Source organism: Streptosporangiales bacterium (assembly GCA_009379955.1).
Taxonomy (GTDB): Bacteria; Actinomycetota; Actinomycetes; order Streptosporangiales; family WHST01; genus WHST01.
On the sequence record WHST01000025.1, the window covers coordinates 1 to 56,496 of the forward strand.

The following is a 56,496-nucleotide window of genomic DNA, read 5'->3' on the forward strand; positions in this document are numbered from 1 at the left end:
CCAGGCGACAACCGGGCCACCGCCCTACCCCCCACCCCGCAAACACCTCAACCACACCCCACAACACCCCACCACGGCCACACCACCACCCCACGTGAACAATCGAGGTTAACGTGATCAACGTGGACTTCACCTCGTGCAGGGACGAGGTGAAGTCCACGTTGGTGAGGTGGAGCTAGCTGTGATGTCCAGCCAGCTCGCGTTCGAGCGGGGTGCGGAAGCGCGGCGTGGGGCGGACGTCGCCCATCCAGTCGGCGAGCCGCGCGGCCGCGGCCTCCACCGCGGTCCCGGCCTCGGTGCCGACGTCCTCGAGGAGCCGGGTCGCGACCACGCCGTCGGCGCGGTGGGCCCACCCGCCGACGATCCTGCCGTCACACCAGATCGTGGGGCCGATGTTGCCCGCTCTGTCGAAGAGCGCCGCGCGGTGCGGGCCGAGGAACCAGTCTCGCCGGGTCCATCCCATGCCGGTGGGGTCGAGTGCGGGGAGCAACGCGATCCATGGGTCCGGCGCATCGACGGGCTCGAGGTCGTCCGCGAGGAGGTGGCCCGTGCCGTCCGCGCTCTCGACCTCGACGGTGCCGGCGGCGGCGAGGGCCCGCTTCGTCTCTGCCACGGTCCAGCCGGCCCACCACTTGAGGTCGTCGGCCGGCGCGGGACCGTAGGCGTGCAACCACTGGCGCGCGAGCTCGGCCTGCGCGGTGTCGGTGGCGAGGTCGGGGATGCCGCCGGGGAGCCACGACTCCGCCGGCGCCCAGTGGTACTGGGTGCTCAGCCACGACCCCCGGGGCCGGCCGCGCACGATGCGGCCGTCGGCGGCGAGCAGGAAGAGCACCCGCGTCGACGCGTTGACCTCGCCCTGCCACCTGCCCTGGCCGACGACGATCCTGCGTGCGAGCTCCGGGACGTCGGACGAGAGCGCGGCGGCCGTCGCCTCGCCCCTGGCGGCGAGCGCTTCCACGGTGGCGCGCTCGACGCCGGCGAGCCACCTCTCCGGGCGGGTGGTGAACCCCGACTGCGTCACGAACGTGAGCAGCTTGGTGCGCTCCCTGCGCGCCACCGTGCGCGTGCACGCCGCCTGGACCACGGGCACGAGCGGAGCGGGCACGACGAAGACCGTGCGCCGCATACCGAGCATCCGGACGACGGAGCGTTCGTCGTAGAGTGCGTGCTCGATCGACGCGACCGTGGCGCCGTCGAGCCGCGCCGCCGCCGACAGGTAGACCGACGCGGGATCCGTCGCGTGCAGGGCGAGCACCGCCGTGGCGGCGTCGGCCGCCGTCGTGCCCGCCCGTCCGGGAGCGAGCCGGTGCCGGAGCCCCAGCCTGGCCCTACGCTCGGACCGGTCGATCACCCGCATCGGTCGCCCTTCGTCGTCGCAGGCGCGGTCGCTCCGGCATGTGGAAGTCGATGATCTTGGCCGTGATCATGTTGTTGACCACGGCGACGAGCGGCACCGCGATCACGGCCCCGAAGATGCCCGCGATGAGGCTGCCCGCGGTGACCGACAGCAGGACGGCGAGCGGGTGGACGCGCACGGCGCGGCTCATCACGATCGGCTGGAGCACGTGTCCCTCGGCCTGGACGGCGAGGAGGATCACCCCCAGCACGATCACTGCAACGATCGGGCCCTGCGACACCAGTGTCAGCCCGACGGCGAGGGTTCCCGTGATCGCGAGACCGAGGAGCGGCACGAACGCACCGAGGAACACCAGCACGCCGACGGGGACGGCGAGAGGCACCCCGGCCACCAGGAGGGTGACGGTGACGGCGACGGCGTCGGTGAGCGCGATGACGATGGTGCCGCGCACATAGTGCCCGATGGTGCGCCATGCGACCTCGCCCGCCTCGTTCATCCGTGCGCGCGACGCGCTCGGGAGCCGCTTGGTGAACCAGCTCCACATGCCGTTGCCGTCGAGCAGCAGGAAGAACGTGCAGAACGCGGCGAGCGCGATGCCACCGACGAGCTCGACGGTCGTGCCGAGGCCGGCGACCGCGCCGGTCGCGATGCGGTTGCGGTTCTCGTTGATCGCGTCGCCGAGCTGCGAGGTCAGCTGGTTCACCTGGTCGGCGTCGATTCGAAGGGGGCCCTCGGCGAGCCAGGTCTCGGTCTGCTCGACGACGTCCTTGACCTGCTGGGTGAGCGCGGCGGCGTTGCTGTTCACCTGGGTGCCGACGAAGACGCCGAGGCCGGCGAGCACCGCGAGGCCGAGCACGAAGACGATCGTCGTCGACAGCAGGCGCGGGACGCCGTGGCGGTTGAGCGCGGCGACGAACGGGTACAGCAGCGCCGTGACGAGCAGTCCGATGACGAACGCGATCGCGACGACCTTGACGTGGTAAAGAAGCCACATCACGACACCGACGAACGCGATGACGACGATCAGCCGCCAGGCCCAGTCGCTCATCACACGCAGTGCCCAGGGCGCTCGTGCCGGCGGCTCGGGCGGCTCGGGCGGCGGTGCGGGTGCCGCTGGTGGAGGAAGACGCCTCGCGCGCCGTCCGAACAGCCTCATGGGTCCCCCTCGGGTGCGGGTGCCGACCGATTCGACTAGAAGGTAGCCGTTCGCGCAGGGCGGGGACCGGCACCTCGCGACGTGTTGCGACAATCCTCCGGACGGCGCGGGGGGACCGCGTGTCGGCACGCGGACGGGAGACGTCGAGTGAGCCGGATCAGAGTGGGTGCGGCAGGCGCGCTGCTGGTGGCGGCGGTCGTCGTGCCGGCGGTCCCGGCGCACGGAGTGCACGCCCAGGCGGCACCGGAGATCGACTGGACCGGCCCGTGCGACTACGCGGACACGCTGGAGTGCGGCACCCTCCAGGTGCCCCTCGACCACGCCAGGCCGGCGGGCGACAGGATCACCCTCGCGGTCGAGCGGCATCTGGCGACCGGTTCGGGCGCGAAGCTCGGCAGCATCCTCGTCAACGCCGGTGGACCGGGCGCCGCCGGACTCACGTTCTCCGCCGACGTCGCCAGGCGGCTCGGTCCGCGGGTGGCCGAGCGGTACGACATCGTCTCGTTCGCGCCGCGCGGGGTCGGCCCGAGCAACCCGATCCAGTGCTTCGCCGACGACGCGGCGTACGAGTCGGCCTGGGGCGGGGTGCAGGACGTCCCGCTGTCGAAGGAGGAGCAGGACCGTTCGCTCGACGCCGCGGTCGAGGAGGCCACCACGTGCCGCGACAACCAGCTCGAGCTGCTGCAGCAGATGAGCACCCTCGACGTCGCCCGTGACCTCGACCTGCTGCGCCAGGCGGTCGGCGACGAGAAGCTCAACTACGCCGGCTACTCGTACGGCACCATGCTCGGTGCGGTCTACGCGAACGTCTTCTCGCAGCGGGTGGGGCGGTTCATCCTCGACGGCCCGGTCGACCCGGCCGCACGTGTCAGCCAGCGGGTGGAGAACAAGCGGGCGCGGGCCGAGGGCTTCGAGATCGCGCTCGACGGGTTCCTCGCAGCGTGCGCCGAGCTGGGTGCACCGACGTGCGCGTTCGCCGCGGGCGACCTCACCCCCGCGCAGAAGTTCGCCCGGCTGCGCGACGAGCTGCGCAAGGGCCCGGTCCAGGCGGGCTCGGGCGAGTGGATCACGATCTCGACCATGACGAACGCCGTCGGCGGCGTCCTCTACAGCCGGGCCGACCTGGCCGAGGCAGCGGCCGGGCTCGAGGAGATGTACGGCATCGTCTTCGGCGCGCAGGCGCGGGCGGAGAGCACGCGCACTCTGCGGCTGCCGTCGATCACGGACGTCGACCCGAGGCTCGACCAGGTTCCGGGCACGCGCACGACGCCGGGCGACGCGTACGGCTACAACGGCAGCGACAGCTTCTTCGCCGTCAACTGCGCCGACACTCGGATGCCCCGCAACCGCGCGGAGTACCCGCGCATCGCCACGTCGTACGAGCTGACAGCGCCGACGTTCGGCACGGGGGAGGCCTTCAGCGAGGCCACGTGCGGCTTCTGGCCTGACGTCCGCGACCGCTACACCGGCCCCTGGAACACCACGACGGCCACCCCGATCCTCATCGTCGGCCAGACGCACGACCCCGCGACTCCGTACAGCATGGCGCAGCGGATGGAGCGGCAGCTCGGCAACGCGCGGCTGCTGACCGTCGACGGGTTCGGGCACTGCTCGCAGGACAGCAGGTGCGCGCAGGCGGCCCAGGCCGAGTACCTGCTGACCGGCGCGCTCCCCGCGCCCGGCGCCCGCTGCGACCAGGACCTCGGTCCGCTCGACGGCCCCGCGACCTGAGCACGCCACAGCCGGACCCGTGAGGCCACCAGGCCGGAGTAGGCCCCGCGCGCTCCCGGTCGTCGTCTACTGTCGGGGTGTGCAACGGTCTCGGCGGGTGTTCACCCTCCTGTTCGCGGCGGTCGTGCAGGCGACCGCGCTCGTCGCGCTGCACTGGGTCTTCGTCACCAGGGTCCGAGGCCAGTACGCCGACGCGATGTCGCTCGCCGGTGCGAGCATCGGCTTCCGGCACATCGACGACCTCGTCTACGGCGTGCTCGACGTCGTCTCGGTCGCCACAGTGATCGCCGGCATCGTGCTGATCGGCGTCGTCGCGCTGGTGCGCCGGCGGTTCGTGCTGGCGGCCGCGACCGCGATCCTGGTCGTCGGCGCCAACGTCACGACCCAGGTGCTCAAACGGTTCGTGCTCGACCGTCCCGATCTGGTCGACCTGTACCCCGGTGACGTGGTCGGCAGCGCCAGCAACACGATGCCGAGCGGGCACACGACGGTCGCGATGTCCGTCGCCGTCGCCTTCGTCCTCGTCGTGCCGTCCAGGGTCCGTGGCCTCGTGGCCGTGCTGGCGACCGGGTACGCCGCCGTCACCGGTGTCGGCACGCTCGCCGCGCGCTGGCACCGGCCGAGCGACGTCGTGGCCGCCTGCTGCGTCGTGGGACTGTGGGCGGCGCTCGTCGGGGCGTTCGCCGTCGCGAAGAAGGTGCCGCGCCGCACCGCACGCGACTCCGCCGGTCGCGTCGTCCCGCTCCTCGCCGTGGTCGGGGTGCTGCTGCTCGCCGCCGGCGCCGGCTGTCTCGCCCTGACCTGGCTGACCGGTCCCGGCGACCTCGGCCGTACCGAGCACTTCGTCGCGTACGCCGGCGGCGCCGCGGGGATCGCCGGGGCGTGCGCCGTGGTGATGGCCGGGGTGCTCGCGTTCGCGCCCTGGCTGGCGCCGGAACCTGCCCGCCCAGCGGCGAAGACCCAGGCGCGCCGCGACCGGGTCGCCGGCTGACGGGCGCCCACGCTTCGCCGTGTCGGCAGTCATTTCCTCCAACGACTTCGCTGGCCTGTTGTGACCAGTTCCAATGATTGCGTCGTCAACTGCTTGACCTAGGGCGAGTTGGTGCGACACTCACATGGGACACATTCTGGTCACGCTCGGAGGCGAACTTGAGTGAGGCCGAGGCGCCGAGAGCCGGCCGGACCCTGCACCCCCGGCTCCACCTGGACGAGTTGCTGCGCCAGCTCCAGGACCAGATCGACGCTGTCGTCTCCGCCCGCGACCGGATGCACCAGCTGCTCGAGGCCGTCGTGTCGGTCGGCAGCAACCTCGACCTCAGGGACGTCCTCGACCGCATCGTGACCGCGGCGGTCGAGCTCGTCGACGCCCGCTACGGCGCACTCGGCGTGCTCGACGACACCGGCGAGAGGCTGACCGAGTTCAGGTACCGCGGTGTCGAGCGCGCGGAGGCGGACGGCATCGGCCACCTGCCGTCGGGCCTGGGCATCCTGGGCGTCCTGATCAAGCATCCGCATCCGCTGCGGCTCGGCGACCTCGCCGAGCACCCCGACTCGTACGGGTTCCCCGAGAACCATCCCCCGATGCGCACCTTCCTGGGCGTACCCATCAGGGTCAGGGGCACGGTGTTCGGCAACCTCTACCTCACGGAGAAGCGGGGCGACCGCGAGTTCGACGAGGCCGACGAGAGCATCCTCGAGGCGCTGGCCGCCGCGGCGGGCATCGCCGTCGAGAACGCGCGGCTGTACGAGGCCGCGCAGCTCGGCGAGAGATGGCGGATCGCCTCGTCCGAGGTCGTGTCGGCGCTGCTGTCCGGCACCAACACGGTCGAGGTGCTCGAGCTGGTGGCGGAGCGCGCGCGGGAGCTCGCGGACGCCGTGCAGGCCAACGTGCTGCTGCCCGCGGATCGCGACTCCACGCTGCGGATCGTCGCGGCGGCGGGCGAGGACGCGCCGCTGCTGACCGGCATCACGGTATCGATGGACGACGGCCGCGCCGGCGCCGTGTACGAGTCCGGCGTGCCCGAGTCGTGGGGCACGTACGACTCGGCACCCGTCCGGCGGCTGGCCGAGATCGTCACCATCGGCCCGCGCCTGGTGGTGCCACTCGGGGAGACCGGCCAGACCCGTGGGGTTCTCGTGACGTACAACCGGCCCGGCGTCCCGTTCTCGCCACTGGTGCTGGAGACGCTGAACGCGTTCGCCGAGCAGGCGGCGGTCGCCATCGAGCTGTTCGAACGCCGCCGCGACGCCGAGATGCTGTCGGTGTACGAGGACCGCGACCGGATCGCGCGCAACCTGCACGACCTGGTGATCCAGCGGCTGTTCGCGACCGGCATGGGGATCGAGAGCGCGAGCAGGCTCGTCGGCGTCGACCCGGTGACCGCCGCCGAGCGGCTGGGCAGAGCGGTCGACGACATCGACCACACGATCCGCGAGATCAGGTCGACGATCTTCGCCCTGCAGAACCCCGCGACGACCGAGCGACGGCTGCGTTCCCGCATCCTCGACGTAGTGGCGGAGTCGACCCCGGCGCTCGGCTTCGAGCCCTCGGTGCGGTTCGACGGGCTCGTCGACACGATGGTCCCCGACGACGTGAGCCAGCACCTGCTCGCCGTGCTGCGCGAGGCTCTGGCCAACGTCGCGAAGCACGCGCGCGCAGGCTCGGCCTCGGTGCACGTCGTGGTCGACAAGGATGTGCGGCTGGAGATCCGCGACGACGGCGTCGGGCTGGCGCCTGAGGGCAGGCGCAGTGGTCTCACGAACCTCGAGGCACGCGCCCGCATGCTCGAGGGGTCGTTCACCGCGGTCGCAGAGCCACCGGGCACCGTGCTGCGCTGGCGCGCCCCGGTCGCGGCACACTGACGGCGCCCCGTTCCTCACCCGAACACGTTGCTGGGTGGTTGCCGGAGAGGACCGGCAACCACCCAGCACCCCCGTGTCCCCGCTACTACAGGCCGCTTGACGCCCCCAAGACGATCGGCCTTGCGTCAATTGGACGTCACCCGGACCGGCGACGCAGAGAGCACTAGGTCATTTCTCGGGGGGACCTTGGTCCCCGGCTCCGGGGCCCCGGTCGATCCGCAGCCGCGTCGCCAAGATCGCGGCCTGGGTCCTGCGCTGGAGCCCGAGCTTGGTGAAGATGCTCGAGATGTAGTTCTTCACGGTCTTCTCGGCGAGGAAGAGCCGGTGTCCGATGGCGCGGTTGGTGAGTCCCTCGCCGATCAGCTCGAGCACCTGGCGCTCCTGCTTGGTGAGCCGCTCGAGCGGGTCACGGTGCGCGGCGTCGGCTCGCAGCCGGTCGAGCAGCCGTGCCGTAGCGGTGGGGTCGAGGAGCGACCGCCCGCCGGCGACCGTGCGGACGGCGTCGACGATGCCGGTGCCCCGCACCTCCTTCAGCAGGTAGCCGGCTGCGCCGGCGAGCACCGCCTGGAGCAGCGCCTCGTCGTCGGCGAACGAGGTGAGCATGAGGCACACGAGGCTCGGCGCCTGGTTGCGGAGCTCGCGGCAGACGGTCACGCCGTCGCCGTCGGGCAGCCGCACGTCGAGGATCGCGACGTGCGGGCGGGTGGCCACCGCGCCGGCGATCGCCTCCGCCGCCGTGCCGGCTTCGCCGACCACCTCGATGTCGGGCTGGTCGGAGAGCATGGCGCGGATGCCCTGCCGCACGACCTCGTGGTCGTCGAGCAGGTAGACGCGGATGGGGGCTTCCTGCACACCGCAACCGTACCGGCGGGCGTCCGACCGGGCCAGGGACCAACGTCTCGTGCGCCTGACACCGATCGCCGGGCGACTGCTTGGCAGACGACACGCTGAGCGGGGACCTTCGCCCCTGGGCAGGTGCGATCCAGCACGCCAGCGTGGTCGGCAACGGTCACCAAGGGGGCAGATATGCAGGATTCGCCCGGGCTCCTGTGCCTTGAGCCCGCGGAATGCTTGCGTCTGCTCGACACTGTCAGGATCGGTCGCATCGTCTACACCGATCGTGCCCTGCCCGCGGTGCTGCCCGTGACGTTCGTCGTGCGCGGTGGCGACCTGATGATCCGCACCGGTCCCGAACGCAGGCTCGCCGCGGCCACCGACACCGTGGTCGCGTTCGAGGCCGACGAGTTCGACGACGCCGGCCGGCGCGGCTGGAGCGTCACCGCCGTGGGACGCGCGATCGCGGTGACCGACCCGGCGGAACGCGCGGAGATATCAGCCCTGCCGCTGCCCGCCTGGGCTCCCGCGGCGCAGAGCACGTACCTCAGGATCGAGATCGAGCTGCTGAACGGTCACCGCATCGAGAGCATCGAGGCACCGGAGACCGCGCCGTGCACCGACGGCACCGGCCCCGCGGCGGAGCCCTCCTGACCCGGGCCTGCTCCCTCAGTGGGGGCGGGGGACGGCGACCACGTCGTACGGGGTCGTCGGTTCCGGTGGGGTGGTGAAGCGCGCGTTGGGCAGGTAGAGGCGGCCGCCGAACGAGGCCACCGTCGTCGGGACGTCGAAGCGCGGGTCGGTGACGCGGCGGTCGACCCGAGCAGTGGTGCCGTGGTGGTCCAGGCGAAGCACGGCGATCTGGTTGGCGCGGTTCTGCACCGCGTACAGGGTGTGTCCGTGGCGGAGGAGCCCGTCGCCCATGAGCAGCGACTCGCCGCCGAGGTCCACCGCCCTCGTCCGGCCGGTCCTCGGGTCGACCCGGAACAGCAGGCCGGTGTTGGACTGGACGATCAGCAGCCCGCGTCCGTCCGGGGTGGTGACGATGCCGTTGGCGTTGACCACGTCGGGCGCGTACGCGATGTCACCGGACAGCGGGAGGCGGTCGACCTCGGCGGGACGCGGCAGCCGACCGTGGCGGCCGAGAGGGAGCCGGTACAGGACCGGGTTGGTCGAGTCGGTGAACCACGCGGCGTCACGGGTGAGCACCACGTCGTTGACGAAGCTCGCTCCGGTCGCGAGCCGGTAGCTCGCCAGCAGCCGCCCGCTGCGGCCGTCGATCACCCGGGCGTCACCGCCGGAGCCGCCGGCCACGAAGAGGCGGCCGCGGGGGTCGGTCTTCATGCCGAGCGACGGCGTGCCGGGACCGTCGGCGATCACCGTGCCGCGGCCGGTGACGAGGCTGGCGCGGTAGACGGAGCCGTCGGCGCGGGAGCCGAAGTAGGCGACGGGGCCCGGGCCGATCGCGATGCCCTCGGGCTGGAAGCCGTCGGGGAGCGGGAACGTGGCGGGGAACGTCCGCCCGTGCGCGGTCCGTTCACGATCCCCGTCGTCGAGGGTCGACGCCCCCACCGACCCGACAGGTACGGTCGCCAGCGCGAGGCCGGCGACGACGGCGCTGAACAGTCTCTTCGTCCGCATGAGTGTCTCCTCGAAGAGCGGGTTCACCTCAAGGTACGGAGAACGGCGCCTGCCGGTTCAGCCGAGGCGGGAGGTGACGCGCTCAGTGGGCGATCCAGCCGCCGTCGACACGCAGTGTCGTGCCCGTGACGTAGCGGGACGCGTCGCTCGCCAGGTAGACCACCGCGCCGCCGAGCTCCGCGGGGGTGCCGATCCTGCCCTGCGGGATCTCGCCCAGGATCCGCTCGCCCCACCTGCTCGCCACGAGGCCGGACGACAGGTCGGTGTCGAAGTAGCCGGGCGCGAGCGCGTTGACGCGGACGCCGCGGTCGGCCCACTCGACGGCCAGCACGCGGGTGAGGGCCTCGAGCGCGCCCTTGCTCGCGGCGTACGCGGCGATCCTGGGGAACCCCGCTGTGCCGTGCACCGAGGTGATGTTGACGATGCTGCCGCCGCCGGTGGGGAGCATCAGCCGCCCGGCGGCGCGGCAGCAGTAGAAGGCGCCGTCGAGGTTGACGTCGAGCACGTCGGACCACTCGTCGTCGGTGACCTGTTCGGTGCGCGTGAACGTCGGGCTGATGCCCGCGCAGTTGACGAGGACGTCGAGACGGCCGTACGCCTCGACCACGCGGTCGGCGGCGCCGTCGACGGTGGCCGCGTCGGCGACCGAGCCGGGGAGCGTGAGCACCTCGTGGTCGTCCGCGGCGAGCTCCTTCGCGAGCGACTCGAGGTCGGCGACCGTACGCGAGGTGACGGCGATCGTCGCACCGGCCGTGGCCAGGGCGGTCGCCATCGCACGGCCGAGACCCTTGCCGGCCCCGGTGACCCACGCGACCTTGCCGGTCAGGTCGAAGTCGCTCGGGATGCTCGTCACGGCTGGCCGACCTCCTCGGCGTCGGCGTCCACCGTACGGTACGCCCGCGCGCCCGCTTCGTCGCTCGCCTCCGGCAGGTGCCGCGGGGACCGGCGCCGTGCTGCTCTCGGCGTCGCGGCCCCTACCTGCGGCTCGTTCCTCAGCTCCTGCGCTCACGTGTCCGCAGCTCCCGCTTGAGCACCTTGCCGGTCGGCGTGCGCGGAAGCTTCTCCACGAACGTGAACGCGGCCGGCGCCTTGAACCTCGCCAGCCGCGCCGTGCAGAACTCGCGGAGCACGGCGGCGTCGGCGAGCGCTCCGTCGCGCAGTACCACGAACGCCTGCGGCACCTCGCCCCACCGCGCGTGCGGCATGCCGACGACGGCGGCCTCGACGACGTCGTCGTGCTCGTAAAGCACGCGCTCGACCTCGGGGGTGGCGATGTTCTCGCCGCCGGAGACGATCATGTCCTTCTTGCGGTCCTCGACGTAGAGGTAGCCGTCGTCGTCAAGCCGACCGACGTCGCCGGTGTGGAACCAGCCGCCGCGCAACGCCGCGGCCGTGGCGGCCTCGTCGCGCCAGTAGCCGGAGAACACCTTCGGCCCGCGCAGCGTGATCTCGCCGAGCTGTCCCGGCGGCAGCTCGTGGCCGTCGTCGTCGACCACGCGCACCTCCAGGTGGATGACGGGACGGCCCACCGATCCCACCTTCGAGAGCACGTGCTCCGGATCGTTGAACGTGTCACCGGAGACGGTCTCGGTGAGGCCGTACGCGTCGGAGAACCAGGCGTTCGGGAAGGCGCGGATGATCCGTTCGACGAGGGGCTCAGGCATCTTCTCGCCGCCGCCGATGACGAACCTGATCGACGAGGTGTCGAAGTCCGCGAGGTCGGGCACGTGCAGGATCGCGTTCATCATCGCCGGCGCCAGCCAGACGTTCGTGGGACGTTCCGCCGTGATCAGCTCCAGCGCACCGCGCGCCTCGAACTTGCGCTGGATCACGAGCGTGCCGCCGGCCTGCAGGGTGGCGATGCCCGGCAGGTCGAGCCCGCCGACGTGGTACAGCGGGCCGCAGACGAGGGTGACGTCGGTGGAGGTGATGCCGAACTCCACGAGGTGGCCGAAGTTCTTCCACAGCACGTTGCCGTGGCTGACGCAGACACCCTTGGGACGCGATGTCGTGCCCGAGGTGTACATCAGCCGCTGCAGGTCGTGCTCGCCGACCGGCTCGGCGGGGACGAACGCGTCGGGGTGCGCGGCGACGACGCCCTCGTACGCCGTCCAGCCGGACGGCGCGTCCTCGCCCAGCAGGATCCTGTGCCGCAGCGCGGGAAGTGCGGGCGTGACGAGGTCGATGTCGGACCGGAATGCGTCCTCGGTGACGATCGCGACCGCCCGGCCGTGGTCGAGGATGTACTGCCACTCCGGCGGCGCGAGCCGGTAGTTGAGCGGGAGGAACGCGGCGCCGAGCCGGTTCACCGCGAACACCGTCTCGAGGAACTCGATGTGGTTGTACGCCAAGATCGCGACGACGTCCCCGCGTCCGACACCTCTCTCGCGCAGGGCTGCGGCGAGTGAGCAGACCCGCGCGTGCAGCTCGCGGTTGGTGACGAGCCGGCCGTCCTGGCGCAGCGCGATCGCGTCCGGGTAGCGGCCGAGGTTGTGGTCGAGCATCGTCGCGAGGTTGTACACGGCGTCCCCCGGATCAGTGCGTGCCGTCGGATGTCCTGGCATGGAAGCTGTGCAGCGCGTCCCCGCCGCGACCGAGGTGGATGGCGCTCGTCATGCCGCCGTCGACGACCAGGTCGGTGCCCGTCACGTAGTCGGCCGCCGGACTCGCGAGGTAGGCGACGGCGGCGGCGATGTCGTCGGGCTCGCCGATCCGGCCCCACGGGGTCGCGGCGACGGTGGCCGACCTGATCTCCTCGGTGGCAAGGGTGTCGCGGTTGAGTCCGGTGTGGACGACGCCCGGGCTGACCGAGTTGATCCTGATGCGCTGCGGCGCGAGTTCGGCGGCGAGCTGCCTGGTGATCGCCAGGACACCGCCCTTGGCCGCGGTGTACGAGGGGAAGCCGTACCCGACGTGACCGGCGATCGACGCCACCTGCACGATCGCGCCGCCGCCGGCAGCCGCCATGGCGGGGACGACCCGCTTCAGCAGGACGAAGTAGCCGGTGAGGTTGACGTCGACGACCCGGCGCCACTCGTCGAGTGTCGTCTCGAGCAACGCCTTGCGGACGACGATGCCCGCGGCGTTGACCAGCACCCGGGGCGGTCCGATCCGGTCGGTCGCCTCGGCCACCGCCCGTGTCACCTGGGCCTCGTCGGTGACGTCGGCGGTCAGATCGAGGGCCGTGCCGCCGGCCTCCTCGATCGCGCCGCGGGTCTTCGCCGCGGACGCGCCGTCAGCGTCGAGCAGCGTCACCGCCGCTCCGGCGCCGGCCAGACGCAGCGCGCACGCGCGCCCGATGCCGGAACCTGCTCCCGTCACCACCGCACAGCGTCCGGTGAACTCGTTCGAAGGCATCGTTGTCACCCCATGAAGTAGCCGCCGTTGACGTCGATCACTGTTCCTGTCATGTAGCTCGCCGCGGGCGAGGCGAGGAACGCCGCCACCCCGGCGATCTCCTGCGGCGTGGCCAGCCGGCCGAGCGGGCAGTAGTCGGGCTCGTAGCCGCGGCCGGTGATCATGTCGGTGTCGACGGCGCCAGGCGCGATCCCGTTGGCGGTGACGCCGGCCGCGGCCTGCGTCCTGGCCAGCCACCTGACGACGGCGTGGACACCGCCCTTGCTCGCCGCGTAGTGCGGGCCGGCCAGCACGCCGCCGATCTTGCCGGCGACCGAGCCGATGCACACCACCCGGCCGCCGTCGCCGGCGCGCAGCAGCGGCAGCGCCGCCTGCACGCACCACAGCGTGCCGGCGAGGTTGACCGAGAGCACCGTGTCCAGCTCTGCCTCGGTGAGCTCGTCGAGCGTCGGCGAGTCGCCGTAGACGCCGGCGGCCGTGACGAGGATGTCGAGGTCCGCGTCGTCTCCGCCCGCTCCGGCGACGGCTGCCGTGACGGCGGCGCGGTCGGTGACGTCGACCCGCCCGCCGGTCGCCGACCCGCCCTCGGCCGTGACCAGCTCGACCGTGTCCGTGGTGTCGAGCACGTCGAGGACCGTCACGGTCGCACCGGCGCGCGCGAGCTCGACCGCGACGTGGCGGCCGATGCCACGTGCGCTGCCGGTGACGACCGCGCGGTCGCCGCGCAGCGAGCCGGGTCCCTCGGGGTGCAGGACTCCAGGCGTCACGACGTCTCGTCCGCCTTCTCGCGGGCGGCGAGCTCCTCCATGAGGACAGGGACGCCGAGGGTGCAGCTGTGGATGCCGAGCACGCTGGTCAGCTCGAGCACCTCCATGACCTCCTCCTTCGTCGCCCCGTACTTCAGCGCGTTGCGGATGTGCACCCGCAACCCCGGCTCGTACAGATGCGTCGTGGAAGCGTCGATGGCGGTGTAGATCAGTTCCTTGACCTTCGGCTCGAGCACGCCCGTGCGCCACGGCACCGCCGAGAAGTTCAGGTACGACTCGAAGAAGTCGGGGTCGAGCTGCAGCAGGCCGTCCCAGATGTGGCTCCAGTAACCACGTTCCTCGATGAACTTCTCTCTCAGCTCGCGCTGCCTGTCGGTGAGCTGCGCTTCGGCCATGACGGTCCTCCGTTCGCTCAGGCGCCCGTACGGTCGGCTCGGCGGGCGGCAGTCGCCTCATGGTCGACGACGAGGCCCTCGGGGTCCGTCGCCGGATCGCCCTGGATCACCACGCCGTACTGACGGTACGCGCCCTCGATGCTGACGTACTCGTCCCTGACGTCGTCGCGTACGCGCTCCGGGTCGCGGGTGAACGGGTCGCCCCAGCCGCCGCCACCGTTGGTGACGTAGCGGAACACCGCGCCCGGCCTGGTCTGCCAGACCGACGTGGAGGCGAAGTAGAAGTACTCGCCGTTCTCCGGGTCGACCGCGTTGGTCTGCGGGTCGAGGACGCCGGCGATGGGGACGGCCGATCGGTAGACATCGCGGTCGAGTCCGATCAGGTCCCGCCGCTCGGTGACGTCGAACGCGTCCTTCTCGAAGAACCACACCGCGCCGTTCGCGCCGTCCCCGCCGCCGTACACGCCGACCCCGCTGCTGCGCTTGGTGTGCAGGGGGCTCGACCAGTGCTCGGCGTCGCGCAGGTACATGGTGTCCTTCAGGACGGCGGCCCCGCCGCGGTTGGCGCCCGCACCGGCGGTGTCGATGGCGTACTCCTTCCGCAGCACCACGCCGGGCACGTCGGACTCGACCGCCTCCGTCGCGGGGTCGAGGTTGTTCGCCAGCGAGATCGCCGTGTAGCTGTCGCCGTCCGCGAGACGTGTCGCGCCCCACGGCCCGTGCTCGCCGCCGCACTGCGCCGTGGTCACCCACGGTGTGCCGTCCTCCATGACGCCGTGGGCGTTGTGGATGCTGAGCGAGCCGTAGTCGCCGCCGATCGCGTTCGCGCCCAGCGCCTTCTCCAGCGCGCGGAAGATCGCGAGCAGGACGGGCATCGAGCTCTCCCAGTACAGGAAGACCGCGCCGTCGGGTGGTGTCGCGCTGATGAACGTGCCCGGCGGGATGACGACGTCGATCGGCCGGTACGAGCCCGACGTGAACCGCGTCTTCGGATCGATGAGGAACTTCAGCGCGACGCCGACGGCGGTCTTGGTGTCGAGGATCCCGCAGTTGATGCTCGTCCGCGCCTGCGGCGAGGTGCCGCTGAAGTCGACCTCGATGTTGCCGCCGGCCTTGCGCAGCGACAGTTTCAACCGGTACTCGACGCTGTCGTCGATGCCGTCACAGTCGATGCCCTCCTCGGCCTCGTAGACGCCGTCGGGGAGCTGCTCGATGGCGTCCTGCATCGACTCGGCCGAGACGTCGCAGCTGTACCTGATCGCGCCGAGGAACGCGTCGATGCCGTACCTCTCGATGCTCTCCTTGATCAGCCGCTCACCGAGCAGGAGGTTCTGGTAGATCGTCTTGATGTCGGGCAGCAGCAGCGCCGCCATCCGCGCGTTGTCGAAGATGAGGTTGAACGACGACTGGATGGGCTTGTCGTCGCGGTAGAGCAGCATCGGCGCGATGACGAGACCGTTCTCGTACACGTTGCGCTTGGTGGCACTGAAGCCCGCGGGCACGATGCCGCCCATGTCGAGCTGGTGCGCGCGCAGCGTCACGTAGGTCACCGGGCGGCCCTCGTGGAAGACCGGGCGGATGAAGCAGATGTCGTTGACGTGGTTGCCGGTGCGATACGGGTCGTTGGCGATGATCACGTCGCCCTCGCGTACCTCGTCGGGCCCGTACTCCTCGACGGTGTTGCGCACGGCTTCGGCCATCGTGCCGAGGAACAGCACGAGGCTGTTGCTGACCGCGCCCATCGGGTAGTTGTGCTCCCGCGGTCCCGTGATCGTGGCGGCGAAGTCGTACCAGTCGCGCAGGATCATGGAGAACGCGTTGTTGAGCAGGTCGGTGCACATGTGCTGGACGATGTAGCGCATCCGGCTCGACAGCACCGAGGCGGTGAAGCGGTCGGCGCCGTACGCGTCGGTGAACTGGTCGTCGGTCATCTCCTTGAGCTGGAGGCGCCCGTCGTCGGTGTTAGTCATCGTCGTCGATGCCCTTCGTCCTCGGGTCGTCAGATCCTGGTGATGCGCAGCTCGCCGTACGTGCCCACGCGTGCGCGCTGACCCGCCAGCAGGAAGGTGGTCGACAGGGGTTCCCTGATGATCGCGGGCCCCTCGATCTCGTCGCCACGGCGAAGGTCGTCGCGCTGGTACTCCCGGGCCTCGATCGTTCCGTCGCCGAGGTGGCGGAGCTGGAGGGTGCGGGTAGGCGTCGGCGCACCGCCGTCGCGCTCGGGCACCGTCGGGTACTCGACCTTGTCGGCCGTCACGACCGCGTCGACCCGGTAGGTGACGCCCTGGACCGGCAGCATCTCGAACCTGTTGCCCGAGCGCTTCTCGTACGCGTCGTGGAAGTTGGCGGTCATCGTGCTCACCGCGTCGGCGTCGATCTCGCCGTCGGGCACGCCGATGAACGGCGTCTCCCAGGTCTGGCCGGCGAGGCGTCCATCGAAGCTGCGGACGAAGGTGACCTCCTCGTCGCCGCCGGCGAGGCGCTGGCGCAACTGCTCCTCCATCTGCCGGTAGACCTTGTCGATCGACGTCGCCGCCTCGGGCGTGAGCATCGTGTACGCGCTCCTGCTGTCGGCGTACACGAGGTCGGAGCTGACCAGGCCGAGCGCGGAGAACAGGCCGGGGTGCGGCGGGACGATGACCTCCTTGGCATGCACGAGGTCGAGCGCCGCGGGCAGCAGCATCGGCCCGGCGGCGCCGTAGGCGACGAGGCTGTAGTCGCGGGGGTCGATGCCGTGCATGATCGCGATGTTGACGACGCCCTCGGCGATGTTGTTCAGGCCGATCCTGAAGGCGTAGCTCACCCGTTCCTCGTACGTGAGCGGGCTGTCGAGGCCCTCGAACGCGGTGCGGGAGAGCTCGGCGTCGAGCTTCATCCGGCCGCCCGCGAACCCGTCCGCGTCGATGACGCCCATCAGCAGGCAGGCGTCGGTGAGCGTCGGCTCGGTGCCGCCGAGCCCGTAGCACGCGGGTCCCGGGTCGGCGCCCGCGCTGCCGGGACCGACCTGGAGCTCGCCGGTCGGGGTGATCGTCACGAGACTGCCGCCGCCGGCGCCGATGCTGTCGACCTCGTTGGACAGCGCGTTGACGACGAGGTCGTGCTCGAGCTCGAACGTCGTGTTCACGAACGGCTCACCACCGGTCACCAGGCTCATGTCGCACGACGTGCCGCCGACGTCGGCGCACAGCAGGTTGCCGACGCCGAGCAGGCTGCCGAAGTGCGCGCTCGCCACCGTGCCCGCCGCGGGACCGGCGAACACGACCTTGAACGGGTACTGCATCGCGACGTCGGCCCGCACCAGATGGGCCGCGCAGTCGGCGAAGTTGAGGTCGCCGTCGAAGCCGAGCCCACGCAGCCCCTCGTCGAGCCGCGTGGTGTAGTCGTCGTAGATCAGCTTCATGAACACGTCGACCACGGTCGTCGACGCGCGGGCGTACTCCTTGGCGAGCGGGGAGACCTCGCTGGAGATGGAGACCGGGACGTCGCCGAGCTCCTCGCGGACGAGCTGGCGCAGCCGCTCCTCGTGGTGCCGGTTGAGATACGCGTTGATCAGGCAGATCGCGACGCCCTCGACATCGCACCGGCGCAGCACCGCGAGCTGCTCGCGGGCCTGGTCCTCGTCCAGCGGGATCAGCACCCCGCCGTCGGCGGTGAGGCGCTCCCTGATGCCACGGCGCAGGTAGCGGCGGACGAGCGGCCGGGCAGCGTCGCCGAACGGGCGTCGCCAGTTCGGGTCGGTCAGTGCCTCGAGTGGGCGCCAGGTGCGCCCGATGTCGAGGATGTCGCGGTGGCCGAGCGTGGTGAGGAAGGCGACCTTCGGCAGTCGCCTGGTGATGATCGCGTTGAGGCCGTGGGTGCTCGCGTGGTTGAAGACCGCGGAGTCGGCGACGCCGATCTCCTCGGCCCCGCGCAGCACGCCGCGCTCGGTCTCGCGGACGTCCGTGGCGACCTTCACCGTCGTGATCTTCCCGCCGGAGACCGAGACCACGTCAGTGAACGTCCCGCCTACGTCTACTCCGATCATGGACCTGTCCTTTCTGGGAGTCAGTCGACGGAGAGTCCGTCGGAGAGGAGGGTGATGGGACCGAGGAGGTGCCATGGCTCGCGACTGACCGAGCGCAGCGTCTGCTGGTGCTTGACGACCATGAACCAGCCGCCCTCGGTCAGCACCGGGTAGCGACGGAAGTCCGCCGCCGTGGATCCGGGAAAGTCGCGGCTCAGGTCGACGCCGAGCTCCCGCAACTCCGCTTCCGTCACTTCTTCGCGCTCGACCGAGGGGCCTCGCACCACGGTTCCCGTGTCGTCGCTCATCGGCCCACGCGCCCGCTTCGTCGCTCGCCTCCGGCAGGTGCCGCGGGGACCGTCGCCGCGCTGCTCTCGGCGTCGCGGCCCCTACCTGCGGCTCGTTTCTCAGCTCCTGCGCTCACCAAGACCTCCCGACGTCGTTGTCTCGCGGAGACGTTTCGTGTACCAATCGGTCTATGAAACTCTGATGGCAGCACTGTAGGACTCCGACAGCGGTGTGACAAGACCGTGAGGGAAGGTGCGAGATGGGCACTCGGGTGCAACTCGTGGTGAACGGCGGCGTGCGTACCGTCCGGCTCGACCATCCGCCGCTCAACACGTTCGACACCGCCATGCGGCGGGAGCTGGCCGCTACGGCGGTCTCGCTCGCCGACGACGCGGACGTCCGCGCAGTGGTGCTCTACGGCGGCGAGCGGACGTTCGCCGCCGGCGCGGACATCCGTGAGCTCGCCGCGATGGGCTACGAGGAGATGTACGGCTGGAACCGCGCGATCCAGCGCGCCATCGGTGCGTTCGCCGACCTGCCGGTGCCCGTCGTCGCGGCCGTCACGGGCCACGCTCTCGGCGGCGGGATGGAGCTCGCGCTCACCGCCGATTACCGCGTGGCGGCGGACGACGCGGTGCTCGGGCAGCCCGAGGTGCGGCTCGGCATCATGCCAGGATCCGGTGGCACGCAACGGCTGACCAGGCTCGTGGGTCCCGCGCGGGCCAAGCAGATCCTGATGACCGGTCGCCGCATCCCGGCCGCCGAGGCACTGCGGCTCGGCCTGGTCGACGAGGTGGTGCCGTCCGCCGAGGTGTACGCGGCCGCCCTCGCGTACGCCTCGCGGCTCGCGGTGGGCCCGCGGTTCGCGCTGCAGGCGATCAAGGAGGCCGTCGACCGTGGCGGTGACGGCCCGCTGGAGACGGGGCTGGCGCTCGAGCGCGCGTCGATCGCCGGTCTCTTCGCCACCGCGGACATGCGCACGGGCGTGGCGTCGTTCCTCTCGGACGGTCCCGGACGTGCCCGCTTCGGCGCACCGAAGGATCGGGGTTCCATGTAACCGCTGACCGTGCAGGAATACGGTGTGGTCCACCGGGCGCGTCGACGTCCTGACCGCGAGGAGCTCCATGCCACGACCGCCAGGACACGGCCCCGGCTACGAGGTGAAGCGACAGGAGATCATCGACGTCGCCGCGGTTCTCTTCGCCAGGAAGGGTTACGCCGCTACCGGCATCGCCGAGATCGGTACGGCCGCCGGCCTCGCGAAGGGCGCGCTCTACTACTACATCGGCTCCAAGGAGAACCTCCTCGTCGAGATCCAGTCACGGGTGCTGACGCCGCTGTTGCAAGCCGCGCGCCCGCTCGCCACGCTCGACGAGGACCCGGTGCTGCGGCTGCGGCTGGTGTCGGAGGTGCTGCTCGACAACATCTTCCGCCGCCTCGACCACATCTGGGTCTACGAGCACGACTACCGCCAGGTGACCGGCGACAGCCGCGGTCGCCTGCTCCGCCAGCGTCGCCAGTTCGAGCAGCTCGTCACGGGCCTGCTCGTCGAGGCGATGGACGCCGGCGCGTTCCGCCGGATGGACCCGCGGCTCACGGTGCTGCAGTTCCTCAACATGCACAACCACACCTACCAGTGGTTGCGCCCGAACGGCCCGTGGGACGCCGCCTTCCTGTCGCGCCAGTACTGCGCCACCCTCTTCGCCGGCTTCCGTACCGACGACTACGACCTCGCCGACCTGGAGGACCGCGTCGACCGCTTCCGCGCCGCTGTACCCAACCCGTGAGGGGCACCCCCACCGTGCCATGACGCGGTGGGGGTGCCCCTCACGGGCTCAGCGCCGGCGCCCCGCCGTCTCACCGCTCAGGTCGCCGCGACCTCGCGGACGGCTGTGGTGATCGTGTGCCGGTCCGGGAGCCAGGCGCGTTCGAGGCTCGGGGCGTAGGGGGCGGGGGTGGCAGCGGCGCCGACCCGGCGGACGGGGGCGTCGAGGGTCCAGAAGCCGTCGTACGCCGCGACGGCGGCCAGCTCGGCCCCGACGCCGAAGTCGGTGACGGCCTCGTGGGCGATGACCAGGCGGTTGGTCTTCGCCAGCGAGCGGAGCACCGTCTCCCGGTCCAGCGGGACGATGGTGCGCAGGTCGATCACCTCGACGCTGACGCCCTCGGCCGCCAGCGTCTCCGCGCTCGCCAGGCATTCGTGGACGAGCCTGGAGTACGACACCAGCGTCACGTCGGTGCCCTCGCGGCGCACCTTCGCCTTCCCCAGCGGCACCAGGTGGTCGGCGGGCGGTGCGGGACCCTGGTGGCCGTAGAGCAGGCGGTTCTCGACGAAGACCACCGGGTTCGGGTCGCGGATGGCGGCGCGCAGCAGGCCGTAGGTGTCCGCCGGCGTCGACGGCATGACGACGGTGAGGCCGGGGATGTGCGCGAGGACCGCTTCCAGGCTCTGCGAGTGCTGGCTGCCCGAGGAGCGTCCCGCGCCGAACTGGGTGCGGACGACGAGCGGCAGGCTCGCGCCGCCGCCGGTCATGAAGCGCAGCTTCGCCGCCTGGTTGAGCAGCTGGTCGAAGCAGACGCCGATGAAGTCGAAGTACATCAGCTCGACGACGGGACGCATGCCCGCGAGTGCGGCGCCGACGGCGGTGCCGATGATCGCGTTCTCGGAGATCGGGGTGTCGCGGACGCGGCCGGGGAAGCGTTCGGCCAACCCTCTGGTCAGCCCGAACACGTTGCCACCCTCACCCACGTCGATGCCCGCGAGGAACACCGAGTCGTCCGCCGCGAGCTCGTGCTCGAGCGCGGTGCGGACCGCGGCCGTCGTCTTGAACGTCTCGCCCGTCGCGTCCGGTGGCTCCGGCACGGGCTCGCGCGGCGTGATCACGTGGTGGTGCAGGGTCTCCGCCGCGGGCTCGGGTGCGCGCCGCGCGGCCTCGATGTCGTCGTCGACGAGCCCGGTCACCTCGGCGTCGATCGCGGCCACGTCCGCCGGCGTGGCCCCGTACGCGCGCATCCGGCCGGCCAGCATCGTGAGGGGGTCGCGTTCCTGCCACGACGCCAGCTCGTCGGACTCGCGGTAGCGCTGGGGGTCGCCCTCGTAGTGGCCGTGCCACCGGTAGGTCTCCGCCTCCAGCATGATCGGCCCCGCGCCGTCGCGCAGCCGGCCGACGAGCCCGCCCACGAGGTCGGCGACGGCGACGACGTCGTTGCCGTCGACCCGGTGGAACTCCACGCCGTAGCCGAGGGCACGGTCGGCGAGTGGAGCGCGGTGCTGGGCGCTGCTCGGTGAGAACTCCGCGTACCCGTTGTTCTCGCAGCAGAAGAGCACCGGCAGTCGCCACACGGCGGCGAGGTTGACGGCCTCGTGGAACATGCCCTGCGCCACCGCTCCGTCGCCGAAGAACGCGACCACGACGCCGCCCTCGCCGCGCAGCTGCGCCGCGGTTCCGGCGCCGGTTGCGATCGGCAGCCCGGCCGCGACGATCCCGTTCGCGCCGAAGACGCCGGACCGGGGGTCGGCGATGTGCATCGAGCCGCCGCGACCCGCGCAGGTGCCCGTCTGCCTGCCCATCAGCTCCGCGAACATCCCGGCCGGGTCGAGCCCCTTGGCGAGGCAGTGGCCGTGTCCACGGTGCGTCGACGTGACGACGTCGCGCGCGTCGAGCGGCCAGCACGCGCCGACCGCCGACGCCTCCTGCCCGATGGACAGGTGGAGGAAGCCGGGGATCTCGCTGTCGCGGTACGCCACCGAGGCGCGTTCCTCGAACGTGCGGATCAGGCGCATCCTGCGGTACATCTCGCGCAGCGCACCGAGGTCGTCGCCGACGCTCGTCGTGCGTGCCGGCAGGTCGACGTCGTGGGTCGACGTCATGCGCGTTCACCGTCCCGTCGCGAGGTCGTTCCGGTCACAGACTCTTGACAACCGAGCCGTAACGACGATTCTTGTACCGATCGTTCTAGAAAACAATAAGCTGGTGCCGGGAACGGTTTGGAGGTGGGACGTGCAGGCGCTGCGCTGGCACGCCAGAGGTGACCTCCGTCTCGACGACGTGCCCGAGCCCGCGGATCCCGGCCCCGGCGAGGCCGTGGTCGAGGTGGCGTACTGCGGGGTCTGCGGCACCGACGTGCACGAGTACGCCGCGGGCCCGAACATGATCAGGACCGACCCGCACCCGTTGACCGGTGCTGTTCCGCCGTTCGCGCTCGGGCACGAGCTGAGCGGCACCGTCGTCGCGCTCGGCCGGCCGGTGCCCGGTGTCGAGATCGGCACCCGCGTCGCCGTCGACCCGTGCCTGCGCTGCGGTTCGTGCTTCTGGTGCCTGCGCGGTGACTACCACATCTGTGCGAAGGGCGGCTCCGTCGGCCTCGCCTCACCCGGCGCGTTCGCCGAACGCGTCACCGTGCCCGCGTACGGACTCGTGCCGATACCCGACGCGGTCTCCGACGAGCACGCTGCGGCGGCCGAGCCCCTCGCCGTGGGTGTGCACGCCGTGCGGCGCGCGCAGATCGGTCCAGGCGACCAGGTGCTCGTGCTCGGTGCAGGACCGATCGGCGTCGCGGTCCTGCTTGCCGCACGGCTCGCGGGCGCCGCCGGCCTCTTCGTCAGCGAGCCGTTGGCGTCGCGTGCGGAGTGTGCACGCGAGCTCGGCGCGACAGAGGTGTTCGACCCGACCGTCACCGACGTGCGTCGCGAGGTCTTCCTGCGTACCGGCCGCGTCGGTCCCGACGTCGTCGTCGAGGCGACCGGACGCGCCGACGCCGCCGCGTCGGCGATCACGTCGGTACGCCGCGGCGGTCGCGCAGTGCTCGCCGGCGTCAGCGCGCAGGAGGTCACGGTCCCGCTCGGCGCGATCGTCATGTACGAGCGGACCGTCGTCGGATCGCTCGGCTACAACTACGACATCCCGCGCGTCCTGGCCCTGATGGCGGCCGGCCGACTCGACGCCGCCCCGTTCGTCACCGCCGTCTTCCCGCTCGCGGCCGGACCAGGCGTGTTCGCGGAGCTCGCCGCCGACCCAGGCCGGCACCTGAAGGTGCTGTTGACCCCGAAAGGCGACTGACCATGGACTTCGACCTGCCGGAGGAGACGCGGGCGCTGCAGCGGATGTGTCGCGACTTCGCCGAGAAGGAGATCGCCCCGCACGCCGCGGACTGGTCGGAGCGTTCGTACTTCCCGTGCGAGGTCTTCGCGAAGATGGGCGAGGTCGGGCTGATGGGCATGCTCGTCGACGAGGAGTACGGCGGTAGCAACGCCGGCCTCGTCGCGTACGTCGCGGCGATGGAGGAGATCGGCACCGCCGACCAGTCGGTGGCATCGGCGTGGAACGCGCACTCGACCATCGCGACGCTGCCGCTGGCGACGTACGGCACGGCGGCGCAGAAGGAGCAGTGGCTCGTGCCGCTGGCGACCGGGCGCAACATCGGTGCGTTCGGGTTGACCGAGCCGACGGCGGGGTCCGACGCGGCCGGCATCCGTACGCAGGCGCGCAGGGTGGACGGCGGCTGGGTGCTCGACGGCACGAAGATGTTCATCAGCAACGCGGGCACGCCGATGAGCCTCGGCGTCACCGTGCTCGCGGTGACCGGCACGACCGGCGAGGGGGCGAAGCAGTTCGGCGCGTTCTTCGTGCCGGAGGGCACGCCCGGGTACTCGAAGGGGCAGCCGCTGCGCAAGATCGGCTGGCACGCGCTCGACACCCGCGAGCTCGTCTTCCGCGACTGCTGGGTGGCGGACTCGCATCTGGTCGGCGACGAGGGCAGGGGCCTGCAGCAGTTCCTGCAGGTGCTCGACCCGGGCCGGATCAGCGTCGCCGCGCTGTCGCTGTCACTCGCCCGCGCGTCGCTGGAGCTGGCGCTGCGCTACTCCCAGCAGCGCGAGCAGTTCGGCCGCCCGCTGAGCCGCTTCCAGGCGATCGCGCACAAGCTCGCCGACATGGCCACCGAACTGGAGGCCGCGCGCTGGCTGGTCTACCGCGCCGCCTGGCTCGCCGACCGCGGTCGCCCGTACAGCAAGGAGGCCGCGATGGCCAAGCTGTACGCGTCGGAACTCGCCAACCGCGCGGCGAGCGCGAGCGTGCAGATCCATGGCGGCTACGGCTACGTCAGGGAGTCGGAGATCTCCCGCTTCTACGCCGACGCCAAGATCCTCGAGATCGGCGAAGGCACCAACGAGGTCCAGCGCAACGTCATCGCCCGCCTCCTCACCACCTGACCGAGTTGTCAGTCATCCATCGCCGCTGGTGCGGCGGCACCGGGCGGGTGACAAGGGTGGACTCGGTCGTGGTGTCGGTCGCTTCGCGGCCGCAACCCGTGAACGGCACCCTCACCATGCCCCGGCACGGTGAGGGTGCCGTTCACGGGTGCACGCCGAGGGTCGTCGGTGGAGCTTCACCTCACCGACGTGGACTTCACCTCGTCCCGGCACGAGGTGAAGTCCACGTTGATCACGTGCACGTGATCAAACGGTGCGGGCGGCGAGCCTATTGACGATTCAGTGGCAGGCGTCGCTCTAGCCGCGCCTGGTACTGACAACTCGCGGCGATGTGCGGTCGAGGAGCTCGTCGACCGGCAGGGCGAGGGCGTTCGCGAGCGCGACCACGGTGAAGAATGCCGGGGTCGCGATGCGACCGGTCTCGATCTTGCGCAGGGTCTCCGTCGACACTCCGGACACGGCGGCGACGTCGGCCATGCTTCGGTCGCCGCGGGCCGTGCGGAGTGCGGCGCCGAGGCGGCGACCGCGCTCGCGCTCGCCGGGCGTCAGTGGTGGTCGGACCATGGTGTGATACTAATACCGGGATTGTTATCCCACCAGCACCGGGAGGTCCGGCCATGGTCGAGCTGAAGACGCCGAGGGAGATCGACGCGATCGCGGCCGCCGGCGAGGTCGTCGCGGCGGCGCTCCTCGCGGTGCGGACGCAGGCGGCCGTGGGCGTACGCCTCGACCAGCTCAACGAGGTCGCGGCCTCGGTCATCCGCGGCGCCGGGGCGACTCCGGCGTTCCTCGGGTATACGCCGGGCTTCGCGTCGACGCCGTTCCCCGGCGTCATCTGCGCCTCGGTCAACGACGCCGCGCTGCACGGCATCCCCGGCCCGTACCGGCTGGCCGACGGAGACCTGCTCGGCGTCGACTGCGGCGCCGTCCTCGACGGCTGGGTCGCCGACGCCGCCGTGACGTTCTCCGTGGGCGAGCCACGCGCCGACGACGCCAGGCTCGTCGACTGCGCGTGGCAGGCCCTATGGGCGGGTGTCGACGCGGCGGTCGCCGGAGCGCGGCTCAGTGACGTCTCGGCCGCGATCGGTGCCGTGGGACGCGCGGGCGGCTACGGCATCTCCGTCGACTTCGGCGGGCACGGCGTCGGACGGGCGATGCACGAGTCGCCGTCCGTGCCGAACGAGGGGTCACCGGGTCGCGGCATGCGGCTGGCACCCGGGCTCGTCATCGCCGTCGAGCCGTGGTTCCTCGCCGGCGGCGACGACGGGTACGCGATCGACGACGACGGCTGGACGCTGCGCACTCGCGACGGCAGCCGCGCCGCCCACGTCGAGCACACCATCGCGGTGACCGAGGACGGCCCTCGCGTCCTCACGGCAGGGCCGGCCCGCGTCCCGGCCTGACCACCAACCCCCTGTTGGGGTCCCCGGTCGTGGTGCTGACCCCTGCCGGGGTCCCCAGCGGTGATGCGGGGACCCTGAGCACGGCGGCGTCCCGGCGGGGTCGCAGGCTCAGCCGGAGTGCAGGTCCAGGGTCGCTCGGAGCGTGCCGGCGATCTCGACGGTCGCGTCGCGGGCGGCGCGGCTGCCGCCGGCCATGCAGAGGAAGCCGTGCACCAGCGTCGGGAACCTGCGCAGCGTGGTCGGCGTGCCCGCGGCGCGCAGGGCGTGGGCGTACGCCTCGCCCTCGTCGCGCAGCGGGTCGAAACCGGCCGTCACGACGACGGCGGGTGGGAGGCCGGTGAGGTTGTCGGCGAGCAGCGGGGAGATGCGCGGGTCGTCGAGCGGGTGGCCCGTGGTGCCGACGTACTGCGTGAGATACCAGTCGATGTCGGCATCCGTGAGGTAGCAGCCCTGGGCGAACGACGTCGCAGACGGGTACGTGCCGACGCGGTCGGTGGTCGGGTACACGAGCAGCTGAGCGGCGGGCGCGCGCTCGCCCGCGCGGGCGAGCAGTTGGCAGGCGACGGTCGCGAGGTTGCCGCCGGCGCTGTCGCCGCCGACGGCGATCCGGTCGGCGTCGGCACCGAGTGTGGCCGCGTGGGCGTACGCCCAGCGGACCGCGGCGACCGTGTCGTCGACCGCGGCGGGGAACGGGTGCTCGGGTGCGCGCCGGTAGTCGACGGAGACGACGTGCACGCCCGCGTGCAGGCACAGCGACCGGCACGGCACGTCGTGGGTGTCGATGTCGCCGGAGACGTGCCCACCGCCGTGCAGGTAGACGAGCAGCGGCCGTGGGCCGGGCTCGCCGGGCGGCGGCCGGTAGTGCCGTGCGCGCAGCGGGCCGGTCGCGCCGTCGACCGTGAGCTCGTGCGTCGCGACCGGCGGCCCTGGCCCGGCCACGGTGGTGGCGTCCCGGCGCAGCAGGTCGCGCGCCTCCGCCGGCGTCAGCGCGTCGAGCGGTGGTGCGCCCATGCGCTCGCGCAGCGCGAGGATCAGCTGCGCCTGCGAGTCCATCGTCGCGCCGTCGACGTGGAAGGGACGGCCGGCGAGGCCGCGGCGCACCGGCTCGGGCAGCCCGGCGATCGCGCGGGCGGCGACGCTCTCGGCCCGCGCGAGACCCAGGAACGGTCTCACCGCGCCTCCTGCGCCTGCCGTGGCCGCGCGTCGACGCGGTAGGCGTACCTGTCGAACCGCGCCGTACGGCGGCGGAAGCCCGACACGAACGACGGCCACAGCGTGGTGTTGCGCCCGTGCTCGTCGAGGTACCAACTCCGGCACCCGCCGCGCACCCAGACCGTGCGACGCATGCGGTGCTGCACCGTCGCGTGGTACCGCTCCATCACCTCGTGCCGCACGTCGACGGCCTGCGCGCCGTGCCGCCGCAGGAACCCGACGGCGTCGCGGACGTACGCGAGTTGCGCCTCAGACATCAGCACGACGGACGTATGGCCGCCGCCGGTGTTGGGACCGAGCAGCATGAACAGGTTGGGGAACCCCGCCACCGTCGTGCCCTTGTACGCGCGCATGCCGTCGCGCCAGGTCTCGGCGAGTGTGCGGCCGTCGCTGCCGCGGATGCGTTCGGCGATCGGCGGGTTCGTGACCCGGAACCCGTGCCGCAGACGATGGTGTCGACCTCGCGTACGCCCCCGTCGTCGGTGACGACCGCGTGCGGCTCGATGCGCGCGATGCGCTCGGTCACCACGTCGACGTTGGGCTGCGTGAGCGCGGGGTACCAGGTGCTGGAGAGCACGACACGCTTGCAGCCCATCGTGTACGAGGGGGTCAACTTCGCGCGGAGCCGTTCGTCGGGCACCTGGCGCTCCAGCTGGCGTTCGGCGATCCGCTGGAACCCCTGCAGCGGCCGCTGGTCGACGGTGAAGCCGAACGCGTACATCTCGCGGCCGAGGAAGATGCCGGCGCGCACCAGCCGCTGCATCGGCGGGAGCGCGCGGTAGAGCCGGTGCTCGAACGCCGAGAGCGCCCGGTCGTGCCGCGGCATCACCCACGGCGGCGTGCGCTGGAAGACGTGCAGGCGTTCGACGACCGGTTGGATCTCGGGCACGAACTGCGCGGCCGAGGCGCCGCTGCCGATGACCGCGACCCGCTCGCCGGCGAGGTCGTGGTCGTGGTCCCACGCTGCCGAGTGGAAGAGGGTGCCGGCGAACGTGTCGAGGCCGGGGATCGCGGGCAGCGCGGGCTCGGACAGCGGTCCCGACGCGTCGACGAGCACCTGCGCGCGCAGCGTGCCGCGGCTCGTCGTGACGACCCAGCGCGCGGCGCCCTCGTCCCAGTCGGCGGCGAGCACCTCGTGTCCGAGGCGGAGGTGGGGCAGCACGCCGTGCGAGTCGGCGACGTCGCGGAGGTAGTCCCAGATCTCCTGCTGCGGCGAGAAGCTGCGGCTCCACGCCGGGTTGGGCGCGAACGCGAACGAGTACAGCTGCGAAGGGACGTCGCACGCCGCCCCCGGGTAGGTGTTGTCGCGCCAGGTGCCGCCGAGGTCGTCCGCGCGTTCGAGGACGACGAGGTCGTCGACGCCGTCCTCCTTCAGTCCGATCGCGGCCCCGAGACCGGAGAACCCGCTGCCGATGATCGCGACCGTCACGTCGTCCATCTACCGGAGAGTAACTTGTCCGGCTGCCACACCGGTGGTGAAGGCTTGGTGAACCGTCCGCCACGAGGCTGATCGAGCGGCCGGGTCCGGTGTCTACTCGGGTGGTGCTGTCGGTCGTGGTCCCCGTGTACGACGAGGCGGATGTCCTGCCGCTGCTCGTCGAGCGGCTGCGCCCCGTGCTCGACCGCCTCGACCGGCCGTACGAGGTGGTCGCGGTCGACGACGGCAGCACCGACACCAGCGCCGCGCTGCTCGAGGGCTTCCGGCGGGTCTGGCCGCAGCTGCGGGTCATCGGGCTGCGCGCCAACTCCGGCCACCAGGCGGCACTGTCGGCGGGCCTGGTGCGTGCCAGGGGCGAATGGGTCGTGACCATGGACGCCGACCTGCAGGACCCGCCGGAGCTGGTCGGCGAGATGCTCCGCACCGCCGAGGCGTCGGACGTCGACGTGGTCTACGCCGTCCGCGCGGACCGCAGCACCGACACGTTCTTCAAGCGCCGGACGGCGGCGATGTTCTACGCGCTGATGCGGAGGCTCGCGGGCAGTCAGGTGCCGGCGAACGCCGGCGACTTCAGGCTGATGAGCCGCGCGACCGTCGACGCCGTCAACCGGCTGCCGGAGCAGAACCGCGTGCTCAGGCTCGCGGTGCCGGCGCTCGGGTTCCCCAGTACCACCGTGGCGTACGAGCGTGCGGCGCGCGCGGCCGGCGGCACGAAGTACACGCTCGCCCGGATGCTGCGGCTGTCGCTCGACAGCGTGACCGGCTTCTCCGTCGCGCCGCTGCGCGCGGCGACGTGGTGCGGGTTCCTCGGGATGTTCTGCGCCCTCGCACTGATCGCGTACGCGCTCGTCTCGTGGGCGCTCGGCCACACGACGCCCGGCTGGACGTCGACGTTCGCGACCGTGGTCGGCGTCGGCGCCGTCCAGCTCTTCTGCCTGGGCCTGCTCGGCGAGTACGTCGGACGCATGTACCTCGCCGCCCAGGGGCGACCGTCGTACTTCGTCGCCTACGACTCGCTGGTCAGCGAATCTCGTACACGCGTACCCGACCTGAGGTGAAGCGCAGGTCGGCGATCCGGTCGAGCGTGCGCCGGTCCGCGGCGTCGAGCCCGGTGGCGAAGAGCCAGCGCGCGCCGTAGCGGGCGTGCAGCGCCCGCAGGGTCGTCGCGCTCGGGCGGTCGAAGGCGGCGTCGTTGGCGCGTAGCCGCTCCTGGTCAGGGAACGGCGTGCCCTGGCCCTCGCTGAGCCCGTGCTCATCGGCATACGCGCGGGACGCGGTCGTGTATGCCCAGCCCTCCACCAGCACCCGGCGTTCCGCCGTTCCGGTGAGCCAGAACGCGCGCCCGTCGCAGCCTGGCCGGACACCACGGAAGCGGCGGCGGCAGTGGCGGTCGGTGGCGACGAGGTCGTCCGTGCCCGAGTGGGCGCGCAGCCAGCGCGCCGCATGCAGCTCGTCGAGGGTCGTCTCGGTGTACGAGCGCAGCGGCGCCGCGCGGAGCGTGACGAGTGAGTGCTTCAGGAGTGCGGGTGCGGCCACGGCGCGTTCGGCGACGGAGCCGACGGCGAGCACGGCGAGGAGCGCCGTCGCGACCGCGGGGCGGCTCGGCCATGGACGCGATCCCGCCGCGCGGGCCAGGGCCCCGGCGACGACCGCCGCGCCCGTCAGAGCGGCGGTGCGGACGAAGTACCCCTCGCTCGACGAGACGTGGCCGAACAGCAGCGCGGCTGCCGCGCCGCCGTAGGTGAACGACGCGGCGAGGACAGCGCCGGGCTCGAAGGACGCACGGCGGACGAGCAGCGCCGCCCCGGCGAGCGGTGCTCCCCACGTCAGCAGCGTCACGCCGAGCGTCATGACCAGGGCCGGCGCACTGGTGCCGATCACGGGTGTGAGCGGGGTGCGGTGGAGCATGTGCAGCGGCGAGACGGCGAGCCCGAGGCGCTCCCCGCCGAAGACGACGACCATCCCGAGCAGCCAGATCGCGAACGACGAGCCGAGCGCTACCACGGCGGGGCGCAGGCCCTTTCGCGCGACGACGCGGCCCACGACGACGACGCCGAGGCTGCCGACGACCAGCGGGAGCACGGTGCCCTTGCTCGCGACGCTCGCGACGAGCAGGAGCACCACGAGGATCCACGACCGCGGCGGCGCCCGGTCGCGCAGCAGGTCGACGAGGAGCACGGCGAGACCGCCGAGGAGGACCGTGGCGTACGCCTGGGTCGGGCTGGCGAAGGCGAGGTCGGCGATGTTCCAGTTCGCCCTCACGACCGAGGTCGACGCCACCACGAGCACGGCCGCGATCCCGCCCACCCAGCTGGAGTCGGCCAGCCGGTGCGCGAGTGCCACCGTGAGCAGGACGCCCACGACGAGGAGAGGCACGGCGCCGAGCCGGAACACCACGAGCGGCAGGTCGACGCCGCTGGTCCAGCTCGCCGCCGCCAGGTGCTCGTGGACGAAGTACTGGTAGTGCAACGGCAACCCGGCGACGTGCGGGGTGGTCAGCGGGAAGTGGTGCTTCGCCTCCGCCGCGAGTGCCAGCTGGTACGGCAGGTCGGTGTACGCGGCGAGCGCGTAGCCCTCGGTGAGCGGGTGCCGGCCGAACCCCCGCGCAGCGACGACCGACACTGCCACGGTCACGGCGCCCGCGATCACCCAGGCGGGGCCGGGCGCGAGGGTGTCGCCTGACCTGACCAGCCAGCGACGCCGCAGCGCGGGCAGTGCCGAACCGGCGATCACGATGACGGCCGGGACGACGACGTGTGCGCGCGGCTGCCCGAGTGCCGTGCTCACCGCGTAGACCGGCAGCTCGACCGCCAGGCCCACGGCCGAGCCGACGGCGAGGTCGTCGACCAGGCGTCCGGCACGGCCTCGTACGCACCGCCACACGACGAGGCCCGGCCAGGTCACGAATCCGGCCCAGTAGAACGCGTAGCCGGCCACGTCGACCACCGGCGTGCCCGCCCGGACGAGCATCGTCACGACGAGCGCGGCCGCGACCACGGCAGGCGTGACGGAGGACCGTACGACGAGGGGAAGGGCGCGGGAAAGGTGCGCGGGCACGCGCCGAGGCTATGGCACGGGGTGCTCCGTACGTGTGAAGGGCACCTTCACCACACCATGGTGTGGTGAAGGTGCCCTTCACCCAGTGCTGTCTGCGACGTCAGGACGCCTTTGTCGCGTCTGCGGCGGTCTCGGCTTCGGTGGCGGCCTCGGCCGGGGTGTCCGCCGCGGCGTCCGGGGTCTCCGAGGCGGGGGCCTCGGCCTCGGCCGGCGCGGTGGCGTCGGTGTCGACTGCCTTGTCTTCCTGCTTGCTCTTCCTTCTGAGCAGGCTCAGGATTCCCACAGGGTCCTCCGGTGGTGCGTATCGGTCGAGTCCCCGCTCGACCAGGTGATGGTTACGGGCAGTGGAGGGAAGTGCCGATCATAGACGTCCGCCTCACGGGCCGAACCCCGGTGTGACCGTACGCGAACGCGTTGCCGTAGCTGTTCCGTGTTCTCGGTGTGACAGCGGTCGACCGGTCGTTCGATCTCCCCTAACCGGAGGATCAGCGGAGGTCTCGACATGCGTAGACGCGCACCCCTCGTCCTGGCGGCCGCGCTGGCCGCCGCGCTCTCGCTCGTGCTGTCGGGCAGTGCGTCCGCGGCGCCGGCGGAGCCCGTCGTCGTGGCGAGTGGCCTCGACAACCCGCGCCAGCTCGCGTGGGGGTCGAACGGCGCTCTGCTCGTCGCCGAGGCGGGTCGCGGCAAGGTGAACCCGGGGCCCAACGGGTGCTTCACCGGCCCGGAGGGCGAGACGTGTCTCGGCGTCACCGGCAGCATCTCGCGGATCGCCGACCCCGCGCGGACGGTCGACGGCGACGCACGGCGCGTCGTGACCGGGCTCATCTCCGGTGCCTCCCGCGAGGGCGGCTCGGCGGTGGGGTCGAACGGCGTCTCGTTCCAGAACGGCAAGATCCTCGTCGCGATGACGTGGGCTCCGCCGGACGTCCTGCCCAGGACCGGGGTGCCGAAGTGGCAGCTCGGCAAGCTGATCCGGGCGACGCCGTGGCCGAGCCACGCAAAGAAGTCGATCGCCGACCTCGCGGCCATCGAGGTCACCCAGAACCCGGACGGCACCGACGTCAACGCCAACCCGTACGCGGTGCTCGCCCTCGATGACCACAGGTCGGTCGTCGCCGACGCGGGCGGCAACCATCTCGTCCTCGTCGACCGTGGCAAGGCGAGGGTGCTCACGGTCATGCCGGCGCACGGCTGCGGTGGAGTCGTGACGCCCGAGTGCGACATGCACTCGGTGCCGACGTCGCTGGCCAAGGGACCAGGCCACGCGCTGTACGTCGGCGAGCTCGCGCACTTCGAGCCCGGTGGGGCGCGGGTCGTCAAGGTCTCGCCGACCACGGGCAAGGTCCTCGGCTTCTACGGCAAGGGTGGCACGCTCTGCGCCAAGGACACCGCGGGCTTCAGTGGCATCAGCGGGATCGCGTTCGGTCCGGACGGGAGCCTCTACGTGAGCGAGCTGTTCGGCGGTGCGACCGGCGGCCAGGTCGTCAGGATCTCGCCGACGTGCCAGCGCACCGCGGTGCCCGTGCCGATGCCGGCCGGGCTGTTGACGGACAGCAAGGGCAGCGTGTTCGTCTCGGCGTTCAGCATCTCCGACCGCGACGGCGCCGACGGCGCCCCGCCGGGACAGATCTGGAAGCTGCGCTTCTAGCGGTCCAGCGGTCTAGCGGGACCCGTGAGGGGCACCCCCACCGGGTGGGAGCACGGTGGGGGTGCCCCTCACGGGGTCGACCGTGGGATCAGTCCGCGGCGGGGCGGTAGACGAGGTGGAGGACGCCGCTGCCGAACGTCGTGGAGGAGGCGAGCGTCAGCGGCAGGCGCGGGGTGCCCGCCTCGAACAGGTGCGCGCCGGAGCCGACCACGATCGGGTGCACCAGGAGGTCCAGCTCATCGAGGAGACCCTCGCTCAGCAGCCAGCGCACCAGGGTGGCACTGCCCGACAGGGCGATGTTCTTCCCTTGCCCGGCCTTGAGCTCGCGGAGACGGTCGCCCGCCTCCGCGCGGCGGAGGAGGGTTGTGTTGGCCCAGTCGGCGCTCTCGAGGGTGTCGGACACCACGTACTTGGTGGCGCCGTTCATCGTGGCGGCGATCTCGTCGTCGCTGTTGGGCCAGTACTCGGCCCATTCGCGATAGTTGGTGGCGCCCATGAGCATGGCATCGCTGCGCGCGAAGCCTTCACCCACGGCCGCGCCCATCTCGTCGTCGAAGTAGGGGAAGTGCCACTTGTCCGGTGCCTCGACGACCCCGTCGAGGCTGATGAAGAAGTTGGCGACGATACGGCGGGACGGCGGTGTGGTCATGGCGGCTCCTCTGGGGGCGATGTGGACGTTCTGCACATTGGACACCGCGCCGGTCCGGAAGTCATCGCCTGCCGCGGTCCGATTCCTTCGGGGACGATGGGGTGGTCGTCGGGACCCGGCGCCGGTGGGCCGTGCCGTAGGCTTGGCGGCCGGAGGGCACACATGGGCGATGACCAGTCGAAGCCCGCGGACGAACAGCCGGCAGAGGCACAGTCCGCGGACGAGCAGGATGAGACGCACCGCAGGTTCCGCGAGGCGCTGGAGCGCAAGAAGCAGGCGGAGCACGCCTCGAACGAGCGCGCCCGCGCCGACGACAAGGGCGTGGGTCCCTCGCAGGCCAAGGTGAAGCGCCAGTTCCGCCGCAAGTCCGGCTGACCGGGGTCACCGCGGGTCGTCGGAGCGTCAGGCCCGGGGCGGTCCCGGCAGCGTGTCCGTCGTCGTGATGTGTGCGATGGTCTGCAGCTCGCTGCATTCCTCCACCGCCTCCCACCCGTGCCGCCGGCCGAGGCCGCTCTGCTTCATCCCACCGAACGGCATGGTGAGGTCGGACACGCCGATGCGGTGCGCGTTGACGAACACCGAGCCGGCGTCGATCCGCCGCGCGACCGCGTCGGCGTGGTCGGGGTCGGCCGACCAGACCGACGCCGCGAGCCCGTACTCGGTCTCGTTGGCCAGCGAGACGGCGGTCTCGTCGGAGTCGACGGCCAGGATCGGGACGACGGGGCCGAACTGCTCCTCCTGGACGAGTCGCGCACCGGGCGCGATGTCCGTCACGACCGTGGGCATCGCGAAGAGCCCGTTGTCGCGGTCGAGGCCGGTGCCCTCCGTGCCCAGCTCCACGACTCGGGCGGCACCCGCGCGCGCGTCGTCGACGAGCTCGCGTACCCGCGCGAGCTGAGCGGGCGTCGTGAGCGGCCCGATGTGGGTGCCTGGCGCGAGTCCGTCGCCGACCACGATGTCGCGCACCGCGGACGTGAACGCCTCGACGAGCTCCGCGTGCCTGCTCCGGTGGACGTAGATGCGCTTGACGTTGTAACAGATCTGCCCCGACGACGTGTACACGCCGCGCAGCAGCTCGTCGACCATCGCGTCGTCGACGACGGCCGAGTCGAGGACGATCGCCGGGTCGTTGCCGCCGAGCTCGAGGCCGAGCCGCTTGATGGTCCCCGCCGAGTTGGCGATGATGGCACGTCCGGTCGCGGTGCTGCCGGTGAAGAGCACCGCACGTACGCCGGGGTGCCCGGTCAGCTGCGCCCCGACCGTCGCGCCGGTGCCCTGCACGACGTTGACCACGCCCGGCGGCAGCGCCGCGGCGAGCCCGTCGAGCACACCGGTCAGCGTCAGCGGCACGACCTCAGAAGGCTTGACGACGACGGGGTTGCCGGCGAGCAGCGCGGGCACCAGCATCAGGCACGCCAGGTAGACGGGGTAGTTCCAGGGCACGATGACCGCGGTCACGCCGACCGGTCGCCGCCGGATCCGTGCGAGGCCGAAGCCGTTCACGTGGTCGGTCTCGGCGTCGAGTCGCTCGCCGAACGCTGCGTAGTAGCGCAGGATCGTCGCCGCGCCCGCCACGTCGAGGCGTGACTCCCACAGCACCTTGCCGTGCTCGGACGTGAGCAGCCGGGCGCGTTCGTCGAGGTCGTCCGCCTCCAGCGCGTCGGCAGCCGCGAGCAGGTGCGCGGCACGGTCGGCTCCGGTGAGCCGGCCCCACGCGGTGCCCGCCTTCGTGGCGCGGTCGACCGCCGCGTCGACGTCGTCCGGCCCGGCGAGCGCGACGCGGCCGACCACCTCGTCGCGGCGTGCGGGGTTGCGGACGACGACCTCCGGCGTGGTCACCGCATCACTCCTGTCGGGACGGTCAATGCATCAGCGGAACAAGTGTTCCGACATCGTGGGTGGACCCCTCGAGACCTGTCAAGAGCCGACGGCGCCGGTTGTGCCGGAAATACTGCGCCGGTATGCCGGAAACACGGGGAAGGCGTCGCGATCTGTTGACAGCGGCCGGGGAACCTCGCAAGAATCCTTCGGGACGGGGAGTCCGTTCAACGGAACAGTCGTCTGTGCCAGTCGATCAAGGTCGATCAAGGGAGTCGCGATGAAGGGACTCGTCGGACGTACGTTCGCCGTCGGGATCACGGTGTTCGCCATGATGCTCGCCGGTACGGCGTGCGCGAAGAACGAGCCGCAGACCGAGGACGGCCAGCGCGTCGTCAGGTTCGCCTCCGTCGGCGGCCTCACCGACGCCGGCCTGTACATCGCGGAGGCCAAGGGCTACTTCAAGGACGCCGGCCTCAAGGTCGAGCGCAACCGGATGGGCTCGGGCTCCGAGATCACCACCGCCGTGGCCGCCGGCAACCTCGACGTCGCGGGCATGGCCGTCACCGCAGGCATGTTCAACTCGGTGACGCAGGGCCTGGGAGTGCAGATCGTCGGCGACAAGCAGAGCGTGAGCTCGAAGGCGTCGGCGACGCGCCTGCTCGCCAGAGAGTCGTTCGTCGGCAAGGACGTCGAGACGTCGCTGCGGAACCTCAAGGGCAAGAAGGTCGCGGTGACGGACTCCAAGAACGCCACCCTGGTCATGTTCGACACCCTGATGAAGAAGTACGGCATGTCGTCCGACGACGTCACGATCGAGACCATGCCGTACGCGGAGATGAGTGCCGCGCTCATCAAGGGGTCCGTCGACGCGGGCGTCATCATCGAGCCGTTCCTGACCGCGGCGCTGAAGTCGGGCAAGGTCAAGGAGGTCTCCGACCTCGCCGCGACCGTTCCCGAGGGCGGCGCGAGCATCGTGCCGCTCATCTACAGCCAGGACTTCGTCGAGGACCGCGAGGTCGCGCAGAAGTTCATGACCGCCTACATGAAGGGCGTGCGCCTCTACAACGACGCGTTCTTCAAGGGCAAGAACAAGGACGAGATCGCGAAGATCATCTCCGAGGCGTCCGAGCAGCCGCTGGCGACGGTCCTCGCGACGAAGCCGTTCGGGCTCAACCCCGACCAGACGGTGACGCGTGAGTTCCTCGAGGACCAGCAGACCTGGTTCGCGTCCAAGAAGCTGATCAAGAAGAAGGTGAACATCGACGACCTCGTCGACGACTCCTTCGCGAAGCAGGCGGTCAAGGAGCTCGGCGCGTACTGACCGCTCGGACGAGGAGGCTGGGGATGGCTGACCAGAACGGGAACGCCGACGGGAACGCGGTACGCGTCGGTGCCGCGGCGGACTTCAGGGACGGTGACAGGCGCATCATCGACGTCGGTGAGCGGCAGATCGGCGTGTTCCGTGTCGACGGCGAGTTCGTCGCGTACGAGAACCGCTGCGTGCACCAGGGCGGGCCGGTCTGCGAGGGCCAGTACTACCCGCAGATGGAGGCCGTCTTCGACGACAACGGCCGCAGTCTCGGCGAGCGCGCGAACTACGACGTCCCGCACCTGGTCTGTCCGTGGCACAGCTGGGAGTACGACCTGCGCACCGGAGAGATGGTGGGGCTCCGCAAACTCAAGCTGCGCGCGTTCCCGACCGTCGAGAGGGAGGGAGACGTCTATGTCATCGTCTGACCTGCGCGAGGCGTCCGCGACGTCCGGCGTCGACGTCGATGTCGACGACCTGTGCGAACGGTTGGAGTCACTGGCCTCGGCCGGCGGATCGTCGGTCGACGACCGGCAGAACCGGCGCCTGTTCACCGCGGCGTTCCGGTTGCTGGCCGCTCGCGCCATCGCGGGCGAGACGAGCGAGCCGTTCGTCGACGACGCCGGGGTCAACGCGACCGACGTCGTGGTCGTGACGAGCATGCTGCTCGAGCAGCAGAACCTCGAGGTGTTCGAGCTGGCGTTGTGGCAGAGCCTCGGCGGGCGGCCGTGGATCGGGAGGGTCGAATGACTGCGAAGCAACAGCGTCCGGAGTTCTACGACCGGTCGACGGTGCCGACCGGCAACCTGCTGGCCAACGCGCGCAAGCAGGCGCTCACGCGCGGCCTCTACGACTTCCCGATCGTCGACGTCGACGCGCACCACCGCGAGGACACCGCATCGTGGTCGGGACTCATCCCGCACATCGAGGACGACGCGATCCGCATGTTCGCGGAGGACGTCACGAGGCGCGAGAGCGCCGCGGGCATGATGGGTCTGGAGATCCGCTGGCACTCCAACTCCGGCCGCATCGTCCGGCCGGGGGTCAACGGTTTCGCCGACACGCTGTCGGACGACGGTCGCGACCCGCTGGTGCGCAGGACCATCTGGGCGATGGACGAGATGGCCATCGACTACACGATCCTGTTCCCGACGGCGATGCTGTTCCTCGGGCTCCACCCGCAGCCGCAGGTCGAGGCGGGACTCGCCCGTGCGTACTCGCACTGGCTGACCAAGGAGATCCTGCCGCAGGACGAGCGCATCAAGACGATGCTGTACCTGCCGTTCAACGACCCCGAGGCCGCGCTGCGGATGGTCGAGGACTTCTCCGACGACCCCGCGGTCGTGGGCTTCATGGTGACGAGCGTGCGCTACAAGCCGGTGCACTCCAACGAGTTCGCGCCGATCTACTCCGCGCTGCAGGAGCGCAACATGCCGCTGGCGTTCCACGCGGCGTACAACTGGAACGACCAGTCGATGTCGTTGCTGAACAAGTTCATCTCTGTGCACGCGCTCGGCTTCACGACGTCGAACATGGTGCACATGACGAACATGCTCATGAACGGCATCCCCGAACGCTTCCCCGGGCTGAGGCTGCTGTGGGTCGAGTCGGGGCTTGCGTGGGTCCCGTTCCTGATGCAGCGTCTCGACAACGAGTACCTGATGCGGACGGCCGAGGCGCCGGCGCTGACGAAGCTGCCGAGCGACTACATGCGCGACATGTGGTACTCGAGCCAGCCGATGGAGCGCAGCGCCAAGACGTCGATCATCGAGTCGACGTTCGACATCATGGAGGCCGAGCGCACGCTGCTGTACTCGTCCGACTACCCGCACTGGGACTTCGACGCGCCGTCGACGATCTACGACCTGCCGTTCCTCACCGAGGACGCCAAGCGCAGGATCCTCGGTGGCAACGCGCTCGACCTGTTCGGCTTCAAGGCGGAGAAGCGAGCGACCCCGCCGACGGAGACGACGACGGTCGAGGCCGACCAGGGTGCGCCGGTCGCCCCGCCGCTCGGCCCGTAAGTGCTACGGGCCCAGGTCGGCCGGATCGGTCATCGCCTCGATGACGCGCGGGGCGTCGCCGGCAAGGGCGTCACCGAGGGCCTTGTCGAGCTCCTCGGCCGTCCCGACCCGGACGGCGTCGACGCCGTAGCCCATGGCGATCGCGGCGAGGTCGGGGCCGGCGATGTCCTTGCCGGGGTAGTGGTCGGCCTCGACCGCCCGGTTCCCGTACCGGCGCAGGGCGGCGGCGACGGCGGCGTACGACTCGTTGTTGACGGCGACGAACGTGACCGGCAGCCGGCGACGCGCGGCGACCCACAGCGCGTGCACGCCGAACTGGAACGCCCCGTCGCCGACCACGCAGACGACGCGGTCGTCGGGGCGCGCGATCGCGACGCCGAGTGCGGCGCCCATGCCCCAGCCGAGCGCGCCGCACGAGGTCGTGACGACCTGGCTCGGCACGCGCTGCGGGATCCGCTCGAACAGCGCGGCGCCGGACGTCACCGCGTCGGCGACGACACGCGTGCGATCGTCGACGTGCGCGGCGAGCGTGTCCATGACCCGGTCGACGGTCAGCCGGTCCGAGGCGAACGAGCGTGGCGCCGGCCGTTCGCGCTCGTCCTCCTGCCAGTCGCCCGCGGGGGCCCGGCCGTCGAGCGCGGCGAGCAGGTCGGTCAGCACCGCACGGTGATGGCCGGTCAGCGTGATGTCGGCGCCGTACGTCCGGCCGATCTCCGCGGGGTCGCTGTTGCTGTGGATCACCGTCGCGTGGTCCGGCGGCGGCGCGACGCTGCCCGCCTCGAACTCGTGGAAGAACCGCCCGCCGAGGAACGCGACCACGTCGGCGCGCTGCACCGCCGGGTGGCCCAGGGCGTAGAAGCCGGCGTACGCCGGGTGGTCGGTGGGGAAGGCGGAGCGTTCGAACGAACGCCGGTCCTCGTGCAGCACGACGGCACCGAGATCGTCGGCGAGGCGGACGAGCAGGTCGCACGCGTCGTGGCGCGCGACGTCGGCGCCGGCGACGAGCACCGGCCTGCGGGCCGCCGCGAGCGCGTCGGCCGCCGACGCCACGGCGTCGCCGTCGGGGCGGCCGGCGGACACCGCGCGGCTCCGCCCGGCCGGCGGCGTGACCGCGTCCGCGGGAGCGGTGAGCAGGTCCTCGGGGAGGCCGAGCCATACCGGTCCGCACGGCTCCGTCGTCGCGACCTGGAGTGCACGGGACAGGTCGGCCGCGACCTCCTCGGTGCGCAGGCTCTGCCAGCGCCAGCCGACGTGCGGTGCGGCAAGCTGGCCGACGTCGGGTACGGCGGTGAACCCGCGTCGCGACTGGATCACGCTCGCCTTGAGGCCGTTGAGCACGACGACGGGAGAGCGCGCGATCTGTGCCGCGTACACGGCGCCGAGCCCGTTGACGAGGCCGACGTTGGTGTGCAGGTACGCCACGCCCGGCACGCCGCCGGAGAACCGCGCGTACCCGTCGGCCATCGCGACCGCGGTGAGCTCGTGGGTCGTCAGCCAGACGTCGATGTCGGGCCGGTCGATCGACGCGTCGAGGAACGGCGCCTCGGTGCTGCCGGGACAGGTGAACACGTGCCTGACGCCCCACGAGGCGAGCACGTCGACGACCGCGTGCGCGGCGCGCGGACCTACCACTCCGCCACCTCCGAGCTTCAAGAGCCGAACACTTGTTCCGCTACTGTGGCGAGCATCGGTGAGCGCTGTCAAGGCACGGCGGATCCCTTGACACTCTCCCCGCGCGGACGGAATAGTTCTACGAAACAGTCATCCTGTTTAACGGAACATCGATGGTGTCTCAGCAGACGCGGGGGTACGAGGTGTCGGACACGACTCGTGAGCCGGTGACCAAGGCGTTCGACCTGCTCGCGGCGATGATCGACCACGGCGGCGTGCCGATGGGAGTGCGGGAGTTGGCCACGCGCCTGGAGATGGCACCGAGCACCGTGCACCGGCTGCTCGCGGTCCTCGAACGGCGGTCGCTCGTCCAGCGCGACGCGACCGGCCACTACGCGCTCGGCCTCGAGCTCTTCCGCTGGGGACAGCAGATCTCGTCGGTGTTCTCGCTCAGGGAGACCGCACTGCCGCGGGTACGCGAGCTCGCGCAGAAGACCAACGAGACCGCGGTGCTCGGCGTCTACAACCCCACGACGCAGATGATGATGTACACCGCGAGCGTCGAGTCGTCGCACCCGTTGCGTTACGTGCTCGAGCTCGAGAAGTGGCGTCCGGTCTACGCCGGCGCGAGCGGCCTCGCGATCATGGCGTTCCTCACCGAGCCCGACCAGGAGTCCGTCATCGAACGGACCCAGCTCGCGCCGCTGACCGAGCGCACGATCACCGACCCCGACGTGCTGCGTCGCGAACTGGCCAAGATCCGGCGTCGCGGCTACGCGTTGAGCAGCGGGCAGAACATCCCCGGCGCGGTCGGTCTCGCGGCGCCGATCCTCGGCGTGCACGACCAGGTCGTCGGCGACGTGTGCCTGACGATTCCCGACCAGCGGTTCGACCCGGCCGAGCAGGACGACCTGATCGGTTGCCTGGTCGAGTGCGTCCGCGACATCTCCAAGCGGCTGGGCGCCGGCGTCGAGCCTGGTGCGTGGCCACCGGGCTCCTCGAGCGCGCGCTGACGCGCCCGTACGGGAGCCCACCGACCAAGGACGGTGAACAGGTTGAGCAGTACCGAATCGACGGCGATGGACGGTGCGGCGGAGACCGGAACAGTGGACGCGCCCGCGGCGGCCCCGCGTGCCGACCCGGTCGTCTGCGAACTCGACGACCTCAGCAGGGTCTACTTCGGCAAGTCGGGACAGCCCGTCCTGGCGTTGAACGGCATCTCCACGAGCGTCAGGCAGGGTGAGGTGCTTGCGGTCATCGGGCCGAGCGGCTGCGGCAAGAGCACCCTGCTGCGCGTGCTCGCCGGTCTCGACAGGGACTACGAGGGCGCGGTCCGCTGGCACGACCGCGGCGTGGCGGGACGGGAGAGTCGCCGGCTGGCGAGCGCGACCGTGTTCCAGGCCGACAGCCTCTTCCCGTGGCGAACCGTCGGCGGCAACGTCGAGCTGCCGCTGAAGCCGCTTGGCTGTGACGCCGCGGAGCGCCGCGAGCGCTCGGACAAGTACCTGACGATGACGGGCCTGCACGACTTCAGGGACGCGTACCCGCACGAGCTCTCCGGCGGCATGAAGCAGCGCGCCGCCCTCGCCCGCGCATTGGCCGCGGAACCGTTGCTGCTCCTGCTCGACGAGCCGTTCGCCGCACTCGACGCGCAGAGCCGGCTCATCATGCAGCAGGAGCTCCTCACGCTGTTCGCGCAGACCTCGACGACCGTGCTGTACGTGACGCACGACATCGAGGAGGCGGTGACGCTCGCCGACCGCGTGCTGGTGATGACCGCGCGGCCGGGCCGGATCAGGCACGTCCAGGACATCGACATCCCGCGCGACGCACCGGTGATGTCGATCAGGGCGACGGCGGAGTTCCGGCGGCTGACCGAGGACCTGTGGAGCATCCTCGCCGCCGAGGTCGGCGAGACCCTGACCGGGCAGACGAGATGAGGCCGCTCTGATGGCGACAGACGTCGCGCCCCGGGCGCACACCGACATCAACGTCAAGGCGGAGCGGAGCTACCGCCGCAGGCGCCGCAACGACCGTGCCCTGCGCATCGGCCTCGGCGCGGGCGTTCCCCTCGCGCTCCTCCTGCTGTGGCAGGTGAGTGCGACGGTCGGCATCATCGACGAGCGCTTCTTCCCTGCGCCGAGCGTGATCGTGTCCCGGGCGATCGAGGACGCCGTCGCCGGCACGCTGCTCGGTGACCTCGGTACCCAGCTGAAGGCGACGCTCGTCCGGATCCTCGCCGGCATCGCGATCGGTGTGACGTCGGGGATCCTCGTCGGCACGCTGATGGGAAGCGTCCGGGCGGTCAGGTACGCGATCGCTCCCCTGGTGTACGCGCTGTACCCGATGCCGAAGCTCGCGATCCTGCCGCTGCTTCTCATCGTCTTCGGCATCGGCGACGTCAGCAAGATCGCGCTCGTCTCGCTCGGTGTCTTCTTCGTCGTCGGCCTCTCGGCCTTCAGTGGCACGCTGTACACCAGCCAGGTCTACGAGGACGTCTCGCACGCCTTCGCGTTCCCGCGCCTGATGCGGTACGGGCGTGTGGTGCTGCCCGCCGCGCTCCCGTCCATCATGAGCGGGGTCAAGCTCGGCATCGGGCAGGCGCTGATCCTCGTCGTCTCCGTCGAGTTCGTGAACTCCAACAACGGGATCGGCTACTTCATCTGGCAGTCCTGGCAGACGCTCGACATCCCGCGGATGTTCATCGGCCTGCTCTGCGTGGCGATCGGCGGTGCCGCCGCCGTGTTCCTCGGCGACCTGTGCGAACGGCTGCTGGTGCCATGGGCGAAGCATTGAGCGGGCGCGCGACCCTGGTGCTGCTGCACGCGGCCGGGCTCGACCACCGGATGTGGGACGAGACGGCGGCCGCGTGGCAGGAGCGGGGGCACGACACGCTCGCCCTCGACCTGGCTGGCCACGGCACTGCTCCGGCGCCGCGGGCGGGCTGCACGCTCGACGACCTCGCCGACGACGTACTCGAACGGCTGCCGGCGCGCGACGGTCCCGTCGTGCTCGTCGGCGTCTCGCTCGGCGGCATGGTGGGCCAGCTGTGTGCGCTGCGCGGCACGGCCGCCGTCGACGGGCTGGTGCTCGCGAACACCATGGCGCACCCGACACCGCCGATGCGCGACGCGTTGCGCGGCCGCGCGAGCCGTACCGAGGAACGCGGCGTGGTCGGCATGGTCGACGAGACGATCGACCGTTGGTTCTCCGCGGAGACACGCGAGCGCGCACCCGAGTCGGTCGCTCGGGTACGGCAGTGGCTCACCGAGGCGGACACCGCGGTGAACGCCGGAACGTGGCGCGCGATCGCCGACCTCGCCACGCTGGAACGCCTGCCGAAGCTCGACCTGCCGGTGCTCGTCGTGAGCGGCTCGGTCGACGCGTCGGTGCCTGCAGCCGTCACGGCGGAGATGTGCGCGGCGCTGTCGGACGTCCGCCACGTCGAGCTGGCCGGCGTGGGGCACCTCGCGCCGGTCGAGGCGGCCGCGCGCTTCGTCACGGAGGTCGACACCTTCGTCCGCGAGAGCCTGACCCGCAGGGAGATCTCATGATTCGCGAGCGTCCCCGTATCGCCGTCGTCGGCGCAGGCCCGGGTGGCCTCGCCGCGGCTATGCTGCTCAGCCGGCTCGACTGCGATGTCGCGGTGTACGAGCAGGCGCCGGCGTTCGGGCGCGTCGGTGCGGGCATCAACGTCAGCCCGAACGCGACGCGTGCGGTCGCCGGCATGGGCCTGCTCGACGAGATGCGCAAGACCGCCTGCCGCCCCGCCGGGTGGACGAGTCGCACCTTCGACTCGGGCGACCTGCTCGCCTACCTGCCGCTCGGGGAGGAGGTCGAGTCGTCGTACGCGGGGCCGTTCCTGCAGATGCACCGCGCCGACTTCCACCACGTGCTCGCGGAGGCGACGTCGGCGACCGGTCGGGTCCCGATCCACCACGGCATGCAGCTCGCCGGGCTGCACCGCGGCGCGAGCGGCGTGCGGCTCGACTTCTCCGACGGCACGAGTGCCGACGCCGACTTCCTCGTCGGCGCCGACGGCATCCACTCGCGGGTGCGGGAGTCGCTGTTCGGTGTGGACGAGCTGCACTTCACCGGACGCGTCGCGTACCGCGGTGTCGTGCCCGCCGACCGTTCGGCCCGCCTGGTCGACGACGACTTCACCAAGTGGTGGGGCACCGACCGGCACATCGTCATCTACTACGTCAGCGAGGGCAAGGAGATCTACTACACCACCAGCATCCCCGAGACGGAGTGGCGCGAGGAGTCGTGGTCGACCCGCGGCGACGTCGGCGAGCTCCGCACGGCGATGGACGGTGCGCACCCGGATGTCCACGTGGTCATCGGCGTCGACCACGACACGTACAAGTGGGCGCTCTACGACAGGGAGCCGATGCCGAGCTGGCACGAGGGTCCGGTGGTGCTGATCGGCGACGCGTGCCACCCGATGGTGCCGTACATGGCGCAGGGCGCGGCGATGGCGATGGAGGACGCGGTGGTGCTGTTCCGCCTCGCCGAGGAGCAGGGCGTCGGCGCGCTCGACCGGGTGTTCGCGCGCTTCGAGCGCAACCGGGTCGCTCGCGCGTCGCGGGTGCAGAGCGAGTCGGCGGAGAACACCTTCATGCGGTCCGGTGGATCGCCGGAATGGCTGTACGGCTACGACGCGTGGTCCGTACCCCTCAGCTGAGCAACACAGGAATCGGGTGAACATGACGACTGAGCCGCTACCACTGGACGACCTCACCGACCCCGTCGTGCTGTGGCGGGCGAGCGACGGCGAGCCGGCGCGGCTGCTCGGCAGCCGGTGCCGCACCTGCGACGCGCGGGCGTTCCCGTCCCGCTCGCTGTGCTTCGGCTGCCTCGGCACCGACCTCGAGCCGTTGGCGCTCGGGCCTGCGGGCGTCCTGTACTCGTACTCGACGGTGCGGGTCTCTGCCTCACGCGCGGTGCCGTACACGCTCGGGTACGTCGACCTCCCCGAGGGACCGCGGGTGCTCGCCGAGTTGGGCGGCGACCCCGACCGCTACCGGCCCGACCAGCCCGTGCACCTCGCCGTCGCGGCCGACGGCTCCTGGTCTTTCGTACCCGCAGAGGAGGCGCCCCATGAGTGACGTGCACGTGATCAGCGGCGCCATGATTCCCATGCGGCGCTACCACGAGTCCTCCTACGTCGGCCTCGGCGTCCCGCCGGTCGCGGCGGCGTTGCGGGAGAGCGGACTCGACGTCAGTGCCGTCGAGTCGGTCTACTGCGGCCACGCGTTCGGCGGCATGCTGACCGGTCAGCGCATCGTCAAGGACGTCGGCCTCGCCGGCATCCCGGTGCTCAACGTCGACAACGCCTGCTCCGGTGGCGCGACCGCGGTGCACGCGGCGTACCGGGCGATCGCGCGCGGCGAGTACGCGACCGCGCTCGTCGTCGGCGTCGACAAGCTCACCCAGTTCGGCGGCGGCACGCTTCCTCTGGTCGCCGAGGACTGGGAGGTGCGGCAGGGCATGGTGATGCCCGCGATGTACGCGATGCGCGCACGCCGCTACCTGCACGAGCGCGACGCGACGATCGAGGACCTCGCCGGCGTGAGCGTCAAGGCACGCGCGCACGGCAGCCGCAACCCGTACGCCCAGTACCGCAAGCCGGTGACCGCCGAGGAGGTGCTGGAGTCCAAGCCGATCGCCGACCCGCTCACCCTCCTGCAGTGCTGCCCGACCGGCGACGGTGCCGCGGCGCTCGTCCTGGTGAACGACGAGGTGTGGCAGCGCTCGGGCCGCCCGCCGTCGATCAGGGTGCGGGCGTCGGTGCTGCACTCCGGCGACTTCGCGGCGGGCTACCGCGACATGCTCAGGCCCGAGATCACGTACGGCTCGGCGCGGGAGGCGTACGAGGAGGCGTCGGTCGGACCCGATGAGCTCGACGTGATCGAGCTGCACGACGCGTTCAGCATCGCCGAGCTCGTCTACTACGAGGCGCTCGGACTGTGCGAGCCCGGTGACTCCGCCGCGCTGCTGCGGTCGGGTGCGACGACGTACGGCGGCCGCACGGTGGTCAACCCCAGCGGCGGCCTGCTGGCAAAGGGGCACCCGGTCGGCGCGAGCGGCGCCGCGCAGGTGGTCGAGGCGTTCTGGCAGCTGACCGGCCGGGCAGGTGACAGGCAGGTGCCGGACGCGCGCCTCGCGCTGACCCACGTGACGGGCGGCGGCATCGCCGGCCTCGACCACGGGGCCTGCACGATCCACGTGTTCGAGAGGACTACATGACGGTCACCGCACCGGCTCGGGGGCGGCCGCTGGTGGGCGTCCGCGTCCTCGACCTGACGACGTTCCTGTCGGGCCCGTTCGCGACGCAGATCCTCGCCGACCTCGGCGCCGAGGTCATCAAGCTCGAGTCGCTCGACGGCGACTCGAGCCGGTCGATCCCGCCGCACTTCGTCGGCGACGACAGCGCGTACTTCCTGGCCAACAACCGCGGTAAGCGCAGCATTGCGGTCGACCTGAAGTCGCCGGCGGGACTCGAGGTCGCGCTCGGCCTCATCGACCGCTGCGACGTGGTGATCGAGAACTTCCGGCCGGGCGTCTGTGCGCGCCTCGGCCTCGACGCCGAACGCATCCGCGCGGACCGTCCCGACCTCGTCTGGGCGTCGATCAGCGGCTTCGGGCAGAGCGGCCCGATGCGCGACAAGCCCGCGTACGACATGGTCGTGCAGGCGCTCGGTGGTGTCATGAGCCTCACCGGCGAGGTCGGGCGGCCGGCGGTGCGGCTCGGTATCCCCGCGGGCGACCTCGTCGCCGGCATGTACGCGACGATCGGCATCGTCTCGGCGCTGCTCGACCAGCAGCGCACCGGCGTCGGGCGCGTGATCGACGTGTCGATGCTCGACTGCCAGCTCTCGATGCTCTCGTACCAGGGCGTGTACTCGCTCGTCGCGGGCGTGACCCCGGGACCGCAGGACCGCGGGCACGACTCGATCCCCACGTACCGCTCGTTCCAGGGCGCGGACGGCAGGGAGTTCGTGGTGACCGCCAACACCGAGCGCATGTGGCGCGCGCTGTGCGAGGTGATCGGCCGCCCCGAGCTCGTCGACGACGACCGCTTCTCGAACGCGCGCGTGCGGCTGGTGAACCGGCTGCCGCTGTGGAGCGTGCTGGAGGCCGAGTTCGAGCGCGAGCCGGCCGAGACCTGGGTCACCGCCCTGTCGGAGCGGTCGGTGCCCGCGGCGCTCATCAAGACCGTCCCCGAGGCCCTGACCGACGCCGAGTCGGCGGGCCGCGACATGGTCGTCGCGCTCGACGCGCCGGACGGCGAGAACGTCCGTGTCCTCGGCAACCCCATCAAGTTCGACACGACCGACCCCGACGAGTTCGCCTACCCCCCGACCCTCGGCGAGCACACCGAGCAGATCCTGGGTGACCTGCTGAACCTGGGCGCCGACGAGGTCGCCGCCCTCCTGGAGAACGGCGTCGTCCGCGGCACCAAACCCCGCGAGAGCTGACCTCGCCCCACCTTGCGTCCACTGACTTCCTACTGGGCGGAGTCTTGGATGGCTTGGATCAGCGCCTTGGTGGCGGGTGGGTCGGGTGGTTCGCCGTAGGTGACGGTGTAGATCTGGCGGGCGAAGTCGGGTATCTCGGTGGTGTGGACGTCGGGTAGGCGGTGGGCGCGGAGCGCGAGTCCTGGCAGGGTGGTGACACCGGTGCCGGCGGCGACGAGGGCCTGCACGACGACCATGTCGTCGCAGACGGACTCGATGCGTGGGGTGAAGCCATGGTGCCCGCAGACGGCCGTCAGCTCGCCCTGGCACCGTTCGCAACCGCCGATCCAGGCGGAGTGGCGATGGTTCGCGATGCTGTCGTCGGGGCGCTGGCTCACCAGGTAGATCGGGTCGTCGGCGACGTGGACCACGCGGAATCCTTCGTCCTCCAGCGGAGCGTGCGCGTACCGGAAGACGAGGGCGACGTCGATCTCGCCGTGTCGCAGCAGCTGGAGCGCTTCGACCGGATGACGGTCGATCACGCTCAGCTCGAGGCCCGGGTGTGCCTCGGTCAGCATGGCGGCTGCCTTCGGCACGATCGTGCTCAGTACGGACGCGTTGGCGGCGAGGCGAACCCGCCCCGTCCGCAGACCGACCTGCGCGGCCAGCTCGTTGGTTGCCGCGTCGACCCGTCCCACGATCTCGGTGGCCCGGTTGGCCAGCAGCTCGCCCTCAGGGGTCAGTCGGATCCCACGACCCACCCGCTGGACGAGCTTGACACCGGTGGCCGCTTCCAGGCGGGACAGGTGATGACTCACCGACGGCTGCGAGTAGTGCAGCTCCCTCGCTGCTTCGGTCACGGACGCGTGTCGCGCCACCGCGGCCAGCACCTTGAGCTGGACCAGGTTCAGCATAGATCAAGGATATCAATGTGAATGACGAAGAATTGGCATTAGACGTCATCTATAGATCCGTCCATGCTCTCTGGTGAGGGCGCCGGACAGCGGCGCCGAGCCGACCGAGGAGCCACGATGAGCAAGCTCAGGTGTCACATCTCGATCTCGCTGGACGGTTTCGTCGCGGGCCAGAACCAGAGCGAGGAGAACCCGCTCGGCGAGGGTGGCGAGCGGCTCCACGACTGGGTGGTTCCGCTGGCCGTCTGGCGCCGATCCCACGGCGAGCAGGGGGGCGAGGTGAACGAGAGCGCACGGATAGTCGAGGAAGCGAAGGAGAACATCGGCGCTGCGGTGATGGGCCGGAACATGTTCGGCCCTGTCGGCGGTGGTGCCTGGGGTGACGAGCAGTGGACGGGCTGGTGGGGTGACGACCCGCCCTACCACTACCCCGTGTTCATCGTCACCCATCACTCGCGTGATCCGGTGGAGATGGAGGGAGGGACCACGTTCCACTTCGTCACCGACGGAATCGAGTCCGCGCTCGAACAGGCGAAGAAGGCCGCCGGCGGCAAGGACGTCATGCTGTGGGGCGGCGGCCACGTCGCTTCGCAGTACCTGGCAGCGGGACTGCTGGACGAGCTCGAGCTGCACGTCGTTCCGGTGTTGCTCGGTGACGGTTCTCGCCTCCTCGACAACCTCGGGGACGCGGATGTGCGACTCGAGCAGGTCCGGGCCGTCGAGGCGCCCGGCGTCACCCACCTCAAGTACCGGATCTTGCCGGGTGCTCCCTCATGATGGACGTAGCGATCATCATTGGCAGCACCCGACCCGGACGCAAGGGTGAGGCGGTCGCCGGCTGGGTCCATGACCTTGCGGTCAAGCGCGGCGACGCCAGGTTCGAGGTGGTGGACCTGACCGACTTCGCGCTTCCACCCCTGGACGAGCCGATGCCGGCGATCACGGGCCAGTACACCCAGCCGCACACCCACACGTGGGCAGCGAAGATCGCCTCGTTCGACGCCTACGTGTTCGTGACACCCGAGTACAACCACTCGGCACCTGGCCCGCTGAAGAACGCGATCGACTTTCTCTACGCGGAGTGGACCAACAAGGCGGTCGGGTTCGTCGGCTACGGAAGCGCCGGCGGCGCCCGCGCCATCGAGCACCTGCGGCTGGTCATGAGCTGTCTCCAGGTCGCCCACGTCAGCGCACAGGTGGAGCTGTCGCTGTTCACCGATTTCGAGGACTTCACGGCCTTCCACCCGGCGGGACGCCACGAGGACACCCTCACCACCCTGCTGGACCAGGTCATCGCCTGGGACACCCCGCTGAAGGTACTGCGCAGAGGAGAGCACCATGGAGCCTGATCGCCTGCAGACCTTCATCGACGACGTGGGACTCGTGGTGAGCAGCACCGACGACGAGCACGAGATCACGGCGCGGGTCGCCGAGCGGCTGTCCGCTCTACTGGCCGGCGGCTACCGGCTTCCGCCGGAGGCCACGCGATCATCGTCCGTGCGTCACGTGACGTATCCGCTCTACCTCGCTCCCGATGACAGCTGGTCGATGGCGTCCGTGGTCTGGGACGTGGGTCAGCAGACCAACGTGCATTCGCACGAGACGTGGGGCGTCGTCGGCATCTACGCGGGAGTCGAACACGAGACCCGGTACCTCAAGCCGACGGCGTCCACCGTGAGCGCGCCACTGACGCCGGCCGGCGACACGCGGTGGGCGCCGGGGCAGGTGACCGTCTGCTGTACCACCGACGACGATGTCCATGCCGTCGCAGCCGTCGGCAGCGAACCCACCGTCGGGATCCACGTCTACGGCGGCAATATCGGCACGATCAGACGGTGGTCGTACGACCCCGCCACCGGCGAAGCCCGCTCGTTCGTCTCCGGCTGGGACAGCCCTGAGGACGTGCCCGACCCACCTCGCTGACGGAACGGCCTTGGGGCTAGTCCGTGGAGCTGAGGCCGCGGAACTCCTGGACGCGCTCGGGCTGGTCGGTGGGGAGGTCGACGCGGCCGTAGAGCCAGAGCATCAGGCCCGCCGCCGTGCCGGTGACCGTGGGCGGGCCGTCCGCGCGCGGCGCCCACAGCAGCGCGGCGCCGGGGTCGGCCTGGGAGACCGTCCACGAGGATCCGGTGTCGGTCGCGGTGAGGACGAGCGGGCCGGACAGGGAGCGGCCGAGCCGCTGCACGTCGTCGGCGTCGGCCAGGGAACAGGTGAGGAACTCCTCGACCGCGTCGGCCGCCGCGTCGGGCCGCACCGTCCAGGCCGCACCCGCGGCGTCGGCGGCATCCCAGTGGTGCACCGCGGTCTCCTGCACCTGGTGCCTGGTGATGAAGCCGACGTCCTGACGGTCGGGGAACCAGGTCCACACGGGCGTGTCCTGGTCCGCGGCGCGGAGCACGTCGACGAGGTCGACGGCGCCCCGCTCGAACGCGGCGACGAGATCGCCCCTCTCCGGACGCTGCGGTCGATCGGCCTCGTCGGGCGGCGCGGCCAGCCGCTCGGCGGCGATCGTCCGCCAGAACCAGTGCACCTCGGTCAGGTGCCAGACCAGGTCGGCGACGTCCCAGTCGGGACAGTGCGTGACGGGGGCGTCCAGGTTGCCGCGGACGGCGTCGGCGAAGCCGCCGGAGTGGTGGGCGATCGCGGTGACACACGCGTCAGTGGAGAGGGTCATGGCGCTCACCCTAGGGACGGGCGCGGACGTCGGCACCCGGATTCCCTCCGGGCCGCCACCTTCCGGCGGCGCCGAGATCATGCACCATGTAGCGTCGGACCCTGGTGAGGACGACACGAGCGGTACAGGTGGCGCTGATCGTCTCGTGCCAGAGCCTGCAGGGCCTCACGTTCGGCGCGGTCGCGCTGTTCCTGCCGCTCATCAGGCACGACGTCGGCCTCACGTTCTCCGAGGCCGGCACGCTCGCGGTGGCGTCGCAGATCGTGTACGCGGCGATGCAGGTGCCGTCGGGCTACCTCGCGGACAGGTACGGGCCTAAGCGGCTGTTCGTCGTCGGGCTGCTCGGGGTCAACACGCTGTCGCTGGTGTTCGCGTCGCTCGACTCGTACGTCCTGCTGCTCGCGAACCTCACCCTGTACGGCTTCTTCAGGTCGCTGGTGTTCGCGCCCGGCCTGCTGCTCATCAGCGAGCAGTTCCCGCCGAACAGGCGCGCCACGGGCATGGGGCTGTACGTCGCGGGCGGGTTCACGTCCAACATCGTGCTCAGCTCCCTCGGCCCGATCCTCGTCGGTCCGCTGGGCTGGCGGCTGCTCTTCGTCCTCTTCTCCGTCGGCGGCCTGCTCGTCGTCGCGGTGTTCGTGAAGCTCGGCAGCGGCACGCGCAAGGACGGCTCCGCTGCGCCGGTGAGCATCAGGGAGCTGCCGCGGCTGCTGCGCCACCCGGTCATGTGGTTCGCCGGCGTCGTGCAGTTCGTCCGGCTCGCCGTCGTCACCGCGATGAACTTCTGGCTGCCGACGTACCTCGTCGTCGACAAGGGCTTCTCGCTGCAGAGCGCGGGCCTCGTCGTGGCGCTCGGCGCGCTGGTGACGGCGCCGGCCAACTCGCTCGGCGGGTACCTCTCGGACCGGCTGGGCAGGCCGGTGCTCGTCGTCGCGACCTCGGTGACGGCGATCGCCGTCACCCTCGTGCTGCTGGCCAACGTGCACGCGCCGCCGCTGGTGGTGACGGTCGTGGCCGTCCAGGCGATCTTCGTCCAGTTCTACTTCGGCCCGCTCTTCAGCATCCCGATCCGCGTCCTCGGCACCCGCACGGCCGGCCTCGCGAGCGGGTTCTCGAACGGCTGCGCCAACCTCGGCGGGCTGACGTTCGCGTACACGTTCGGCGTGGTGAAGGACACGACGGGCTCGTTCGCCGCCGGCCTGTACGCGCTCGCGGGCTGCTGCGTGGTCTCCCTGGCGGCCACCGCCGTCCTGGCCCGCCTCATCCGCCCGCGGCCGGGGGCGTGACCCGGTGCCCCCTCCCCACGTGGACGCTTCGTATGGGCCATAGCCAAGACAAGGCGCCCACGTGGGGTCGGGTCGCTGGGGCGGGGCGCTGGGTCAGGCCGGCCCCGGCGGCGCAGTGGAGGCGCGGATCACCAGGTGGACGGGGAGGGTGATCGTCTTCGGCGGACCCGGTGTGCCGTCGAGCTGCTGGAGCAGCAGCCGGGCGGCCTCGGCGCCGAGCTCGTGGTGCGGCACGTGGATGCTCGTCAGCGGTGGGTCGACCTCGTCGAGGAACGGCATGTCGTTGTAGCCCACCACCGAGACGTCGGCGGGGCACCGCAGGCCGTGGGCGCGGACGGCCCGCAGCGCGCCGAGGGCGATCAGGTCGTTGCCGGCGACGACTCCGGTCGGGGCGGCGCCATGCTCCAGGGCACCGCGCATCGCGTCCTCGCCCGCGCGGATGGAGTACGACGAGCACGCCACCACGGTTCCGTCGACCTGGCGGGCGGTGACCGCCTGGCGGAACGCACGCGCACGGCTCGCGCCGGTCGACAGCGCGGCGGGACCGGCCAGGTGCAGGAGGCGCCGGTGACCGAGGTCGGCGAGATGGTCGACCGCGGCGGCGATCCCCGCGGCGTCGTCGCCGGTCACGACGGGATAGAGCGGACGCTCCGTGCCCCGGTTGACCAGGACTGCGCGCACACCGCGCTCGTGCGCCGCCTGCAGGAGCGGGTGCTCGCGCCGTCCCGTCGCGAGGATGAGGCCGTCGACGTGCCGGCCGAGCAGGGCCTCGAACCGTGACGTCTCCTGCGCGTCGTCGTTGTCGGTGTTCGCGATGAGTGCTGTGTAGTCACGTGCCGACAGGGCGGTCTCGATCCCGCGGACGATCGGCGGGAAGAGCGGGTTGGTGAGGTCGGGGATGAGCACGCCCACCGTGTGCGACCTGCTGGTGCGCAGTCCCCGCGCCATCGTGTTGGGCGTGTAGCCGAGCTCCCTGGCCGCGAGCAGCACCCGGCGCGCGGTCGCCGCGTTGACGAGCCCGCTGGTGTCCGGGTTGAGGGCGCGCGACGCCGTCGCCTTGTGCACGCCCGCCGCCCTGGCGACGTCCGACATGGTCGGCCGACTGCTCATGGGGCCAGCGTAGGGACCGGTGATGCGGCGGACAACAACCGATCGCAGCGCTCTTTTGCCCGTGCGGATTGACAATCGCGGCGCCTAGCGGTCAGGATCATAGCAATCGGTTGCAGTAGTCCGCGGACTCGAGGAGATGGTGATGGCGAACGTCCCCGGCGAGTCACCCCGGATCGGCTGGATCGGCACCGGCCGGATGGGCTATGCGATGGTCGAGCGACTGCTCGCCGCCGGTCACGACGTGGCCGTCTACAACCGCACCAGGTCCAAGGCCGAGCCGCTCGTGGGCAGCGGCGCGCGGCTCGTCGACCACCCCGTCGAGCTGGCCGACCGCGACGTCGTGTTCGCCATGGTCTCGGCGTCCGCCGACCTCGAGGCGGTCACGACGGGTGATGGCGGCGTGCTGACCGACCCCGACGCGAACCCCGGTGTGCTCGTCGACTGCTCCACGGTCTCCGCCGAGGTGTCGGCGGCGGTACGCGCCGAGGCGGCCAAGGGCAGGACCGACTTCCTCGCCGCGCCGGTCAGCGGCAACCCCAACGCCGTCGCCGCCGGGCGGCTGACCCTCGCGGTGTCCGGCCCCCGGCCGGTGTACGACCAGGTCGAACCGCTGCTGCAGATCCTCGGTCGCGGGGTCACCTACGTCGGCGAGGGCGAGGTGGCACGGCTGGTGAAGATCTGCCACAACGTCGTCCTCGGTGTCATGACCCAGGCACTGGCCGAGGTCACCCTGCTCGCCGAGCAGGGCGGCACCACCCGCGCCGCGTTCCTGGCGTTCCTCAACGACTCGGTGCTCGGCTCGACGTTCAGCAGGTACAAGACGCCCGCGTTCGTCAACCTCGACTTCACGCCGACCTTCACGGCGCCGCTGCTGCGCAAGGACCTCGAGCTCGGCCTCGCCGCCGCGCGCGAGGCCGGCATGCCGATGCCGCTGGCGGCGGCGACCGCGCAGCTCGTCACGGCGGTCATCGGCGCGGGCCACACCGACGAGGACTTCGCCACCCTGCTGCTCGAACAGGCCCGTTCGTCCGGCATGACGCTGGAGCCCGAGGGCGTCGACGTCGACGACGGGCTGGGAAGCACGCCATGACTGTGTTCCCCGCCGACCTCCGCCGCTCCGCTCCTCGCTCAGGCGCGCATAGCGTCGAGGGTGCAGGTTCCGTCATCGCTGCGATGCTCACTACGGAGGACGGCTCTTGACGCTTGCCGAAGGTCGCCCGATACCGGCGCCGGGTCACGGCGGCGTCGACTACGAGCAGCGCGTCGACTTCGACCGGCTGCGGGCGTACCGGCTGGCACGCGCGCGGGAGTCGCTGGCGGGCAGCGACTGCGGCGCGTTCCTCCTCTTCGACTTCTACAACATCCGCTACGTCACGCAGACCTGGATCGGCGGCGCGCTCGGCGACAAGATGACGCGCTACGCGCTGCTCGTCCGTGACGAGGAGCCGGTGCTCTGGGACTTCGGGTCGGCGGCGCGCCACCACCAGCTGTACTCGCCGTGGCTCGAGCCGGAGAACTGCCGCGCGGGCATGCTCGGCCTGCGCGGCGCGATCGCGCCGGACGCCGGGCTGATGGAGTCGGCGGTCACCCAGATCAAGGCGATGCTCACCGAAGCCGGCGTGGCCGACGCGCCCGTCGGCGTCGACATCGTCGAGCCGCCGTTCCTCTTCGAGATGCAGCGGCAGGGGCTCACCGTCCTCGACGCGCAGCAGCTCATGCTCGACGCCAGGCAGATCAAGTCCGGCGACGAGATCATGCTGCTCTCCCAGGCCTGCGCGATGGTCGACGGCGTCTACCAGGACATCGTCGAGGCGCTGAAGCCGGGCGTGCGCGAGAACGAGATCGTCGCGCTCGCGAACAAGCGGCTGTACGAGATGGGCTCCGACCAGGTCGAGGCGATCAACGCGGTGTCGGGCGAGCGCTGCAACCCGCACCCGCACAACTTCTCCGACCGCATCATCCGGCCCGGCGACCAGGCGTTCTTCGACATCATCCAGTCGTACAACGGCTACCGCACCTGCTACTACCGCACGTTCAGCGTCGGCAGCGCGACCGACCCGCAGCGCGACGCCTACGTCCGCGCGCGCGAGTGGATGGACGCCGCGATCGAGGCCGTCAAGCCGGGCGTCGGCACCGACGAGATCGCGCGGCTCTGGCCGGCGGCGACGGAGTTCGGGTTCGCCGACGAGATGGCCGCGTTCGGCCTGCAGTTCGGGCACGGCGTCGGCCTCGGGCTGCACGAGCGGCCGATCATCTCGCGGCTCAACAGCCTCGC

Annotated in this window: 52 protein-coding genes and 2 pseudogenes (1 of these 54 only partly in view); 30 read left to right on the plus strand and 24 right to left on the minus strand. The window is 71.3% G+C overall.

From position 1 onward, the window contains the following. Positions 1–175 precede the first annotated feature (175 nt). Together GEV10_10125 and GEV10_10130 are read right to left on the minus strand one after the other, a co-directional pair. Complete coding sequence (locus GEV10_10125) at positions 176–1,357, minus strand: winged helix DNA-binding domain-containing protein (protein MQA78815.1); 1,182 nt, start codon at positions 1,355–1,357, stop codon at positions 176–178. Then, positions 1,329–2,513, minus strand: coding sequence for an AI-2E family transporter (locus GEV10_10130; GenBank protein ID MQA78816.1), 1,185 nt, complete (start codon positions 2,511–2,513; stop codon positions 1,329–1,331). The genes GEV10_10125 and GEV10_10130 overlap by 29 nt, the downstream gene beginning before the upstream one ends. Positions 2,514–2,660: 147 nt before the next feature. Between GEV10_10130 and GEV10_10135 the strand changes: the two genes are divergently transcribed. From GEV10_10135 to GEV10_10145, 3 genes are all read left to right on the plus strand, one after another. Beyond that, positions 2,661–4,244, plus strand: coding sequence for an alpha/beta fold hydrolase (locus tag GEV10_10135; GenBank protein ID MQA78817.1), 1,584 nt, complete (start codon positions 2,661–2,663; stop codon positions 4,242–4,244). A 79-nt stretch (positions 4,245–4,323) separates the two neighbouring features. Further along, positions 4,324–5,235 (plus strand): phosphatase PAP2 family protein, encoded by a 912-nt coding sequence (locus tag GEV10_10140; GenBank protein ID MQA78818.1) that lies wholly within the window; start codon positions 4,324–4,326, stop codon positions 5,233–5,235. Positions 5,236–5,510: 275 nt separating this feature from the next. After that, a complete protein-coding gene (locus GEV10_10145) occupies positions 5,511–7,106 on the plus strand; it encodes a GAF domain-containing protein (protein MQA78819.1) in 1,596 nt (531 codons plus the stop codon). Positions 7,107–7,274: 168 nt separating this feature from the next. Here GEV10_10145 and GEV10_10150 read toward each other — a convergent pair whose 3' ends face one another. Further along, entirely contained in the window at positions 7,275–8,024 is a 750-nt protein-coding gene (locus GEV10_10150) for a response regulator (protein ID MQA78820.1), read from the minus strand. A gap of 108 nt (positions 8,025–8,132) precedes the next feature. Between GEV10_10150 and GEV10_10155 the strand changes: the two genes are divergently transcribed. After that, positions 8,133–8,594 (plus strand): pyridoxamine 5'-phosphate oxidase family protein, encoded by a 462-nt coding sequence (locus tag GEV10_10155; protein MQA78821.1) that lies wholly within the window; start codon positions 8,133–8,135, stop codon positions 8,592–8,594. Positions 8,595–8,609: 15 nt separating this feature from the next. On the opposite strand, the gene GEV10_10160 is transcribed toward GEV10_10155, so the two are convergent. The 9 genes from GEV10_10160 to GEV10_10200 all read right to left on the minus strand — a co-directional run bounded on the left by GEV10_10160 (position 8,610) and on the right by GEV10_10200 (position 18,411). Next, complete coding sequence (locus GEV10_10160; protein ID MQA78822.1) at positions 8,610–9,581, minus strand: superoxide dismutase; 972 nt, start codon at positions 9,579–9,581, stop codon at positions 8,610–8,612. Between the two features lie 82 nt (positions 9,582–9,663). Further along, positions 9,664–10,434, minus strand: coding sequence for a glucose 1-dehydrogenase (locus GEV10_10165; protein MQA78823.1), 771 nt, complete (start codon positions 10,432–10,434; stop codon positions 9,664–9,666). A gap of 139 nt (positions 10,435–10,573) precedes the next feature. Beyond that, positions 10,574–12,103: a long-chain-fatty-acid--CoA ligase gene (locus tag GEV10_10170; protein ID MQA78824.1), complete on the minus strand. Its 1,530-nt coding sequence runs from the start codon at positions 12,101–12,103 to the stop codon at positions 10,574–10,576. Between the two features lie 13 nt (positions 12,104–12,116). Then, the gene (locus GEV10_10175) at positions 12,117–12,938 is read right to left on the minus strand and encodes a glucose 1-dehydrogenase (protein ID MQA78825.1); all 822 of its coding nucleotides are present in this window, start codon (positions 12,936–12,938) and stop codon (positions 12,117–12,119) included. A 5-nt stretch (positions 12,939–12,943) separates the two neighbouring features. Further along, a complete protein-coding gene (locus tag GEV10_10180) occupies positions 12,944–13,666 on the minus strand; it encodes an SDR family oxidoreductase (protein ID MQA78826.1) in 723 nt (240 codons plus the stop codon). Positions 13,667–13,701: 35 nt separating this feature from the next. Further along, a complete protein-coding gene (locus tag GEV10_10185) occupies positions 13,702–14,100 on the minus strand; it encodes a carboxymuconolactone decarboxylase family protein (GenBank protein MQA78827.1) in 399 nt (132 codons plus the stop codon). 17 nt (positions 14,101–14,117) lie between these two features. Beyond that, positions 14,118–16,070, minus strand: coding sequence for a hydantoinase B/oxoprolinase family protein (locus tag GEV10_10190; GenBank protein MQA78828.1), 1,953 nt, complete (start codon positions 16,068–16,070; stop codon positions 14,118–14,120). Positions 16,071–16,099: 29 nt separating this feature from the next. Next, entirely contained in the window at positions 16,100–18,124 is a 2,025-nt protein-coding gene (locus GEV10_10195; GenBank protein MQA78829.1) for a hydantoinase/oxoprolinase family protein, read from the minus strand. Positions 18,125–18,144: 20 nt separating this feature from the next. Beyond that, positions 18,145–18,411: a hypothetical protein gene (locus tag GEV10_10200; protein ID MQA78830.1), complete on the minus strand. Its 267-nt coding sequence runs from the start codon at positions 18,409–18,411 to the stop codon at positions 18,145–18,147. Between the two features lie 239 nt (positions 18,412–18,650). On the opposite strand from GEV10_10200, the gene GEV10_10205 reads away from it, so the two are divergent. Both GEV10_10205 and GEV10_10210 read left to right on the plus strand, forming a co-directional pair. Further along, complete coding sequence (locus GEV10_10205; protein MQA78831.1) at positions 18,651–19,448, plus strand: enoyl-CoA hydratase/isomerase family protein; 798 nt, start codon at positions 18,651–18,653, stop codon at positions 19,446–19,448. A gap of 67 nt (positions 19,449–19,515) precedes the next feature. Next, the gene (locus GEV10_10210; GenBank protein MQA78832.1) at positions 19,516–20,178 is read left to right on the plus strand and encodes a TetR family transcriptional regulator; all 663 of its coding nucleotides are present in this window, start codon (positions 19,516–19,518) and stop codon (positions 20,176–20,178) included. 77 nt (positions 20,179–20,255) lie between these two features. On the opposite strand, the gene GEV10_10215 is transcribed toward GEV10_10210, so the two are convergent. Next, positions 20,256–22,262, minus strand: coding sequence for a 2-oxoisovalerate dehydrogenase (locus tag GEV10_10215; protein MQA78833.1), 2,007 nt, complete (start codon positions 22,260–22,262; stop codon positions 20,256–20,258). Between GEV10_10215 and GEV10_10220 the strand changes: the two genes are divergently transcribed. Together GEV10_10220 and GEV10_10225 are read left to right on the plus strand one after the other, a co-directional pair. Beyond that, complete coding sequence (locus GEV10_10220) at positions 22,261–23,451, plus strand: alcohol dehydrogenase catalytic domain-containing protein (GenBank protein MQA78834.1); 1,191 nt, start codon at positions 22,261–22,263, stop codon at positions 23,449–23,451. The genes GEV10_10215 and GEV10_10220 overlap by 2 nt on opposite strands. A gap of 2 nt (positions 23,452–23,453) precedes the next feature. Further along, positions 23,454–24,602: an acyl-CoA dehydrogenase gene (locus GEV10_10225; protein ID MQA78835.1), complete on the plus strand. Its 1,149-nt coding sequence runs from the start codon at positions 23,454–23,456 to the stop codon at positions 24,600–24,602. Positions 24,603–24,899: 297 nt separating this feature from the next. Here GEV10_10225 and GEV10_10230 read toward each other — a convergent pair whose 3' ends face one another. Further along, positions 24,900–25,166 (minus strand): helix-turn-helix domain-containing protein, encoded by a 267-nt coding sequence (locus GEV10_10230; protein MQA78836.1) that lies wholly within the window; start codon positions 25,164–25,166, stop codon positions 24,900–24,902. Between the two features lie 53 nt (positions 25,167–25,219). Here GEV10_10230 and map point away from each other — a divergent pair, with 53 nt between their 5' ends. After that, positions 25,220–26,005, plus strand: coding sequence for a type I methionyl aminopeptidase (gene map / locus GEV10_10235; GenBank protein ID MQA78837.1), 786 nt, complete (start codon positions 25,220–25,222; stop codon positions 26,003–26,005). A 108-nt stretch (positions 26,006–26,113) separates the two neighbouring features. Here the strand turns inward: map and GEV10_10240 are convergent, their stop codons facing one another. Together GEV10_10240 and GEV10_10245 are read right to left on the minus strand one after the other, a co-directional pair. After that, on the minus strand, positions 26,114–27,166 hold the full coding sequence (locus GEV10_10240) for an alpha/beta hydrolase fold domain-containing protein (GenBank protein ID MQA78838.1): 1,053 nt from the start codon (positions 27,164–27,166) through the stop codon (positions 26,114–26,116). Between the two features lie 8 nt (positions 27,167–27,174). Beyond that, positions 27,175–28,655, minus strand: a pseudogene (locus GEV10_10245) (NAD(P)-binding protein). A gap of 101 nt (positions 28,656–28,756) precedes the next feature. Between GEV10_10245 and GEV10_10250 the strand changes: the two are divergent. Further along, on the plus strand, positions 28,757–29,713 hold the full coding sequence (locus GEV10_10250) for a glycosyltransferase (protein MQA78839.1): 957 nt from the start codon (positions 28,757–28,759) through the stop codon (positions 29,711–29,713). Here GEV10_10250 and GEV10_10255 read toward each other — a convergent pair. Together GEV10_10255 and GEV10_10260 are read right to left on the minus strand one after the other, a co-directional pair. Beyond that, positions 29,676–31,712 carry a hypothetical protein gene (locus tag GEV10_10255; GenBank protein ID MQA78840.1) on the minus strand — a complete coding sequence of 679 codons (2,037 nt, stop codon included), beginning with the start codon at positions 31,710–31,712 and terminating at the stop codon, positions 29,676–29,678. The genes GEV10_10250 and GEV10_10255 overlap by 38 nt on opposite strands. Before the next feature lie 120 nt (positions 31,713–31,832). Continuing rightward, positions 31,833–31,937 (minus strand): annotated as a pseudogene (locus GEV10_10260) (regulator). Positions 31,938–32,214: 277 nt separating this feature from the next. Here GEV10_10260 and GEV10_10265 point away from each other — a divergent pair. After that, positions 32,215–33,360, plus strand: a complete 1,146-nt coding sequence (locus GEV10_10265) for a ScyD/ScyE family protein (GenBank protein MQA78841.1) — start codon at positions 32,215–32,217, stop codon at positions 33,358–33,360. An 88-nt stretch (positions 33,361–33,448) separates the two neighbouring features. Here the strand turns inward: GEV10_10265 and GEV10_10270 are convergent, their stop codons facing one another. Beyond that, a complete protein-coding gene (locus tag GEV10_10270) occupies positions 33,449–34,009 on the minus strand; it encodes a dihydrofolate reductase (protein MQA78842.1) in 561 nt (186 codons plus the stop codon). A gap of 162 nt (positions 34,010–34,171) precedes the next feature. On the opposite strand from GEV10_10270, the gene GEV10_10275 reads away from it, so the two are divergent. Next, a complete protein-coding gene (locus tag GEV10_10275; protein ID MQA78843.1) occupies positions 34,172–34,384 on the plus strand; it encodes a hypothetical protein in 213 nt (70 codons plus the stop codon). Positions 34,385–34,411: 27 nt separating this feature from the next. Here GEV10_10275 and GEV10_10280 read toward each other — a convergent pair whose 3' ends face one another. Beyond that, the gene (locus GEV10_10280) at positions 34,412–35,875 is read right to left on the minus strand and encodes an aldehyde dehydrogenase family protein (protein ID MQA78844.1); all 1,464 of its coding nucleotides are present in this window, start codon (positions 35,873–35,875) and stop codon (positions 34,412–34,414) included. On the opposite strand from GEV10_10280, the gene GEV10_10285 reads away from it, so the two are divergent. Genes GEV10_10285 through GEV10_10300 form a run of 4 tightly spaced genes read left to right on the plus strand, consistent with a single transcriptional unit; the run spans position 35,874 to position 39,163 of the window. Then, positions 35,874–37,151, plus strand: a complete 1,278-nt coding sequence (locus GEV10_10285; protein MQA78845.1) for a hypothetical protein — start codon at positions 35,874–35,876, stop codon at positions 37,149–37,151. The genes GEV10_10280 and GEV10_10285 overlap by 2 nt on opposite strands. Positions 37,152–37,174: 23 nt before the next feature. Next, positions 37,175–37,567 carry a Rieske 2Fe-2S domain-containing protein gene (locus GEV10_10290; protein MQA78846.1) on the plus strand — a complete coding sequence of 131 codons (393 nt, stop codon included), beginning with the start codon at positions 37,175–37,177 and terminating at the stop codon, positions 37,565–37,567. Beyond that, positions 37,554–37,889 (plus strand): hypothetical protein, encoded by a 336-nt coding sequence (locus GEV10_10295; GenBank protein MQA78847.1) that lies wholly within the window; start codon positions 37,554–37,556, stop codon positions 37,887–37,889. Before GEV10_10290 ends, GEV10_10295 begins: the two co-directional genes overlap by 14 nt. After that, entirely contained in the window at positions 37,886–39,163 is a 1,278-nt protein-coding gene (locus GEV10_10300) for an amidohydrolase family protein (protein ID MQA78848.1), read from the plus strand. The genes GEV10_10295 and GEV10_10300 overlap by 4 nt, the downstream gene beginning before the upstream one ends. Before the next feature lie 3 nt (positions 39,164–39,166). Here the strand turns inward: GEV10_10300 and GEV10_10305 are convergent, their stop codons facing one another. After that, positions 39,167–40,795, minus strand: coding sequence for a hypothetical protein (locus tag GEV10_10305; protein ID MQA78849.1), 1,629 nt, complete (start codon positions 40,793–40,795; stop codon positions 39,167–39,169). Positions 40,796–40,947: 152 nt separating this feature from the next. Between GEV10_10305 and GEV10_10310 the strand changes: the two genes are divergently transcribed. Genes GEV10_10310 through GEV10_10345 form a run of 8 tightly spaced genes read left to right on the plus strand, consistent with a single transcriptional unit; the run spans position 40,948 to position 48,258 of the window. Beyond that, a complete protein-coding gene (locus GEV10_10310; GenBank protein MQA78850.1) occupies positions 40,948–41,787 on the plus strand; it encodes a helix-turn-helix domain-containing protein in 840 nt (279 codons plus the stop codon). Between the two features lie 42 nt (positions 41,788–41,829). After that, a complete protein-coding gene (locus GEV10_10315; GenBank protein MQA78851.1) occupies positions 41,830–42,714 on the plus strand; it encodes an ATP-binding cassette domain-containing protein in 885 nt (294 codons plus the stop codon). 10 nt (positions 42,715–42,724) lie between these two features. Next, complete coding sequence (locus GEV10_10320; GenBank protein MQA78852.1) at positions 42,725–43,570, plus strand: ABC transporter permease subunit; 846 nt, start codon at positions 42,725–42,727, stop codon at positions 43,568–43,570. Continuing rightward, entirely contained in the window at positions 43,555–44,328 is a 774-nt protein-coding gene (locus GEV10_10325; protein ID MQA78853.1) for an alpha/beta fold hydrolase, read from the plus strand. The genes GEV10_10320 and GEV10_10325 overlap by 16 nt, the downstream gene beginning before the upstream one ends. Then, on the plus strand, positions 44,325–45,461 hold the full coding sequence (locus GEV10_10330; protein MQA78854.1) for an NAD(P)-binding protein: 1,137 nt from the start codon (positions 44,325–44,327) through the stop codon (positions 45,459–45,461). The genes GEV10_10325 and GEV10_10330 overlap by 4 nt, the downstream gene beginning before the upstream one ends. 22 nt (positions 45,462–45,483) lie before the next feature. Beyond that, a complete protein-coding gene (locus tag GEV10_10335; protein MQA78855.1) occupies positions 45,484–45,885 on the plus strand; it encodes a hypothetical protein in 402 nt (133 codons plus the stop codon). Then, the gene (locus GEV10_10340; protein MQA78856.1) at positions 45,878–47,026 is read left to right on the plus strand and encodes a thiolase family protein; all 1,149 of its coding nucleotides are present in this window, start codon (positions 45,878–45,880) and stop codon (positions 47,024–47,026) included. Before GEV10_10335 ends, GEV10_10340 begins: the two co-directional genes overlap by 8 nt. Further along, positions 47,023–48,258: a CoA transferase gene (locus GEV10_10345; protein MQA78857.1), complete on the plus strand. Its 1,236-nt coding sequence runs from the start codon at positions 47,023–47,025 to the stop codon at positions 48,256–48,258. Before GEV10_10340 ends, GEV10_10345 begins: the two co-directional genes overlap by 4 nt. Before the next feature lie 29 nt (positions 48,259–48,287). Here the strand turns inward: GEV10_10345 and GEV10_10350 are convergent, their stop codons facing one another. Continuing rightward, positions 48,288–49,151: a LysR family transcriptional regulator gene (locus tag GEV10_10350; GenBank protein ID MQA78858.1), complete on the minus strand. Its 864-nt coding sequence runs from the start codon at positions 49,149–49,151 to the stop codon at positions 48,288–48,290. Positions 49,152–49,268: 117 nt separating this feature from the next. Between GEV10_10350 and GEV10_10355 the strand changes: the two genes are divergently transcribed. The 3 genes from GEV10_10355 to GEV10_10365 are packed head-to-tail and all read left to right on the plus strand — an operon-like array spanning position 49,269 to position 51,074. Further along, complete coding sequence (locus tag GEV10_10355; protein MQA78859.1) at positions 49,269–49,928, plus strand: dihydrofolate reductase; 660 nt, start codon at positions 49,269–49,271, stop codon at positions 49,926–49,928. Next, positions 49,925–50,500 carry an NADPH-dependent FMN reductase gene (locus GEV10_10360; GenBank protein ID MQA78860.1) on the plus strand — a complete coding sequence of 192 codons (576 nt, stop codon included), beginning with the start codon at positions 49,925–49,927 and terminating at the stop codon, positions 50,498–50,500. Before GEV10_10355 ends, GEV10_10360 begins: the two co-directional genes overlap by 4 nt. After that, positions 50,490–51,074 (plus strand): hypothetical protein, encoded by a 585-nt coding sequence (locus tag GEV10_10365; protein MQA78861.1) that lies wholly within the window; start codon positions 50,490–50,492, stop codon positions 51,072–51,074. The genes GEV10_10360 and GEV10_10365 overlap by 11 nt, the downstream gene beginning before the upstream one ends. Before the next feature lie 16 nt (positions 51,075–51,090). On the opposite strand, the gene GEV10_10370 is transcribed toward GEV10_10365, so the two are convergent. Next, the gene (locus tag GEV10_10370; GenBank protein MQA78862.1) at positions 51,091–51,906 is read right to left on the minus strand and encodes a maleylpyruvate isomerase family mycothiol-dependent enzyme; all 816 of its coding nucleotides are present in this window, start codon (positions 51,904–51,906) and stop codon (positions 51,091–51,093) included. A 47-nt stretch (positions 51,907–51,953) separates the two neighbouring features. On the opposite strand from GEV10_10370, the gene GEV10_10375 reads away from it, so the two are divergent. Continuing rightward, positions 51,954–53,111 (plus strand): MFS transporter, encoded by a 1,158-nt coding sequence (locus GEV10_10375; GenBank protein MQA78863.1) that lies wholly within the window; start codon positions 51,954–51,956, stop codon positions 53,109–53,111. Positions 53,112–53,204: 93 nt separating this feature from the next. On the opposite strand, the gene GEV10_10380 is transcribed toward GEV10_10375, so the two are convergent. Next, entirely contained in the window at positions 53,205–54,221 is a 1,017-nt protein-coding gene (locus GEV10_10380) for a substrate-binding domain-containing protein (protein ID MQA78864.1), read from the minus strand. A 142-nt stretch (positions 54,222–54,363) separates the two neighbouring features. Here GEV10_10380 and GEV10_10385 point away from each other — a divergent pair, with 142 nt between their 5' ends. Both GEV10_10385 and GEV10_10390 read left to right on the plus strand, forming a co-directional pair. Further along, positions 54,364–55,311, plus strand: a complete 948-nt coding sequence (locus GEV10_10385; protein MQA78865.1) for an NAD-binding protein — start codon at positions 54,364–54,366, stop codon at positions 55,309–55,311. A gap of 106 nt (positions 55,312–55,417) precedes the next feature. Continuing rightward, positions 55,418–56,496: the 5' portion of a M24 family metallopeptidase gene (locus tag GEV10_10390; GenBank protein MQA78866.1), read on the plus strand. It continues 172 nt past the right edge of the window; the window shows 1,079 of its 1,251 coding nt (coding positions 1–1,079); the start codon lies at positions 55,418–55,420; the stop codon falls past the right edge of the window.

What these genes read in the sequence shown, in the direction of transcription:
- GEV10_10125 (MQA78815.1), bottom strand. Translation starts at nt 1,357, where the DNA reads ATGCGGGTGATCGACCGGTCCGAGCGTAGGGCCAGGCTGGGGCTCCGG.
- GEV10_10130 (MQA78816.1), bottom strand. Translation starts at nt 2,513, where the DNA reads ATGAGGCTGTTCGGACGGCGCGCGAGGCGTCTTCCTCCACCAGCGGCA.
- GEV10_10145 (MQA78819.1), top strand. Translation starts at nt 5,511, where the DNA reads ATGCACCAGCTGCTCGAGGCCGTCGTGTCGGTCGGCAGCAACCTCGAC.
- GEV10_10155 (MQA78821.1), top strand. Translation starts at nt 8,133, where the DNA reads ATGCAGGATTCGCCCGGGCTCCTGTGCCTTGAGCCCGCGGAATGCTTG.
- GEV10_10160 (MQA78822.1), bottom strand. Translation starts at nt 9,581, where the DNA reads ATGCGGACGAAGAGACTGTTCAGCGCCGTCGTCGCCGGCCTCGCGCTG.
- GEV10_10175 (MQA78825.1), bottom strand. Translation starts at nt 12,938, where the DNA reads ATGCCTTCGAACGAGTTCACCGGACGCTGTGCGGTGGTGACGGGAGCA.
- GEV10_10185 (MQA78827.1), bottom strand. Translation starts at nt 14,100, where the DNA reads ATGGCCGAAGCGCAGCTCACCGACAGGCAGCGCGAGCTGAGAGAGAAG.
- GEV10_10190 (MQA78828.1), bottom strand. Translation starts at nt 16,070, where the DNA reads ATGACTAACACCGACGACGGGCGCCTCCAGCTCAAGGAGATGACCGAC.
- GEV10_10195 (MQA78829.1), bottom strand. Translation starts at nt 18,124, where the DNA reads ATGATCGGAGTAGACGTAGGCGGGACGTTCACTGACGTGGTCTCGGTC.
- GEV10_10200 (MQA78830.1), bottom strand. Translation starts at nt 18,411, where the DNA reads ATGAGCGACGACACGGGAACCGTGGTGCGAGGCCCCTCGGTCGAGCGC.
- GEV10_10205 (MQA78831.1), top strand. Translation starts at nt 18,651, where the DNA reads ATGGGCACTCGGGTGCAACTCGTGGTGAACGGCGGCGTGCGTACCGTC.
- GEV10_10210 (MQA78832.1), top strand. Translation starts at nt 19,516, where the DNA reads ATGCCACGACCGCCAGGACACGGCCCCGGCTACGAGGTGAAGCGACAG.
- GEV10_10220 (MQA78834.1), top strand. Translation starts at nt 22,261, where the DNA reads ATGCGCGTTCACCGTCCCGTCGCGAGGTCGTTCCGGTCACAGACTCTT.
- GEV10_10215 (MQA78833.1), bottom strand. Translation starts at nt 22,262, where the DNA reads ATGACGTCGACCCACGACGTCGACCTGCCGGCACGCACGACGAGCGTC.
- GEV10_10225 (MQA78835.1), top strand. Translation starts at nt 23,454, where the DNA reads ATGGACTTCGACCTGCCGGAGGAGACGCGGGCGCTGCAGCGGATGTGT.
- GEV10_10230 (MQA78836.1), bottom strand. Translation starts at nt 25,166, where the DNA reads ATGGTCCGACCACCACTGACGCCCGGCGAGCGCGAGCGCGGTCGCCGC.
- map (MQA78837.1), top strand. Translation starts at nt 25,220, where the DNA reads ATGGTCGAGCTGAAGACGCCGAGGGAGATCGACGCGATCGCGGCCGCC.
- GEV10_10265 (MQA78841.1), top strand. Translation starts at nt 32,215, where the DNA reads ATGCGTAGACGCGCACCCCTCGTCCTGGCGGCCGCGCTGGCCGCCGCG.
- GEV10_10270 (MQA78842.1), bottom strand. Translation starts at nt 34,009, where the DNA reads ATGACCACACCGCCGTCCCGCCGTATCGTCGCCAACTTCTTCATCAGC.
- GEV10_10275 (MQA78843.1), top strand. Translation starts at nt 34,172, where the DNA reads ATGGGCGATGACCAGTCGAAGCCCGCGGACGAACAGCCGGCAGAGGCA.
- GEV10_10285 (MQA78845.1), top strand. Translation starts at nt 35,874, where the DNA reads ATGCATCAGCGGAACAAGTGTTCCGACATCGTGGGTGGACCCCTCGAG.
- GEV10_10290 (MQA78846.1), top strand. Translation starts at nt 37,175, where the DNA reads ATGGCTGACCAGAACGGGAACGCCGACGGGAACGCGGTACGCGTCGGT.
- GEV10_10295 (MQA78847.1), top strand. Translation starts at nt 37,554, where the DNA reads ATGTCATCGTCTGACCTGCGCGAGGCGTCCGCGACGTCCGGCGTCGAC.
- GEV10_10300 (MQA78848.1), top strand. Translation starts at nt 37,886, where the DNA reads ATGACTGCGAAGCAACAGCGTCCGGAGTTCTACGACCGGTCGACGGTG.
- GEV10_10310 (MQA78850.1), top strand. Translation starts at nt 40,948, where the DNA reads ATGGTGTCTCAGCAGACGCGGGGGTACGAGGTGTCGGACACGACTCGT.
- GEV10_10320 (MQA78852.1), top strand. Translation starts at nt 42,725, where the DNA reads ATGGCGACAGACGTCGCGCCCCGGGCGCACACCGACATCAACGTCAAG.
- GEV10_10325 (MQA78853.1), top strand. Translation starts at nt 43,555, where the DNA reads ATGGGCGAAGCATTGAGCGGGCGCGCGACCCTGGTGCTGCTGCACGCG.
- GEV10_10330 (MQA78854.1), top strand. Translation starts at nt 44,325, where the DNA reads ATGATTCGCGAGCGTCCCCGTATCGCCGTCGTCGGCGCAGGCCCGGGT.
- GEV10_10335 (MQA78855.1), top strand. Translation starts at nt 45,484, where the DNA reads ATGACGACTGAGCCGCTACCACTGGACGACCTCACCGACCCCGTCGTG.
- GEV10_10340 (MQA78856.1), top strand. Translation starts at nt 45,878, where the DNA reads ATGAGTGACGTGCACGTGATCAGCGGCGCCATGATTCCCATGCGGCGC.
- GEV10_10345 (MQA78857.1), top strand. Translation starts at nt 47,023, where the DNA reads ATGACGGTCACCGCACCGGCTCGGGGGCGGCCGCTGGTGGGCGTCCGC.
- GEV10_10350 (MQA78858.1), bottom strand. Translation starts at nt 49,151, where the DNA reads ATGCTGAACCTGGTCCAGCTCAAGGTGCTGGCCGCGGTGGCGCGACAC.
- GEV10_10355 (MQA78859.1), top strand. Translation starts at nt 49,269, where the DNA reads ATGAGCAAGCTCAGGTGTCACATCTCGATCTCGCTGGACGGTTTCGTC.
- GEV10_10360 (MQA78860.1), top strand. Translation starts at nt 49,925, where the DNA reads ATGATGGACGTAGCGATCATCATTGGCAGCACCCGACCCGGACGCAAG.
- GEV10_10365 (MQA78861.1), top strand. Translation starts at nt 50,490, where the DNA reads ATGGAGCCTGATCGCCTGCAGACCTTCATCGACGACGTGGGACTCGTG.
- GEV10_10370 (MQA78862.1), bottom strand. Translation starts at nt 51,906, where the DNA reads ATGATCTCGGCGCCGCCGGAAGGTGGCGGCCCGGAGGGAATCCGGGTG.
- GEV10_10380 (MQA78864.1), bottom strand. Translation starts at nt 54,221, where the DNA reads ATGAGCAGTCGGCCGACCATGTCGGACGTCGCCAGGGCGGCGGGCGTG.
- GEV10_10385 (MQA78865.1), top strand. Translation starts at nt 54,364, where the DNA reads ATGGCGAACGTCCCCGGCGAGTCACCCCGGATCGGCTGGATCGGCACC.